At 53.9% G+C, this 50,544-nt stretch carries 40 protein-coding genes and 1 pseudogene (1 of these 41 cut by a window edge); 14 read left to right on the forward strand and 27 right to left on the reverse strand.

Going from position 1 to position 50,544, the window contains the following annotated elements; all coding sequences use genetic code 11:
• Both zapC and pyrD read right to left on the reverse strand, forming a co-directional pair.
• Nucleotides 1-97, reverse strand: the 5' end (the start) of a protein-coding gene (zapC, locus tag QLG09_RS14565) for a cell division protein ZapC (RefSeq protein WP_014169420.1). 446 nt of this gene lie to the left of the window's left edge; 97 of the gene's 543 nt are visible here — the first part of the coding sequence; its start codon is at nt 95-97; its stop codon lies off the left edge, out of view.
• Nucleotides 98-262: 165 nt separating this feature from the next.
• A complete protein-coding gene (pyrD, locus tag QLG09_RS14570) occupies nt 263-1,273 on the reverse strand; it encodes a quinone-dependent dihydroorotate dehydrogenase (RefSeq protein ID WP_068794468.1) in 1,011 nt (336 codons plus the stop codon).
• A gap of 249 nt (nt 1,274-1,522) precedes the next feature.
• On the opposite strand from pyrD, the gene ssuE reads away from it, so the two are divergent.
• From ssuE to ssuB, 5 genes are read left to right on the forward strand one after another with little or no spacing between them, the layout of a single operon-like run.
• A complete protein-coding gene (gene ssuE / locus QLG09_RS14575) occupies nt 1,523-2,098 on the forward strand; it encodes an NADPH-dependent FMN reductase (RefSeq protein WP_014169418.1) in 576 nt (191 codons plus the stop codon).
• Entirely contained in the window at nt 2,091-3,053 is a 963-nt protein-coding gene (locus QLG09_RS14580) for a sulfonate ABC transporter substrate-binding protein (protein ID WP_014169417.1), read from the forward strand. Before ssuE ends, QLG09_RS14580 begins: the two co-directional genes overlap by 8 nt.
• Nucleotides 3,050-4,195: an FMNH2-dependent alkanesulfonate monooxygenase gene (gene ssuD / locus QLG09_RS14585; RefSeq protein ID WP_014169416.1), complete on the forward strand. Its 1,146-nt coding sequence runs from the start codon at nt 3,050-3,052 to the stop codon at nt 4,193-4,195. Before QLG09_RS14580 ends, ssuD begins: the two co-directional genes overlap by 4 nt.
• Before the next feature lie 9 nt (nt 4,196-4,204).
• The gene (gene ssuC / locus QLG09_RS14590; protein WP_014169415.1) at nt 4,205-4,996 is read left to right on the forward strand and encodes an aliphatic sulfonate ABC transporter permease SsuC; all 792 of its coding nucleotides are present in this window, start codon (nt 4,205-4,207) and stop codon (nt 4,994-4,996) included.
• Complete coding sequence (gene ssuB / locus QLG09_RS14595; protein WP_025204544.1) at nt 4,993-5,763, forward strand: aliphatic sulfonates ABC transporter ATP-binding protein; 771 nt, start codon at nt 4,993-4,995, stop codon at nt 5,761-5,763. Before ssuC ends, ssuB begins: the two co-directional genes overlap by 4 nt.
• Nucleotides 5,764-5,806: 43 nt before the next feature.
• Here ssuB and pepN read toward each other — a convergent pair whose 3' ends face one another.
• On the reverse strand, nt 5,807-8,419 hold the full coding sequence (pepN, locus tag QLG09_RS14600; RefSeq protein ID WP_244047854.1) for an aminopeptidase N: 2,613 nt from the start codon (nt 8,417-8,419) through the stop codon (nt 5,807-5,809).
• 255 nt (nt 8,420-8,674) lie between these two features.
• On the opposite strand from pepN, the gene pncB reads away from it, so the two are divergent.
• The 4 genes from pncB to aspC all read left to right on the forward strand — a co-directional run bounded on the left by pncB (nt 8,675) and on the right by aspC (nt 14,517).
• Entirely contained in the window at nt 8,675-9,877 is a 1,203-nt protein-coding gene (gene pncB / locus QLG09_RS14605; RefSeq protein ID WP_020884806.1) for a nicotinate phosphoribosyltransferase, read from the forward strand.
• A 169-nt stretch (nt 9,878-10,046) separates the two neighbouring features.
• Nucleotides 10,047-11,447, forward strand: coding sequence for an asparagine--tRNA ligase (gene asnS, locus QLG09_RS14610; protein ID WP_032677806.1), 1,401 nt, complete (start codon nt 10,047-10,049; stop codon nt 11,445-11,447).
• Between the two features lie 605 nt (nt 11,448-12,052).
• Nucleotides 12,053-13,141 (forward strand): porin, encoded by a 1,089-nt coding sequence (locus QLG09_RS14615; RefSeq protein ID WP_020884808.1) that lies wholly within the window; start codon nt 12,053-12,055, stop codon nt 13,139-13,141.
• A 185-nt stretch (nt 13,142-13,326) separates the two neighbouring features.
• The gene (gene aspC / locus QLG09_RS14620) at nt 13,327-14,517 is read left to right on the forward strand and encodes an aspartate transaminase (RefSeq protein WP_020884809.1); all 1,191 of its coding nucleotides are present in this window, start codon (nt 13,327-13,329) and stop codon (nt 14,515-14,517) included.
• A 50-nt stretch (nt 14,518-14,567) separates the two neighbouring features.
• Here aspC and QLG09_RS14625 read toward each other — a convergent pair whose 3' ends face one another.
• The 7 genes from QLG09_RS14625 to cmoM all read right to left on the reverse strand — a co-directional run bounded on the left by QLG09_RS14625 (nt 14,568) and on the right by cmoM (nt 25,205).
• Entirely contained in the window at nt 14,568-15,215 is a 648-nt protein-coding gene (locus QLG09_RS14625) for an MBL fold metallo-hydrolase (RefSeq protein ID WP_020884810.1), read from the reverse strand.
• Nucleotides 15,216-15,235: 20 nt separating this feature from the next.
• Nucleotides 15,236-15,787, reverse strand: coding sequence for a YcbK family protein (locus QLG09_RS14630; RefSeq protein ID WP_014169403.1), 552 nt, complete (start codon nt 15,785-15,787; stop codon nt 15,236-15,238).
• Nucleotides 15,788-15,963: 176 nt separating this feature from the next.
• Complete coding sequence (ldtD, locus tag QLG09_RS14635) at nt 15,964-17,787, reverse strand: L,D-transpeptidase (RefSeq protein ID WP_014169402.1); 1,824 nt, start codon at nt 17,785-17,787, stop codon at nt 15,964-15,966.
• A gap of 176 nt (nt 17,788-17,963) precedes the next feature.
• On the reverse strand, nt 17,964-22,415 hold the full coding sequence (gene mukB, locus QLG09_RS14640; protein WP_282489013.1) for a chromosome partition protein MukB: 4,452 nt from the start codon (nt 22,413-22,415) through the stop codon (nt 17,964-17,966).
• A complete protein-coding gene (mukE, locus tag QLG09_RS14645) occupies nt 22,415-23,119 on the reverse strand; it encodes a chromosome partition protein MukE (protein WP_014169400.1) in 705 nt (234 codons plus the stop codon). The genes mukB and mukE overlap by 1 nt, the downstream gene beginning before the upstream one ends.
• The gene (gene mukF / locus QLG09_RS14650; RefSeq protein WP_014169399.1) at nt 23,100-24,422 is read right to left on the reverse strand and encodes a chromosome partition protein MukF; all 1,323 of its coding nucleotides are present in this window, start codon (nt 24,420-24,422) and stop codon (nt 23,100-23,102) included. Before mukF ends, mukE begins: the two co-directional genes overlap by 20 nt.
• 3 nt (nt 24,423-24,425) lie before the next feature.
• Entirely contained in the window at nt 24,426-25,205 is a 780-nt protein-coding gene (gene cmoM, locus QLG09_RS14655; protein ID WP_032677804.1) for a tRNA uridine 5-oxyacetic acid(34) methyltransferase CmoM, read from the reverse strand.
• A 124-nt stretch (nt 25,206-25,329) separates the two neighbouring features.
• Here cmoM and elyC point away from each other — a divergent pair, with 124 nt between their 5' ends.
• Complete coding sequence (gene elyC / locus QLG09_RS14660; protein WP_059306074.1) at nt 25,330-26,109, forward strand: envelope biogenesis factor ElyC; 780 nt, start codon at nt 25,330-25,332, stop codon at nt 26,107-26,109.
• Here elyC and QLG09_RS14665 read toward each other — a convergent pair.
• The 13 genes from QLG09_RS14665 to QLG09_RS14725 form a co-directional block, all read right to left on the reverse strand.
• Nucleotides 26,086-26,979 (reverse strand): YcbJ family phosphotransferase, encoded by an 894-nt coding sequence (locus QLG09_RS14665; RefSeq protein ID WP_014169395.1) that lies wholly within the window; start codon nt 26,977-26,979, stop codon nt 26,086-26,088. The two genes, elyC and QLG09_RS14665, sit on opposite strands and share 24 nt — an antisense overlap.
• A gap of 141 nt (nt 26,980-27,120) precedes the next feature.
• Entirely contained in the window at nt 27,121-27,867 is a 747-nt protein-coding gene (gene kdsB, locus QLG09_RS14670; RefSeq protein WP_014169394.1) for a 3-deoxy-manno-octulosonate cytidylyltransferase, read from the reverse strand.
• Nucleotides 27,864-28,046, reverse strand: a complete 183-nt coding sequence (gene ycaR / locus QLG09_RS14675) for a protein YcaR (protein ID WP_006174474.1) — start codon at nt 28,044-28,046, stop codon at nt 27,864-27,866. Before ycaR ends, kdsB begins: the two co-directional genes overlap by 4 nt.
• A 45-nt stretch (nt 28,047-28,091) precedes the next feature.
• Nucleotides 28,092-29,321, reverse strand: a complete 1,230-nt coding sequence (locus tag QLG09_RS14680; protein WP_044857922.1) for a winged helix-turn-helix domain-containing protein — start codon at nt 29,319-29,321, stop codon at nt 28,092-28,094.
• A gap of 44 nt (nt 29,322-29,365) precedes the next feature.
• Entirely contained in the window at nt 29,366-30,343 is a 978-nt protein-coding gene (gene lpxK / locus QLG09_RS14685) for a tetraacyldisaccharide 4'-kinase (RefSeq protein ID WP_079231212.1), read from the reverse strand.
• On the reverse strand, nt 30,340-32,088 hold the full coding sequence (gene msbA / locus QLG09_RS14690) for a lipid A ABC transporter ATP-binding protein/permease MsbA (RefSeq protein WP_020884816.1): 1,749 nt from the start codon (nt 32,086-32,088) through the stop codon (nt 30,340-30,342). Before msbA ends, lpxK begins: the two co-directional genes overlap by 4 nt.
• A 36-nt stretch (nt 32,089-32,124) precedes the next feature.
• On the reverse strand, nt 32,125-34,389 hold the full coding sequence (locus tag QLG09_RS14695; RefSeq protein WP_126488745.1) for a ComEC family protein: 2,265 nt from the start codon (nt 34,387-34,389) through the stop codon (nt 32,125-32,127).
• A 215-nt stretch (nt 34,390-34,604) separates the two neighbouring features.
• Nucleotides 34,605-34,892 carry an integration host factor subunit beta gene (gene ihfB / locus QLG09_RS14700; protein ID WP_008499965.1) on the reverse strand — a complete coding sequence of 96 codons (288 nt, stop codon included), beginning with the start codon at nt 34,890-34,892 and terminating at the stop codon, nt 34,605-34,607.
• Nucleotides 34,893-35,063: 171 nt separating this feature from the next.
• Nucleotides 35,064-36,737, reverse strand: a complete 1,674-nt coding sequence (gene rpsA, locus QLG09_RS14705; RefSeq protein WP_014169387.1) for a 30S ribosomal protein S1 — start codon at nt 36,735-36,737, stop codon at nt 35,064-35,066.
• Between the two features lie 110 nt (nt 36,738-36,847).
• Nucleotides 36,848-37,531, reverse strand: a complete 684-nt coding sequence (cmk, locus tag QLG09_RS14710) for a (d)CMP kinase (protein ID WP_014169386.1) — start codon at nt 37,529-37,531, stop codon at nt 36,848-36,850.
• A gap of 253 nt (nt 37,532-37,784) precedes the next feature.
• Nucleotides 37,785-39,068, reverse strand: a complete 1,284-nt coding sequence (gene aroA, locus QLG09_RS14715) for a 3-phosphoshikimate 1-carboxyvinyltransferase (RefSeq protein WP_282489019.1) — start codon at nt 39,066-39,068, stop codon at nt 37,785-37,787.
• Nucleotides 39,069-39,137: 69 nt separating this feature from the next.
• Complete coding sequence (serC, locus tag QLG09_RS14720; RefSeq protein ID WP_044866179.1) at nt 39,138-40,226, reverse strand: 3-phosphoserine/phosphohydroxythreonine transaminase; 1,089 nt, start codon at nt 40,224-40,226, stop codon at nt 39,138-39,140.
• 162 nt (nt 40,227-40,388) lie between these two features.
• Nucleotides 40,389-41,081 (reverse strand): DUF421 domain-containing protein, encoded by a 693-nt coding sequence (locus QLG09_RS14725; protein WP_020884820.1) that lies wholly within the window; start codon nt 41,079-41,081, stop codon nt 40,389-40,391.
• A 127-nt stretch (nt 41,082-41,208) separates the two neighbouring features.
• Between QLG09_RS14725 and ycaO the strand changes: the two genes are divergently transcribed.
• The 4 genes from ycaO to pflA all read left to right on the forward strand — a co-directional run bounded on the left by ycaO (nt 41,209) and on the right by pflA (nt 47,512).
• A complete protein-coding gene (gene ycaO, locus QLG09_RS14730; protein ID WP_032677795.1) occupies nt 41,209-42,969 on the forward strand; it encodes a 30S ribosomal protein S12 methylthiotransferase accessory factor YcaO in 1,761 nt (586 codons plus the stop codon).
• A gap of 406 nt (nt 42,970-43,375) precedes the next feature.
• Entirely contained in the window at nt 43,376-44,233 is an 858-nt protein-coding gene (focA, locus tag QLG09_RS14735) for a formate transporter FocA (protein ID WP_025204555.1), read from the forward strand.
• A gap of 51 nt (nt 44,234-44,284) precedes the next feature.
• The gene (pflB, locus tag QLG09_RS14740) at nt 44,285-46,567 is read left to right on the forward strand and encodes a formate C-acetyltransferase (protein ID WP_014169380.1); all 2,283 of its coding nucleotides are present in this window, start codon (nt 44,285-44,287) and stop codon (nt 46,565-46,567) included.
• A gap of 204 nt (nt 46,568-46,771) precedes the next feature.
• Entirely contained in the window at nt 46,772-47,512 is a 741-nt protein-coding gene (pflA, locus tag QLG09_RS14745; RefSeq protein ID WP_020884823.1) for a pyruvate formate lyase 1-activating protein, read from the forward strand.
• Between the two features lie 34 nt (nt 47,513-47,546).
• Here the strand turns inward: pflA and QLG09_RS14750 are convergent, their stop codons facing one another.
• The 4 genes and pseudogenes from QLG09_RS14750 to QLG09_RS14765 all read right to left on the reverse strand — a co-directional run.
• Complete coding sequence (locus tag QLG09_RS14750) at nt 47,547-48,068, reverse strand: anti-virulence regulator CigR family protein (RefSeq protein WP_020884824.1); 522 nt, start codon at nt 48,066-48,068, stop codon at nt 47,547-47,549.
• A gap of 123 nt (nt 48,069-48,191) precedes the next feature.
• Entirely contained in the window at nt 48,192-49,340 is a 1,149-nt protein-coding gene (locus QLG09_RS14755; protein WP_014169376.1) for an MFS transporter, read from the reverse strand.
• Nucleotides 49,341-49,614: 274 nt separating this feature from the next.
• Nucleotides 49,615-50,478: a dimethyl sulfoxide reductase anchor subunit family protein gene (locus tag QLG09_RS14760; RefSeq protein ID WP_014169375.1), complete on the reverse strand. Its 864-nt coding sequence runs from the start codon at nt 50,476-50,478 to the stop codon at nt 49,615-49,617.
• Between the two features lies 1 nt (nt 50,479).
• A pseudogene (locus QLG09_RS14765) lies at nt 50,480-50,544 on the reverse strand (dimethyl sulfoxide reductase subunit B); the annotation flags it as partial.

A 50,544-nucleotide genomic window follows, 5' to 3' on the forward strand; every position in this document is an offset into this window, starting at 1 on the left:
GGGAACGAAACAACATACCATTGGCTAAATCGAGCATCATGCGATCATGCTCGTCACAAAAATACCAGCGCCAGTTATCGTCAGGTTTAATTCGCATGTTTCTCTCCCGTCCCCAAACTTCCTGTACTAAAAATGTCCTGTTCGCCGCTTCGTTTATAACACCATTAATAAAAGACTATAATGACTAAATAAGCAACAATGACGGAATATAAAACAACCAGGGCTGGAAATAAAGCCCTGGTTGTCTGATAAAGAGAAAAGATTAGATATGAGTAACGATTTCTTTAATCAGCTGCGGTCCTTTAAAAATAAAACCGGAATAGATTTGCACCAGTGAGGCACCCGCCGCCATCTTCTCGCGAGCCGCGATCACGGAGTCGATGCCACCGACGCCAATAATCGGCAGTCGTCCTTTTAATTCTGCTGACAGGGCACGAATAATTTCTGTGCTTTTTAATTGTACCGGACGTCCACTTAACCCACCCGCTTCGTCACAGTTTTTCATTCCCTGAACGAGCGAGCGATCGAGTGTGGTATTGGTCGCAATCACCCCGTCAATATTATGGCGAACTAAACTGTCGGCAACCTGGATCAATTCTTCAGCAGAAAGATCCGGTGCGATCTTAACCGCAACCGGAACATATTTATGGTGGATCGCCTGGAGCTCATTTTGTTTATTTTTAATGGCACTCAGAAGATCGTCCAGTGCTTCGCCATATTGTAAAGAGCGCAGACCTGGGGTATTTGGTGAGGAAATATTCACCGCAATATACCCCGCGTAGGCATAGACTTTTTCCATACAAATCAGATAGTCATCTTTACCCTGCTCTACCGGCGTGTCTTTATTTTTGCCAATATTGATGCCTAATACACCATCAAAATGGGCTTTTTTTACGTTCTCAACAAGGTGATCAACGCCGAGGTTATTAAAGCCCATGCGGTTGATCAGCCCTTCGGCTTCGACCAGGCGGAACAGACGCGGCTTATCATTACCTGTCTGCGGACGCGGCGTGACGGTACCGATTTCGATGGAGCCAAAGCCCATCGCGCCCAGGGCATCAATGCACTCACCATTTTTATCCAGACCCGCCGCGAGACCCAGCGGATTTTTAAAGGTTAGGCCCATGCATTGCACAGGTTTTTCAGGCACGTTTTGACGCACCAGTGCGGCCAGCGGCGTTCCGGTAATACGACGTAACTGCTGGAATGTAAATTCATGAGCGCGCTCAGGGTCGAGCTGGAAAAGGGCTTTACGAACGAAGGGGTAGTACATGAACTCTCCTGGATTCCCGGTGTGCAAACCGGGAGGGGATTATGTGCGATCCGGCCCGGAAAGGGAATTGACCTGTGGCAAAAAAAACACCGTTAGACGCAATCGTTTACCTCGCAGCCACGTTCTTATGCGCTTTTTCGCATTTTAATTGCAGATAAATCATTTAGTGGAATAACCGGGCAGTGTCACACTCCTGAAAATTGTTATGAATGTTAGATAAAAGCAAACAATTAGTTATAAGGAGCATGCATGCGCGTCATAACCCTGGCCGGAAGTCCACGATTCCCCTCTCGCTCCAGCGCACTGCTGGAATATGCCCGTGAAAAGCTCAATGCTCTGGATGTGGAAGTATGCCACTGGAATCTGCATAACTTCGACCCCGAGGATCTGCTCTACGCCCGTTTTGACAGTCCGGCGCTGCAAACGCTGACTGAACAGCTTAAAGGGGCTGATGGCTTAATCGTGGCGACGCCTATCTATAAAGCTTCGTTTTCCGGGGCCCTGAAAACCCTGCTCGATCTGCTGCCTGAACGTGCGCTGGACGGCAAAGTAGTCCTGCCACTGGCAACGGGCGGCACGGTGGCCCATTTACTGGCGGTGGATTATGCCCTCAAGCCGGTACTCAATGCGCTAAAAGCGCAGGAGATCCTCCACGGCGTCTTTGCCGACGACTCGCAGGTTATCGATTATCAACACAAACCTCACTTCACGCCGAATCTGCAAACCCGTCTCGACAGCGCCCTTGAAACCTTCTGGCATGCCCTGCACCGCAGAGATATCCACGCCCCGGCGTTTAACCATTCACAGGGAGTCGCCCATGTTTAAAAGATTAACCCGTCTCGGACTGGCCGGGCTGTTAGCGCTCACCTCGCTGGCCCACGCGGCAGAGACGGCGCCTGAACATTTACGCATCGGCTATCAGAAAGGCAGCGTCAGTATGGTGCTGGCTAAAAGCCATCAGCTTCTGGAAAAACGCTTCCCGAAGACCACATTCTCCTGGATTGAGTTCCCTGCTGGCCCGCAAATGCTGGAAGCCCTGAATGTCGGAAGCATCGACCTCGGCAGCACCGGGGATATTCCGCCAATATTCGCGCAGGCGGCGGGGGCCGACCTGGTTTATGTCGGCGTTGAGCCGGCCAAGCCGAAGGCTGAGGTCATTCTGGTCCCTGAAAATAGCACCATTAAGACGGTCGCCGATCTCAAAGGCCACAAGGTTGCATTCCAGAAAGGCTCAAGCTCACATAACTTGCTGCTGCGGGCCCTGCAGGAGGCGGGGCTTAAATTCACCGACATTCAACCCGTCTATTTGACGCCGGCTGATGCTCGCGCCGCTTTCCAGCAGGGCAATGTCGACGCGTGGGCTATCTGGGATCCCTACTACTCCGCAGCTTTACTGCAGGGTGGCGTGCGGGTATTAAAAGATGGCACCACGCTGAAACAAACCGGCTCGTTCTACCTCGCCGCGCGCCCGTATGCGGAAAAGAATGGCGCTTTTATTCAGGATGTTCTTAACACCTTTACTCAGGCGGATGCGCTAACGCAAAGCCAACGTCAGGAAAGCATTACCCTGCTGGCGAAAACCATGGGCTTACCTGAGCCGGTGATCGCGAGCTATCTCGATCACCGTCCACAGACCACCATTACCCCGGTGGACGCACACGTCGCTGCGCTGCAGCAGCAAACCGCAGATCTCTTCTATCAAAATCGCCTTGTTCCAAAAGAGGTGAATATTCGCGAACGCATCTGGCAACCCGCAGGCAAAGAAGGAACCAAATCATGAGTCTGAATCTTTTCTGGTTTTTACCCACCCACGGTGATGGACACTATCTTGGCACAGAAGAGGGTTCACGCCCGGTTGACCACGGCTATCTGCAGCAGATTGCGCAGGCAGCCGACCGAATCGGTTTTACCGGCGTACTGATCCCCACCGGACGCTCGTGCGAGGATGCGTGGCTGGTAGCCGCATCGATGATCCCCGTGACCCAACGCCTGAAGTTCCTCGTGGCACTGCGCCCGAGCGTGGTCTCCCCGACTGTCGCGGCGCGCCAGGCGGCAACGCTCGACAGGCTCTCTAACGGCCGGGCCCTGTTTAACCTGGTCACCGGAAGCGATCCGCAGGAGCTGGCGGGTGACGGCGTGTTCCTCGATCACACCGAACGCTATGAAGCGTCCGCCGAGTTCACCCGCGTCTGGCGACGTCTGCTGGAGGGGGAAACCGTCACCTTCGAAGGTAAACATATTCACGTTCGCGACGCCAGGCTCTACTTCCCGCCGGTGCAGCAGCCGCGCCCTCCTCTTTACTTCGGCGGCTCATCAGATGTGGCGCAGGATCTGGCGGCTGAACAGGTTGATCTCTACCTCACCTGGGGTGAGCCGCCCGAGCTGGTCAAAGAGAAAATTGCCCAGGTGCGCGCCAAAGCGGCAGCGCATGGTCGCAAGGTGCGCTTTGGTATTCGCCTGCATGTGATTGTGCGTGAAACCAATGAAGAAGCCTGGCAAGCGGCCGACCGGCTGATCGCGCATCTCGATGATGAGACTATCGCTAAAGCTCAGGCGGCGTTTGCGAAAACCGACTCCGTCGGCCAGCACAGAATGGCGTCATTGCACAACGGTAAGCGCGAGAATCTGGAGATCAGCCCGAACCTGTGGGCGGGCGTCGGTCTGGTGCGCGGCGGTGCGGGTACCGCGCTGGTCGGCGACGGTCCAACGGTGGCTGCGCGGATCAATGAATACGCGGACCTGGGTATCGACAGTTTTATCCTCTCCGGTTATCCGCACCTGGAAGAGGCCTACAAAGTGGGCGAGCTGTTATTCCCGCATCTGGATGTCGCCATCCCGGACGTACCGCAGCCCCGCCAGCTCCAGCTTCAGGGCGAAGCCGTGGCTAACGAGTTTATCCCGCGAAGAGCCGCACAAAGCTAAGGAGTTGCCATGTCTGCCCCCACACAAAAATGGTTGCTACGTGCCGCCCCATGGTTTTTACCCGTTGGCATTGTGCTTGTCTGGCAACTCGCGTCTTCTGCCGGCTGGCTGTCGAGCCGTATTCTGCCCTCTCCGGAGGGCGTAATAGAGGCATTCTGGTCGCTGAGCGTCAGCGGCGAACTCTGGCAGCATCTGGCCATCAGCTCATGGCGCGCGGTAATTGGTTTTTCGATTGGTGGAAGCATCGGCCTGGTACTGGGTCTGATCAGCGGGCTTTCTCGCTGGGGCGAGCGGCTGCTCGATACCTCCATTCAGATGCTGCGTAACGTGCCGCATCTGGCGCTGATCCCGCTGGTCATTTTGTGGTTTGGTATTGATGAGAGCGCCAAAATTTTTCTCGTCGCGCTGGGCACGCTGTTCCCGATTTACATTAATACCTGGCATGGGATCCGCAACATCGATCGCGGACTGGTCGAAATGGCACGCAGTTACGGCCTGTCCGGTTTTGCCCTCTTTATGCATGTGATCCTGCCGGGCGCCCTGCCCTCCATAATGGTCGGCGTGCGCTTTGCGCTCGGCCTGATGTGGCTGACGCTGATTGTGGCAGAGACCATCTCTGCAAACTCAGGGATTGGCTATCTGGCGATGAACGCCCGCGAATTTCTGCAAACGGACGTGGTGGTGGTGGCCATTATCCTCTATGCCCTGCTCGGCAAACTTGCCGACGTCAGCGCCCAGTGGCTGGAACGCAGCTGGCTGCGCTGGAATCCAGCCTATATTTCACAGGAGGCTAAAGCATGAATACTGCCCGACTGACTCAGGGTACACCGCTGCTCCTTAACGGTGTCACGAAGCGCTATGGCGAAAACACGATTCTCAACGCGCTGGATCTGCATATTCCTGCCGGACAATTTGTCGCCATTGTGGGCCGCAGCGGCGGCGGCAAGAGTACGTTGTTACGCCTTTTAGCCGGGCTGGAATCCCCCAACGGCGGCGAAATTCTGGCAGGCGCGACACCGCTGGCCACTATTCAGGATGATACCCGCATGATGTTTCAGGACGCGCGCCTGCTGCCCTGGAAAACGGTGATTGATAATGTCGGACTGGGCCTCAACGGCAACTGGCGGGATGAAGCCCGCCAGGCGCTGGCCGCCGTAGGGCTGGAAAACCGTGCGGGTGAATGGCCTGCGGCGCTCTCCGGCGGGCAGAAGCAGCGCGTGGCGCTGGCGCGGGCGCTGATACATCGTCCGGGTTTGCTGCTGCTGGATGAGCCACTCGGCGCGCTCGACGCCCTGACGCGAATCGAAATGCAGGACCTGATTGCCGCACTCTGGCAAAAGCATGGCTTTACGGTACTTCTGGTGACGCACGACGTGAGCGAAGCCGTCGCGATGGCAGACCGCGTGCTGCTAATAGAAGAAGGGAAAATCGGTCTTGATGTCACGGTCGATATTGCGCGTCCGCGCCGCGTAGGGTCGGCAAGACTGGCAGAGCTGGAGGCGGAAGTGCTGAATCGGGTGATGAAGCGCGGGGTCAGCGAGCGAGCGTTAATGACGGCTCACGGCTGACATCCTCCCTCTCCCACCGGGAGAGGGAGGATGGGTCTTTCGATCAGGCCAGTGCCTTAGCGATCTTCTCGTACAGATCGCCAGACAGGTTTTCCAGCCCTTTCAGTTGCTCAAGCGCAGCACGCATTTTCGCCTGGCGCTGTGCATCATAGCGTTTCAGACGGATCAGCGGCTCAATCAGGCGTGACGCCACCTGTGGGTTACGGCTGTTCAGCTCGGTCAACATTTCCACCATAAACTGATAACCGCTGCCATCTTCCGCATGGAACGCCGCCGGGTTGCTGCTGGCAAACGCGCCAATCAGGGAACGCACGCGGTTTGGGTTGCTCATGGTGAAGGAGCGATGCTTCAGCAGACTGCGTACATTGCTGAGGGCATCGGCCGCCGGGCTGGTGGCCTGCAGGATGAACCACTTGTCCATCACCAGACCATCATGATGCCACTTGTCATCGTACTCCTGCATCAGCGCATCACGGCACGGCAGTTCGGCGGCAACACTTGCAGCCAGGGCGGCCAGCGCGTCGGTCATGTTGTCTGCTTCGTGATACTGCTTGCTCACCAGCGTGTTTGCCAGCTCGCGCTCACCAAAGGCCAGATAACGCAGGCAGGTGTTACGCAGGGAACGTTTACCGATGTCAGCATGTTCCACACGATAAGCGTCAAGCTTATTGGCGTTGTAGATTGCGAGGAATTCGTCTGCAAGCTCGTTCGCCAGCGTACGGGTCAGCGCTTCACGCACCGCCACAATGGCAATCGGATCGATGATGTCGAACAGTTCGGCGATTTCGCCTGCGGATGGCAGCGTCAGAATTTCAGCCGCCAGCGCCGGGTCAATCTTCTCATCCAGCAGGACAGCGCGGAATGCGTCCGCAACGTGAACCGGCAGCGACAGCGGCTGGCCCTGCTGATGACGATTAACGTTCAGCTTGATGTAGGTCGCCAGCAGGCTTTGCGCCGCATCCCAGCGTGAGAAGTCATTGCGCGCATGGCGCATCAGGAACGTCAGTTGCTGGTCGCTCCACTTATATTCCAGTTTCACGGGCGCAGAGAATTCACACAGCAGCGCGGGAACCGGCTGGAAATAGACGTTATCAAAGATAAAGGTCTGTTCCGCCTGGGTCACGTTCAGGACGTGGTGGACCGGATGGCCGCCCTTCTGCAGCGGGATCACGTTACCCTCGTTGTCATACAGTTCAATACTGAACGGAATGTGCAGCGGGTGTTTTTCTTCCTGCTCTGCCGTTGGCGGCGTGCGCTGGCTGATGGTCAGGGTGTACTGCTCGGTTTCCGGATTGTAGTCGTCTTTGACGGTGACAATCGGCGTCCCGGCCTGGCTGTACCAGCGGCGGAAATGGGAAAGATCGACATTAGACGCATCCTCCATCGCCTGCACAAAATCGTCGCAGGTGGCTGCGCTGCCGTCATGACGCTCGAAGTAGAGCTGCATCCCTTTCTGGAAGTTCTCTTCACCCAGCAGGGTATGGATCATGCGGATAATTTCCGCCCCTTTTTCGTACACCGTCAGGGTGTAGAAGTTATTCATCTCGATGACTTTATCGGGACGGATAGGGTGTGCCATTGGGCTGGCATCTTCCGCAAACTGCAGGCCACGCATGGTGCGCACGTTGTTAATGCGGTTCACCGCACGGGAACCCAGATCGGAACTGAACTCCTGGTCACGGAAGACGGTCAGGCCCTCTTTCAGGCTCAGCTGGAACCAGTCACGGCAGGTGACGCGGTTTCCGGTCCAGTTATGGAAATACTCGTGTCCGATGACGCGTTCAATATCCAGGTAATCTTTATCGGTCGCGGTATCGGTACGTGCCAGCACGTATTTGGAGTTAAAGACGTTAAGACCTTTATTCTCCATCGCGCCCATGTTGAAGAAGTCGACAGCAACGATCATATAGATGTCGAGGTCATACTCGAGGCCAAAACGCTCTTCATCCCACTTCATGGAGTTGATAAGCGAGGTCATCGCCCATGGCGCGCGGTCCAGGTTGCCGCGGTCGACGAACAACTCCAGCGCGACGTCGCGGCCTGAACGGGTTTTGAACGTATCACGCAGCACGTCGAAATCACCCGCCACCAGCGCAAACAGGTAACACGGTTTCGGAAACGGATCCTGCCACTGTACCCAGTGGCGACCGTTTTCCAGCTCGCCTTCACCTACGCGGTTGCCGTTGGAAAGCAGGAACGGATAGAGGGTTTTATCGGCGATGATTTTCGTTGTAAAACGTGCCAGCACGTCCGGGCGGTCAAGATACCAGGTAATGTGGCGGAAACCTTCGGCCTCACACTGGGTGCACAGGGCCACGCCAGACTGGTAAAGCCCTTCCAGCGCCGTGTTGGCAGCCGGGCTGATTTCATTCACGATGCGCAGCGTAAAGCGTTCCGGCAGGTTGTCGATAACCAGCTGGTTGCCTTCTATTTTATAGTCAGACCATGCTTGATCATTGATTTGCACGGAGACCAGCGTCAGGTCTTCACCATCCAGACGCAGCGGCACAGCCGTCGCGCTCTGGCGCGTGAGCTGGCTTACCGCCGTGACAACGGTTTTAGTGGCATCCAGGTCAAAAGTCAGATCGATATCGCTAATCAGGTAATCCGGCGCACGGTAGTCGTGGCGGTATTTGGCTTGTGGCTGTTGTGTCATAGAAAACCTTATGCATCGTTTGTCGAATAACGAATCCAGTCTATTCCTGTTGTGTAAAACGCGCTATGCAGAATGTTCATCTTTTCAGGTACAAACACCTTTTTCGCTACATTTGTATAACACGGGGCACAAAATGCCCTCGACCATAAAGAGCGCTTATGTTGTGATCGGGGTTCAATAAATCACTAAACAAGGTATACTCCGGAGTTGTTTATTGTACTAAACGCTCCTGTGAGAGGATGCTACTGCGCACCTATGACTCAATTCGCTTCTCCTGTTCTGCATACATTGCTGGATACCGACGCGTATAAACTGCATATGCAGCAAGCCGTTTTCCACCATTACTATGACGTCCATGTCGCGGCGGAATTCCGCTGCCGTGGTGACGACTTGCTCGGTATCTACGCAGACTCCATTCGTGAACAGGTCGATGCTATGCAGCATCTGACGCTGCAGGACGACGAATATCAGTGGCTCTCTGGCCTGCCCTTCTTTAAAGCTGACTACCTGAACTGGCTGCGCGACTTCCGCTATAAGCCGGAGCAGGTGACCGTGGTCAATGATAACGGCAAGCTGGATATTCGTCTTGAAGGACCGTGGCGTGAAGTGATCATGTGGGAAGTTCCGCTTCTCGCGGTGATCAGTGAACTGGCCCACCGCTACCGTTCGCCGGAAACCGGCGTTGAGCAGGCGGTCGCGTCGCTGGAAAATAAACTGGCCGCATTCTCAACGCTGACCGAAGGGCTGGATATGTCCCGCTTCCGCCTGATGGATTTTGGCACGCGCCGCCGTTTCTCTCGCGAAGTGCAGCAGGCTATTGTGAAGCGTCTGCAGCAGGAGCCGTGGTTCGTGGGCACCAGCAACTACGATCTGGCACGTCGTCTGGATCTGACCCCAATGGGTACCCAGGCGCATGAGTGGTTCCAGGCGCATCAGCAGATAAGCCCGGACCTGGCAAACAGCCAGCGTGCCGCACTGGCCGCGTGGCTGGAAGAGTATCCCAATCAACTGGGCATCGCGCTTACCGACTGTATTACGATGGACGCGTTCCTGCGTGATTTTGGCCCTGAATTTGCCGAACGTTATCAGGGATTACGCCATGATTCCGGGGATCCGGTTGAATGGGGTGAAAAGGCCATTGCCCATTACGAAAAACTGGGCATTGACCCAATGACCAAGGTGCTGGTCTTCTCTGATAACCTCGATCTGGCAAAAGCGGTCGATCTCTATCGTCATTTCACCTCCAGAATTAACCTGAGCTTTGGGATTGGCACCCGTCTGACCTGCGACATCCCTCAGGTAAAACCTCTGAACATCGTGATAAAACTGGTGGAATGTAACGGTAAGCCGGTAGCGAAGCTCTCCGATAGCCCCGGTAAAACCATCTGCCATGACAAAGCCTTTGTGCGCGCATTACGCAAAGCATTCGATCTGCCGCAGATCAAAAAAGCCAGTTAACTGCTTTCGGGAGCCTTTCAGGCTCCCCTCTCCTCAATTTATTTCTTAATTCTTCTCTTTTGACTGCGAAATCTGCTTGTCTGATGGCGGATGCCAGGTAACATAGATATCCCCCCCAGTAAGGGTGGACAAGTGTTTATTTTTTCCGACTATTAACAGAGAGAATATTATGAGCGTTGTGCCTGTAGCCGACGTACTCCAGGGCCGTGTCGCCGTTGACCAAGAAGTCACCGTGCGCGGATGGGTGCGTACTCGCCGAGATTCTAAAGCTGGCATCTCCTTCCTTGCCGTCTATGACGGTTCCTGCTTTGATCCTGTACAGGCCGTCATTAATAATTCTCTGCCCAATTACAATGATGACGTTCTGCGCCTGACAACGGGTTGTTCCGTTATCGTAACCGGTGTTGTTGTGGCATCACCTGGTCAGGGTCAGAGTTTCGAAATTCAGGCCTCAGCCATTGAAGTCACTGGCTGGGTTGAAGATCCCGACACCTACCCAATGGCGGCAAAACGTCACAGCATCGAATACCTGCGTGAAGTGGCGCACCTGCGTCCACGCACCAACCTGATTGGTGCGGTTGCCCGCGTGCGTCATACGCTGGCACAGGCGCTGCATCGTTTCTTCGACGAGCAGGGTTATTTCTGGGTGTCTACCCCACTGATCACCGCGTCCGATACGGAAGGCGCGGGTGAAATGTTCCGCGTCTCTACGCTGGACATGGAAAACCTGCCGCGTACGCCAGAAGGTAAAGTGGACTATGACAAAGACTTCTTCGGTAAAGAGGCCTTCCTGACGGTTTCTGGTCAGCTCAACGGTGAAACTTATGCCTGCGCGCTGTCCAAAATCTACACTTTTGGTCCAACCTTCCGTGCAGAAAACTCCAACACCAGCCGTCACCTGGCGGAATTCTGGATGCTGGAGCCTGAAGTGGCGTTCGCAGATCTGGATGATGTCGCGGGTCTGGCAGAAGCGATGCTGAAATATGTCTTCAAAGCGGTGCTGGAAGAGCGTCCTGATGACATGAAATTCTTCGCAGAGCGTGTCGACAGCGATGCAGTCGCACGTCTGGAGCGTTTCGTCTCAGCAGATTTCGCGCAGGTGGACTACACCGACGCGGTGGCCATCCTCGAGAAATGCGGTGAGAAGTTTGAGAACCCGGTTTACTGGGGCGTTGACCTGGCGTCTGAGCACGAGCGTTACCTGGCCGAGAAGCACTTCAAAGCACCGGTTGTGGTGAAAAACTACCCGAAAGACATTAAGGCCTTCTATATGCGCCTTAACGAAGACGGTAAAACCGTTGCGGCGATGGACGTCCTGGCACCGGGCATTGGTGAAATCATCGGTGGTTCTCAGCGTGAAGAGCGTCTTGACGTACTGGACGCACGCATGGAAGAGATGGGCCTTAATCCTGCGGATTACAGCTGGTATCGCGATTTACGCCGTTACGGTACCGTCCCGCACGCCGGTTTTGGTCTGGGCTTTGAGCGTCTGATCGCCTATGTCACCGGTGTTCAGAACGTCCGTGACGTTATTCCATTCCCACGCACACCGCGTAACGCCAGTTTCTAATCGACTGAATAACAAATGGCCAGCAATTGCTGGCCATTATTTTATTCTGCATTGTCAGTTTTCGTCAGCGCAAAGTCAGCATTTTTAAACCACAACCCCGTTACAACCACTACCTGTTACGTTTTGTTTCCACGAAACATCTACGCACAAAAAATAAACCACATTCTTATTGCGCTTATTGCAATCTGAAGCAATAGCACAAAATTCAACCAGTTTTACAGCCATCCAGAAGTCTTTTTCGGGTCATAAGAAAAAATGAGCCGTTTGGCTTCTGTTTATACGAATTGCCTTTATCTAAATTAATTATAAGCTTTTCATATAGATATCAAAGCATCTGCCGTTTAATTCGCCAGTGGACGCTGAAATTTGAGGTGGTTCACAAAGTTCCGAAAAATACACATTTAGTTACACATGATTTCTTTTTGTAACTTAATCTTGAGAATTGTAGCACTTTCAGGCTAGCGAAACGGTTCTATGAATGGAAAGATGCCTGTCAGATACATAAAGACACCTAACTCTCATCAATAGTTCCGGAAATATTTATTGACAGAATTTATTGACGGCAGTGGCGAGTGTCATAAAAAAACCAATGAGGGTAATAAATAATGATGAAGCGCAATATTCTGGCAGTGGTAATCCCTGCCCTGCTGGTAGCCGGTGCAGCTAACGCTGCAGAAATCTATAACAAAAGCGGCAACAAACTGGATCTGTACGGGAAAGTGGTTGGTGAGCACGACTTCGTTACCTCTGGTGACAACACTGACAGCAACGACGCTACCTATGCTCAGATCGGTTTCAAAGGCGAGACTCAAATTAACGACCAACTGACTGGTTTCGGTCAGTGGGAATACCGTGCTCTGGCAAGCCAGGCAGAAAGCAACCAGACTCAGCGTACCCGTCTGGCGTTCGCCGGTCTGAAAGCAGGTGATGCAGGTTCCATCGACTACGGCCGTAACTACGGTATCGTATACGACGTAGAATCTTACACCGATATGGCGCCATCTTTCTCAGGTATGACCTGGGCAAACTACTCTGACAACTTCATGACTGGCCGTAACTCTGGTCTCCTGACTTACCGCAACTCTGACTTCTTCGGTCTGGTTGACGGTCTGAGCCTGGGCCTGCAGTATCAGGGCAAAAACGAGCGTACTGACGTGAGAACCGCTAACGGTGACGGTTTCGGTACCTCTGTAGGTTATGAGTTCGGTGAAGGTTTCGGCCTGATCGGCGCATACAGCAACTCTGACCGTACTGACGGGCAATCCGCAGACGGCAAAGGCGAGAAAGCGGAAGCATGGGCTGTTGGTGCTAAATACGATGCGAACAACATCTACCTGGCAACCACCTATGCTGAAACGCGTAACATGACCCGTGAAGACGACGGTTCTTTCGCAAACAAAACGCAGAACTTCGAAGTTATCGCTCAGTACCAGTTCGACTTCGGTCTGCGCCCATCCGTGTCCTACGTGCAGTCTAAAGGTAAAAACCTTGCACAACGTGGCACCTTCGCTGGCGGCGATGCTGACCTGCAGAAATTCGTTGAACTGGGTGCAACTTACTACTTCAACAAAAACTTCAACATCTATGTTGATTACCAGCTGAACCTGATCGACGACACCGACTACTCTCGTAGCGTAGGTATCGTGAACGGTAAAGACGACCAGGTTGCAATGGCTGTGACCTACCAGTTCTAATCAGTACACCACGTTGTTATATGCTTAATGAACAGGGCTTCGGCCCTGTTTTTTTTATGTCTGATAGCAAAAAATGGCGACTTTTGAAAAGCCGCACGCTTTTTGTCGCAAACGGTTGGCATTTTGTAAATCTACCGTTAACCTGATAGCGGATTTCACTTCTGTAATCACAATGGAACTTCGTCATGTTTGAGAACATTACCGCCGCTCCTGCCGACCCTATTCTGGGCCTGGCCGATCTGTTTCGTGCCGACGACCGCCCTGGTAAAATCAACCTGGGTATTGGTGTATATAAAGATGAAACCGGCAAAACCCCGGTGCTGACCAGCGTTAAAAAAGCTGAGCAGTATCTGCTGGAAAATGAAACCACCAAAAATTACCTCGGTATTGATGGTATCCCTGAATTTGGTCGTTGCACTCAGGAACTGCTGTTCGGCAAAGGCAGTGCAATTGTGAGCGACAAGCGTGCGCGTACAGCACAGACTCCTGGCGGTACCGGCGCGCTGCGCGTCGCGGCGGATTTCCTTGCGAAAAACACCTCTGTTAAGCGTGTCTGGGTGAGCAACCCAAGCTGGCCAAACCACAAGAGCGTATTCAACTCTGCAGGCCTGGAAGTCCGCGAATATGCTTACTACGACGCGGCTAACCACTCTCTGGACTTCGACGGTCTGCTGGCCAGCCTGAACGAGGCTCAGGCGGGTGATGTGGTGCTGTTCCACGGCTGCTGCCACAACCCAACCGGTATTGATCCAACGCTGGAACAGTGGGAACAGCTGGCGAAGCTCTCCGTAGAAAAAGGCTGGCTGCCGCTGTTTGACTTTGCATACCAGGGCTTCGCCCGTGGTCTGGAAGAAGATGCGGAAGGTCTGCGCGCTTTTGCTGCCGTGCATCAGGAACTGATCGTGGCAAGCTCTTACTCCAAGAACTTCGGTCTGTACAATGAGCGTGTCGGTGCCTGTACGCTGGTTGCGGCGAATACTGAAACCGTTGATCGTGCATTCAGCCAGATGAAATCCGTGATCCGCGCTAACTACTCTAACCCGCCTGCACACGGTGCCTCTGTCGTTGCGACTATCCTGAGCAACGATGCACTGCGTGCTATCTGGGAACAAGAGCTGAACGATATGCGTCAGCGTATTCAGCGCATGCGTCTGCTGTTTGTGAACACCCTTGCGGAGAAAGGCGCTGACCGTGACTTCAGCTTTATTATTAAGCAGAACGGTATGTTCTCTTTCAGCGGCCTGACCAAAGAACAGGTTCTGCGTCTGCGTGAAGAGTTTGGCGTCTACGCCGTGGCGTCTGGCCGCGTCAACGTTGCAGGCATGACCCCAGACAATATGGCGCCGCTGTGCGAAGCCATCGTCGCCGTGCTGTAAATTGCACCCATAAAAAAAGCCTGCATAATGCAGGCTTTTTTTTATTCTGGTTACCAGACAGGCATTTCGTCCTGAAGGAACGGGTTATGGAGTCGTTCATAACCCAGCGTCGACATCGGACCGTGTCCAGGGATAAACGTCACATCATCGCCCAGCGGCAACAACTTCTGTTTAATCGACTGAATCAGCTGTCCGTGGTCGCCACGTGGAAAATCGCTGCGTCCTACGCCACCTTTGAAAATCACATCGCCGGAAATCAGCAGACGGGACTGGTCATCAAAGAAGACAATATGGCCTGGCGTATGCCCAGGACAATGCAACACCTGTAAAGTCACATTCCCTACGTTAACGCGCTCTCCTTCATTTAGCCAGCGATCGGGCGTCAGGGGCAGACACTCATCAAGGCCAAACATGCGGCTCTGGGCTGGTAAACCCTGCAGCCAGAACTCATCTTCTTTTTCCGGACCGATCACAGGCACACCGAAGTGCTGTGCCAGCTCCGCCGCCGCACCAACATGATCAAGATGACCATGCGTCAGTAAAATCTGCATCAGCGTGACACCGCTATCAGCGACTTCCTGCTTGATTTTCTCAGCGTCACCGCCGGGATCGACAAGCGCGGCCAGTTTGGTTTGCTCACACCAGATTAATGAACAATTCTGGGAGAATGCAGTAACCGGAATAATACGATAGTTCATACTGCTCCTGTGTTTCGTTATTACCAGTGCCGGACCGGACCGGTATCAATATGCACAAAGTTGCTACTTGGGTAATATCCTACACCACCTGCGCGCATAGATAACGCAGCTTTGCGAATATTGGCTAACGAAACGCCTTCAATATGGAAATCCATTGCCTGTCCCTTCGTGTGATAGCTTTTTTTCGCTACCCCACGGCTGTGGGCGCGCAGTTCATTATTGGTATCAACAGAGCGATAACCAGAAATAAGCTGCACTGGCTTGCTGGTACCCAGCAGGCCCTGAAGGCGGAATAACTGATCAAACAGTCCTGGGTCGATGGCTTTTATTTTATTCGCGCGGAAATCACGGAAAAAATGGTTAAGTCTTGCTAATTCATCCTGAATATAGCCTCTGCCATCGAAGAACTCCGCTTTTAACGACTCACCGGTGTGGAGATTGTTGAGCGTTAAAACTCGCGGACGAGGTGTCGAGAGGGTGGCAAATGCTGGCGTCGGCAAGATGGCCGCTGCGCCGAGCGCAACACCACCTAACGCCAGCAGTTTGCGGCGATTAGCGTCAAATTTGTCCATGATAATCAGGTCTACAGGTCAATGTTTATCGTAAATATGCTTAGCGCACGAAGGGCACCTTAACTGGCAAAGCTGACTACGTCAAGGCACCCAACCCCAGTAAATACGCGGCCTCCAGCCATATAGCCCCGCATTCACCATTACTTACGACAACCTATTTTCCCGAACTGCTTCATTTACCTGATTAATTGTTCAGCTTTTGGCAAAATTTGTGCGCCGGATCGCGCCGTGAGATCATAATTGTAAATATCTGTACGATACTGCGTCCGCCCGTCCTCACCCACAAACGCCGTCAGATAATAAAGATTGACCGGAATATTATGACGAATATTAACGTAACGCGTATCCCCCTGCTTCAGGGCGTCAGAGATGCGCGTATCGTTCCAGCCTGCATCCTGCAACAGCATATTAGCCAGCTCCGAGGCTTTATTGACACGTACACAGCCTGAACTCAGCGCGCGGGTGTCTTTCTGGAACAGATTGTGGTTCGGCGTATCGTGCAGATAGATAGCATCTGAACTCGGCATATTGAACTTGTAGCGTCCGAGCGAGTTATGTGCACCGGGTGCCTGCTGGAACCGGAATGGCAGATTAGACGCGGTAATGGTTGACCAGTCGACCATATAGGGGTCTATCGCCTCTTTGCTGTTCCAGCCGCGCATTACCGTATAGCCATGGCGTTCCAGGTAGCCCGGATCGTTCCAGACCTTGGGCAGAATGTCTTTACGTGCCAGCGTCGGCGGTACGTTCCACGGCGGGTTAACCACCACGTTGTTCAGTGCACTGCTCATCATCGGCGTTTTGCGATCGGGACGTCCCACAATCACGCGTGACGCCAGCACTTCACTGCCGTTCTGGTAATAGACCAGCGAATACGCCGGAATATTCACCATGATGCCGGTAGAGAGAGTCCCTGGCAGCAAGCGTAAACGCTGGATATTGAGCGCCAGCACCCCTGCCCGCTGCGCAGGTGAGACGTTCAGCCAGTCGCGCGTTGACTGGCCAATCACGCCATCAGCACCCAGCCCCTGAGCAGCCTGAAACTGCTTAACCGCTGCAACCAGCTCCCGATCGTAGGCCGCGGGCTTATCACTCAGAACGGCGGCTTTTTTCTCTTTCACCGGGGCTGACGGGCTGACAACGACGCTTTGCGCATCGTCACCCGGCAGGGCAATTTTAGGCCCGCTATCCAGAATACCGGAGCGTTTGAGGATCTCACGCAGGGCAGGCACATCGCTGCTCCACTGTCCAGGACGCAGCGTCGCGGTACCACGCATCTGCGGCCATGGACGTGAATCCCCGACCAGTTCCAGAAGCGACTGATGCATGGTCGCGTATTGCGGATGTGCCGGCGCGAGGCTCGCAATAAAGCGCGGCAGATCGCCACTATCCAGCGCCAGTTGCCACTGGTTAATTACCGACAGTGCCGGAGTCGCCAGCTTGTAAGGCTTATCGCTGTACAACCAACGGTTACCATTGACCGGAATACCGGCCACAAACTGGAGATACCCCATCATGGCATCGGAAAGCACCACGTCCCGCGCCTGCCCGGTGACAGCAGGATCGGTTAAGAGCTCAACCCATTTTGTGAACTGCGGCTGGAACCCTGCAATGGCGACTTCTGCCAGCTGTTGCTGGAAGGCGCGCACCGCATCACGGTTTTCCCACATGGGTTTCATGTCACGCGCCGCATAGAGCAGCGTGAGCTGACTGGTATAGACAGGCGTGTAGCCTGCTGGCAGCCCAGACAGCAACTGCTGGCGAAGCGATTCCGCGTCGATGCCTTCTGGCAACGGTTTAATACCGGCCATGATGGCCGTCGCAGGAGACTGCTCCAGCGGTTGAGACAGCGACGTTGGCTGTGTGCCAGTCGTTGCTGTGCTGTCAGTCGGCACAATTTCAGGCTCGTCGGCCTGAGCGGTTAACAGTGGAGCAAACGTCACTGCCAGGCATAAACTTAGCGCAGACAGCTGACGACCACATTTTTTCTTTAGCAACATCCCTTGCCCCCTGTTTTCACGACATGCCCATTACGTTGGGGCTTTCTTTTATTATAGGGTGACGGCAAACCTGTTGCCTTACCTTATGTAAAGAAGTTTAAAGATAACGCAGCCTTAAACACAAGTTAAGCGAAAAAAAAGCGGCGCTGGTGCGCCGCTCACGGTTAGAAAACGCCTCAGGACGCGTCTGCCGTTGTTTCAGGTAAGGATTCTGGCGGCTGTGGGGCAAAACCACGTAACCCGACCACGTGAACGTGTTCGGTATTCTGGAATACCTTACGCACCAGTTTATACGTGGTACCTTTCTCAGGACTGATGTTCTCCGGCGCTGCGATAATGAGCTGCATATCAAGACGCTCACAGAGTTCAAACAGCGTGGCAATTGAGCGGGCGTCAAGACGCGCCGCTTCATCCAGGAACAGCAGTCGACATGGGGAGATATCTTTGCCGCGCAGACGACGTGCTTCATCTTCCCAGCTCTGGACCACCATCACCAGAATCGACATCCCGGTACCGATAGCTTCACCGGTAGAGAGTGCACCGGACTCCGCACGGAGCCAGCCGTCTGAACCACGGTTAACCTCCACTTCCATTTCCAGGTAGTTACGGTAATCCAGGAGCTCTTCACCAATGGTTTGCGGCGTGCGTTGCCCCATGTCAATCTGCGGATTAAGGCGCTGATACAGTTTCGCCAGCGCTTCGGAGAAGGTCAGACGGTTGCTGTTGAACAGATCCTGATGCTGTTCGTGCTGTTCAGACAACACTTCCAGCAGCGTCGAGTGCGCTTCACGCACGTTCACGTTCAGACGCACGCTGTTCACCTGACCAAACGATACGCTCTGCAAGCCCTGGTTCAGCTGGCGAATTCGGTTCTGCTCGCGCTGGATGGTTTTACGGATGATATTCGCCACGCTGCGGGAACTGATAGCCAGCTTCTGCTCGCGGGAGGTCAACTCTTCCGTCAGGCGGCCCAGTTCGATTTCCATCTGCTCAATGGCTTCGACCGGATCGTCGGTACGAATGATGTCCTGACGAATACGCTCACGCAGGTGCTGATAAACGGCCACGAAGAACTGGATCTTACGCTCAGGGCGTTTCGGATCTTCGGACATACGCAGCACATCGCGCAGGTGTTCGTTATCCGCCACCGCCAGACGCAAGGCACCCAGCGCCTTATCCGACATAGAGCGCAGTTCATCCGCAGAGAGATAGGCCAGCTCGCGACGATGCAGACGGCGTTCAACGTTATTGTCTTTCACCATCCGCATGACGGCGCACCAGCCCGCCTTCGCGGTCACGACCTGCTCACGCATTTCGTGATAATCACGCTCCAGCTTGCGCAGGCGACGAGTCAGGTTATCCATTTCCGCTTCACAGAAGGTCAGCGCTTTTTCCAGCTGATTACGACGTACGCGGTTATTACTGAGCTGCGCATGCAGTTCATCACGACGGATACGCGCCCGCTCTTCTGCTCCGCTGTCAGCACGGACGCCAATGTCCTGTAACTCTTTCTGAAGATCGTTTAACAGCTCTTTCTTGGTGTCGAAGGAGCTTTTCAGCGAGGCCAGGACCTGATTGTACTGGTTCAGCTGTGCCGAGTGGCTACGCATCGCATCACGGGCGCGAGTACGTTCCGCTTCAGCCTGTTCAAGGCGCTGACGCAGCTTCTCATTGAGATCGCTGTTACCGCTCAGCATCTCCGCGGAATCGGAGTAGCCGAAGTGGGCCCGGCGCTGCACCACTTCCGTCAGGGCAAACGCCTGCTGGCGCGCTTCGCGCTGCACCTGCTGCGACCAGGCGTAATCTTCTTTTAACTGCTCGAACTGCTCCGGATCGCTCTGCAACACGGAGACCATTGGTTCGAGCTTCGCCAGCTGATTACCGTACTGCTGAACAAAACGTGCCGCTTCCTGAGCTTCATCCAGACGTTCCTGAATCTCATCCACGCGGTCAGCCAGCGTGTCATCTGCCAGCAGATTCAGGCGAGGCAGGATGCGGTTAAGGGCCGCAACGCCCTCTTTCGCCTGTTCGAACTGAACGCGACTTTGCTGGTTGTCATTTTCATGGTTTGAGATCGCACGCTCAAGCTCGCCGCGACGGGTGTTGAGCTTGCGAATTTCGGCTTCCGGGTCAGCTTCAAACGCCACGCCCAGATGGCTGCCGATAAAGCGGCTGAACGCCTGATGAAGACGCTGAGTTTTCTGCACGTCAAACGACAGGGTCGCAAAACGTTCAGACAGCGTCTCACGCTCGGCGTGCAGACTTTCAATCCGGTTTTCACGCGCTGCGCGACCAAACAGCGGAAGCTCAGGGAAGCGAGAATAACGCCACTGACGATCGGCGATTTTGACGACAACCGCTTTTTCCAGCTCATCGACGCTGAATACGCTGTCATCGAACGACTGCGGGTCCCCTTCGATTAAATAGAGGTCTTCCGGGCAATCTTCCAGTCCTGCCAGCTGGTCAGCAATCAGCGACAGATCCGGGACCACAATCGCGTTACGTGATGGGCCATACAGGGCTGAGAAGTACGGCGCATCGTCCAGACCGACATCGTCATAGATTTCGGACAACAGCACGCCGCCAAAACGTTCAGCCAGAGCGTTCAGACGCGAATCTTCCGAACCACCAGGCTGGCTTAAGCGCTCAATCTCTTCATCGATCTCGCGTTTACGGGCGCCGACTTCATCGCGCTCAACAATCGCCTCGCGCTCGCGCTCAAGCAATTGTTGCAGATATTCGGTCACGTCCTGGCTGGACTCAAACTGTTCGCCGCACTGTTCACTGAGCTGGTTCAGGCTGCTTTGGGCAGCCAGCCAGACTGGGGCACGCTGCAGCAGCACCTTAGAACGGGACTGAAGCTGTTCCATCTCCTGGCGCAGCGTCATGCGCTGTTCACTGGCGTTGGATACGGAATCGGAAAGCGCAGCAATACGCGCTTCGAGCTCCTGATGCAGAGCTTCAAGATCATCGAAATCGTAATTTTTGCCCTGGCGCTTACAGAACTCCGCCAGCATACGCTCGGCTTCCTGCTGTTCGCGAAGACGCTGTTCCAGTTCGTTCAGGCGCATACGCAGCGGCTGAACCTGCTCGGCCAGATGGCGCTGGTTCACACCGTCGCGCAGCAGTTCACGGGCAACTTCCCACGCTTCGTTACGCGCAAGCGGTCCGTTAATTGCCACAACCAGCTGGTACGCTTGCTCAAACTGACTGTGCGCCGTTTGCGCGACGCTCATCTTCTGTTCAAGCGAGAGCAGTTTCTCGGTCGCTTCCTGCTCTTTGGCCTGGAAGGTATCCAGCCACTGGTCAGCGCTTTCCGGGGTGAGGTCAGGCAGATGACACAGCTCTTTTGCACGCTGTAACGCCTGAAGTGCCTGGGTATACTGAATTGCACGCGTCTGCTGCACATCCAGCGCCTGCTGGTAATCGGCCAGCTGATTTTTCAGCTCATCCACTTCCAGCTCGGCGGCCTCAGCACGTGCCTCGTTCTCTTCCTGCATGTCGGCAGCTTCCGCCACCACTTCATTTTGCTCTTCGAGACGAATTTGCAGCTCATCGAGATCCGCTTCGTAGCGCTCGATCTTCTCCTGCTGACGCAGGGCGGTCTGCACCAGGTTCAGGTGATCGCTGGCAGCCTGGTAATCGGCTTCCAGATCGCCTTCGGCACCGTTGTGCTCGCCCAGTTCACGCGCCATTTCGACGTGCTTATACTGCTCAGCCACCAGCTGTTTACGGGAGGTGAACAGTTCGCGGCGGTACTCTAACGCCTGATCGAGATGGACACGACGTTCATTGGCGTGACGCATATAGTCCGCCGCCACGTAGTTGGTGGCCTCGCTAATCAGATGCTTAAACAGGTCACGGTCAGACTGCGTCACGCGAATGGCTTCGAGCGTCATGCGGTTTTCACGCAGCGCAGCTTCCATATCCTGGAAGGCCTTACGCACGCCGCTGTTTTCCGGTAACAGGTAGTCGCGCAGGGAGCGGGTAATGGCGCTGGAGATACCACCGTACAGCGATGCTTCGATCAAACGGTAGTATTTGCTACGGTCAGACGCGCTGCGCAGACGACGCGCCACAACGCCCAGATCGAACATCAGGGAGTGGTAATCCGTAATGGAGTTGAACTGCTTGAACTGCACGCCTTCGATGGTTTCGAGCTTATCTTTCAGCTCCTGCAACGTCAGCACGCGCGCCTGGCGCTCATTCAGGGTTTCCGTCAGCAGCGCTGTGGGCTGCATGGAGGTTGGCAGACCCTGGATGGCAAACGGTTTAATGTCCACTTTACGGTCACGGCCTGCGACCTGCTGCAGACGTACCCCCACCACCACACGCTGATGTCGGGAGTTAATCACGTCCAGAACCGAATAACAGACGCCTGCTTTGAGCTTACCGTGCAGGCCTTTATCGCGAGAGCCGCTGGTCGCCCCCGCTTCGGTGGTGTTACGGAAATGGAGCAGCGTCAGATCGGGGATCAGTGCCGTAACAAACGCCGCCATGGTGGTGGATTTACCCGCACCGTTACCACCGGAGAGCGTCGTAACCAGCTCATCCAGATCGAACGTCCGGGCAAAGAAGCCGTTCCAGTTAATCAGCGTTAGTGAGCGAAATTTACCGCGTTCAATCATTACTCTTCCTCCCCGCTATCCGGCAGATTCTCTTCATGCTCATCATCGAGCTGCAAATGGTTTTCCACCGGCATCGCTTCACCGTCGCGGATCATGCGAAGCTGCGCTTCACGCGCATCGTCGCCCGCACGCACATCGGCGCCGAAGCGGAAGACAGATTCCGTGATGCGGAATTTGCTGCTGTCATGGCCCATAAACCAGACCATGCCCAGACGACGCAGTCGGTTAAGGGAAGAGCGAACTTTTTCCTGCAATTTCTGGCGGTCAAGATCCGAGCCGGTGGAGCGGTTATTCACCAGCTTAAGCAGCTTGCTCTCATCCGCCAGCGCCAGCAGCTCGTCGTAAAGCTCCTGCTGGGTGAAGATGCCTTCATTTGCCAGACGCTCCGGGCTGAGATAGAGGTAACAAAGAATTTTGCCGACCATCATATCCAGCTCAGAGAGCACGGAACGCGGAATCAGGGTTGTGGAACGTGGACGCAGGTAGAAAAACCCTTCCGGTGCGCGGATGAGCTCCACGTTATAGCGGGCGTAAAACTCTTCCAGGTACTCCTGGAAGTCCATCAAAAAGGCGTGATTGTCCAGCTCGTCTAAGCCAATGTGACGACCGGCACGCAGTTGGCTGTCCAGCGCCGGAAACAACGGATTCGCCAGCGCCTGTGCCAGCTTAACTGGCATCACTTGTTCAATATTTGTCAATGACATGCGCCTGTACCTTGGCTCCGTAATCGTTAATCGGCTGCCACTTCGGCGGCAGCCCGGTGAAATCTGCTTGCGCGACGCCCAGACGCACGGCCTGGTCTACCACGATGCGGGCGATGTCGAAGTGGCGCGCGCGAGGATATTGCGCCAGATAGTCGCGCACCACGAGCCCAAGATCCAGCGGCACTTGTCTGGTTTTGTAGACAGCGAGCTGTTCTTCGATCATCGCCGCAAGTTGCTCACGAATTTCGTTGAACTCTTCATATTCCAGATCCGGTGGCAGTTCACCGGTCACTTCTTCATCGCGCAGGGCCATCTCTTCGTCGCGCATATCCAGCAGACGATCGGCACTGGCGTAAGTCAGCGCCCATGGCGCATCGAAATAGGTCTGTACCGACTGGCGCAGACGCTGAGCAAAGACGCGGTTTTTATCCATATCGATCGCGGTACGGATAAATTTATGCACGTGACGGTCATAACCGATCCACAGGTCAATCGACTGCTGACCCCAGCTAATAATACGATCGAGTTTGCTCTGCAGATCGAACACCAGACGGTCAATAAAATGCAGATCGTCATGGGCCATGGTCGCATCCTGGATGCGCAGCAGGTTCGCCTGAAGCTTATCCCCTGCCGCTTCCAGCGTATCCTGCAGTTCACGCAGCGTACCCGAGGTTTCCGACAGCAACATTTCACAGCTGGAGATGGCCGCACGCCAGTCTTTATTCAGCAACTGTGCGATATCGTCTTTTACCTGTTGCTGCTGTTCATCCATCAGACGCTGGGTCAGATCGATGCTGTCGAAAATCTCTGCCACCGAATATTTCAGCGGCGCATAGACGTTACGGTGCCAGTGGAATTCGTCACCGTTTTCATCCGCTGCATCGGCGGCGCGCTTAAGTTCACCCGCCACAATCGAGAGCTGCATGGAAAGACGCAGCGTGGAAAATTCACGCTGGCGGATGTAGTAATCGGTGATGCCAATACCCAGTGGCGTCAGACGATAGATGGCGTTTCCTTCCGCCTGCTCGCTGGTAAAGCGGTTCAGCAGACGTTGACGCACCATATCGTTGATTGCGTTGTTGGCACGCACGCTAATGGTTTCGCTGGTTTGCTCAAACGCATCACTGACATGGCGGAACGCATCCACCAGTTCACCCTCGCTCATTTCGCCATCCAGCCGTTCGCCGTTCAGCGTGGCAACCGCCAGCAGGAAAGAGAGTCTGTCTACCGGCAGCGAGATGGAGAAATCGTTTTTCCTGGCCCAGGCAACCAGTTCGGGGACTGTCTGGGAAAATTCACTCATAGGTTATCCTTGCATCTGCGGCTTGTGCGCGGTGACGTGAATATAGCGGCCAAGACTGACAAAAGGTTCCTGACGGCAATACCGCGTTTCCAATTCTGTTAAGGTGTCAAAACAGTCACGCTGTTTGTGTTTTTCACGCAGATAATCATGAAACACCCTGACGCCCGTTTTCCCGGTTATCTGCCAGCCAATCTCTTCCAGCCAGCCATACACCTGCTGCGGATCGCGCGGATAATCCGGGGAAAGCGTGCGTTTTTTCTTTTTTGGCATCCCGACCTGAACATAGTCGAAGTTACCCGCAACCATGTTGTGCATCAGGAAGCCGTTAGCATTGTAGAACATCAATGACAGCGTACCGCCCGGGCGCAACATCGACCACAGGGTGCGTAACACGCTTTGCGGATCGGCAACCCACTCCAGCACTGCATGAAACAATATCAGATCAACCTGGGTTTCCAAATGCTGTGCGATGTCCTGAGCGGCGCATTGTATAAAATGCATGTTGTCGCTCACACCTTTCTCTTCTGCGGCACGCGTCGCACGCGCGATCATCTCAGCAGAAAGATCGCAAAGCGTTACGTGATGACCGCGCTGGGCCATTTTAATAGCCGTCTGCCCTTCACCGCCGCCAGCGTCCAGCACGCGCAACGTTTGCCCCTCAAACGAGGCCAGGATGTTGTCCAGATCCTGCCAGAGGATCGTCTGACGCAACTGCCCTTTCGTGGTGCCATAAATGTTGCGCGAAAACTTTTCCGCGATGTCATCAAAATTGCGATCCCGCATTGGGAGAGTTCCACTCGCTAACTGCAAAACCGCTATTTTGTCACACCCGCGCGGAGAATGAACCTCTCTGGTGTAATATCACGAGTAATCACCTGCTATATGGTTAAAAAAGGAACCAAAAAGGATGCTTTTTACCCTGAAGAAATACATTGGGGGGATGATGCTTCCCCTTCCACTGCTGCTTATCATCATTGCGCTGGGGCTGGCGCTGGTGTGGTTTAGTCGCTTTCAGAAAAGTGGCAAAACGCTTATTACCGTCGGCTGGCTGGTTCTGCTGCTGCTGAGTCTGCAGCCGGTTGCGGATAGCCTGTTACGCCCTGTCGAAAACAGGTACCCGACATGGCAGGGTCATCAGAAGGTGAAGTATATCGTGGTGCTGGGTGGGGGGTACACCTGGGATCCGAACTGGGCCCCCAGTTCAAACCTGATTAACAACAGCCTGCCTCGACTGAACGAAGGTATTCGCCTGTGGCTGGCGAATCCGGGATCGAAAATGATCTTTACCGGTGCGGCGGCAAAAACAAACCCGGTCAGCACGGCCGAAGCCGGAGCCAGAGTGGCTGAATCGCTGGGTGTACCGCGTTCCGCTATCATCACGCTGGACAGCCCAAAAGACACTGAAGAAGAAGCTGCCGCCGTGAAGCAGGCGATTGGCGATGCCCCGTTCCTGCTGGTTACGTCCGCCTCGCACCTGCCGCGGGCGATGATTTTCTTCGAAAGAGTTGGCCTGCATCCCCTCCCCGCGCCGGCTAACCAGATGGCCATCGACGCGCCGCTTAACCCGTGGGAACGGGCGATCCCGTCCCCGGTATGGCTGATGCACAGCGATCGTGTCGGTTACGAAACACTTGGACGCCTCTGGCAATGGCTAAAAGGCGCGTCAGGCGAGCCAGGGCAGGAGTGATTTCGTGGCGAGATCGAAGTTGGCGCGATTAAAACGGCCAGTATTGACCAGTTGCGCCACTTCATCCCAGAGCAGATAGAGCCAGCGGCGCCAGAGAAACGCTTCTGCAACCGGCGCCCGCTGGAGATAATGCCAGAGTAACCCCTCTGCGGCCCCGCTGTCGCTGAGCCTGAACAACTCGTACTCGCGCGGTGCCCAGAGCATGATCCCCGGTCCTACCATTGCCAGAAGCTGGTCGCTGCGAGGGTCTTTCAGCATGCTGCGCAGGGTAAAATTGCCGTGAACCAGCACGCAGTTGTCGTTAAAGCCGTCAAACAGCGCGGGCAAACACTCCCGGGTGCGGAACAAAATACGTTTGTCCTGCATGGTCAAACCGGTGTTATTAAACTGATTAAGGGTGCCCCACAACACTTCGACCCGCTGGCGGTACCACAGTGGCCACAGGTTTTCCTGGGTGCTGTCTACCGGCCCGACGAGCCCACCGCTGTCTTGTCTGTGCCAGCCCAGCAGCGCCTCGACAATCTGATCTTTCAGCTGTTCCCAGCGTTCCGGTGAACGAGCAGGCGCTTCCACAGGCACGCCACGTAACCGCTCAATCAGCAGGACATCGGGGCCGGGGTGTTCTTCATGCGTCATCACGCCATACACCGTCGGCATGCGGACGGTCCCTTGTCGCGCAAGCATCGACATTTTCCAGGCCAGCTGCCTTGCAACGCCCGGCGAGGTAAAACTTCGGGCCATCAGCGGCATTGGGTTTCCCTGGCTGTCATATAACGACCAGAGTGCGGTATCTGCTTTTTCGTTCACACACTCAACCCTGCTTAACTTCTCACCCAGCAGATGGCTCAGTTCAGCACGCAGCTGTTCCATATGAGATTACCCCCATTAAGACTACTGCTTTTATAATGAGCGCGCGGACAGAAGATGTCACCCGACAGAGATCAATTATGGAAAAGAAAGGGAAAATAACCGGGAGAGAACATCCCCCCGTAAGGAGGGATGCGGGCGCTATTAACGCAATTCGGCGCGGACGCGCTCAAGATCTTCCGGGGTGTCAACACCCGTACCTGGCACTTCCTGCGCAACGGCAACGTGAATTTTTTCCCCGTACCAGAGCACGCGGAGCTGCTCCAGCATTTCGATATGCTCCAGCGGGCTGGGTGCCCAGGTGACATAACGACGAATAAAGCCAGCGCGGTAGCCGTAGATCCCCAGATGACGCAGGAATGAATCACCAATGGTCTCTTTTGAAACCGCAAAACGATCACGATCCCAGGGAATAGTGGCGCGAGAGAAGTAGAGCGCATAGCCCTCGGCATCCATCACCACTTTCACCGCGTTCGGATTAAACGCCTCTTCAGCGTGGAGCACAGGAACCGCGAGTGTAGCCATACCGACCTGGCGCTGCGCCAGGTTTTCCGCCACCTGGCGAATAATGACCGCCGGGATCATCGGCTCGTCGCCCTGTACGTTAACGATGACGGTATCATCACTAAAACCGCATTTCTCAACCACTTCTGCCAGCCGCTCTGTGCCGGACTGGTGATCGGCGCGGGTCATGCACACTTCTCCACCAGCCGCCTCAACCGCACGGGCAACGTCCGGATGATCGGTTGCCACGATAACGCGCTCAGCACCGGACTCACGCGCACGTTCAAGGACATGCACAATCATCGGTTTGCCGTTGATATCCACCAGCGGTTTACCCGGCAGACGGGTTGATGCATAACGCGCAGGAATAATGACAACAAAACTCATGGTTTGCTCTCTTCTGCCACCAGGGAGCGGGCTTCGTTTTCCAGCAATACCGGAATACCGTCGCGCAGCGGAAATGCCAGACTGTCCAGCTTGCAAATCAGCTCTTGTTTGTCCTGGCTGTAGTAAAGTTTGCCGTTGCACACCGGGCAGGCAATAATTTCAAGTAAACGGTGATCCATAGTTCCTCCGTATGGGTAATCGCTAAAGCTTAACACATTCCTTTTTCAGGGAGTGTCTGTTTCCCAGCCACGTCGACAGGTGCTAAACAACCCGTCAGGCACCCGACCCAGCGCCACGTCGTGGGCCCCCTGCCAGCATGCGAATTCGCTAATGGCGGAGGTTAATCCTTTTTCCAGCGCCGCGGTGGTCTTGATCCCCTCTTCAAGATAGAGCGCGATAATCTCCAGCGTGCCGGTTTTGCGGTGCATTTTGGCGTCCATTCGACCGACCAGTTGCCCTTTGTGCAGCAGAGGCAACACAAAGTAGCCGTACTGACGCTTTGGCGCGGGGGTGTAACACTCAAGCCGATAGCTGAAATTAAACAGCTGTTCGGCCCGTTTTCTGTCCCACACGACCGGATCGAAAGGCGATAACACCGCGCTGTGGGTTGCCTGAAGCTTACTGTCCAGAGCCTGGGGTAAAAGCGGGAGGAGATCCGAATGCAGCCACATGTCCCCGAGGGTTTCTACCGTGACGGGGATAACACGATGTTCACGCTGCCACATTTCCAGCAGCGGTTTCAGGGCCGGCTGGCGAAGGCGATAGTAATCCGCCAGCCACTGCGGCCGGAAAATGCCCAGACTGCGGGCGCTGTTCTCCAGCATGATGGCTTCCGCTGCCTCCTGGGTAAGTAAGTCACGCTCATCGTCCCAGTGGGGCATCACGCGGTGCGTCAGGTCATACACGCGCTGAAAATTACGCCGTTCAATCACCATGACTTTGCCGGACGTAAACAGTCCTTCAAGGTGGCGTTTGTGCGGCTTCCACTCCCACCAGCCGCTGGTCCCTTTTCTCGGATGTTCAAAATCGGCGGAACGTACAGGGCCGTTTTGCTGAATATGCTCGATAAGCTGTGCTATTTCAGTCGCGTGCTCCTGCATCCATTCCTGGCGGTATTTCCAGCCCATCTTTTCGGGGGCCAGCATGCGATGGCGAACCAGGGCAAAATCGCTGCGCGGCAGGAAACAGGCCTCGTGCGCCCAGTACTCCATTAAGTCCCCCTTACTGAGCGCGTCATCCAGCCACTGAGGCGGATAATTCCCCAGTCGACTAAACAGCACAAGGTAAGGGCTACGGGCCACGATATTAATGGTGTCAATTTGAAGGAGCGACATGCGCTGAACGGTAGAGAGAATATCGGCGGGCTGCGCGCGGCGGCGGGGCTTTTTGAGCAGCCCCTGCGCGGCAAGGTGCAAATGACGTGCGGCTGAAAGCGAGAGTTGCGGTAAAGACATGCGTTTTCCTGTCAGTCAAAGCGCCACCAGAACCGCGTAAGCCATTACTGCACTAACGCAATCAGTTCCTTGAGCAATTGTTCCGGTTGCTCACCGCTGAGTTCAGCGTCAACCGGCAGATACCACCAGTTATCCTTCGCAAAGGCACGGCATTTCACCGCATCTTTTTCAGTCATGATTAGCGTCTGCCCCGGAGCTGTCAGGGCCGCGACCCGATCTGGCACCAGCGCCTGATGATCGGCCAGCGGAACGCGTTTTTCAAGCCGGGCGCCACACTGTTCCAGCGTCGCGAAGAAACGCGGAGGATGACCGATACCCGCCATGGCCACCAGCGCGGGTAACAAGGAGACAGCACGGCGCTCTCCGGTCAACAGATTCACCGCCATTCCCGGCCTGAGATGCATAGGGATCTCACCCGGTTTGGCCTCTCCACCGTTAACAATCACCGCATCAACGGACCTGAGACGCGAAGCACGTTCGCGCATTGGTCCGGCGGGTAGCCACCAGCCGTTACCGAACCGGCGAACCCCGTCAATGACCACAATCTCTTTATCACGCGCCAGCGCGTAATGCTGCAGACCATCGTCAGTAATAATAATGTCTACCGTGTGTTCGGCAAGAAGTGCCTGAACGGCATCACTGCGTACCGGGGAAACCGCAACAGGTGCACCTGTACGCTGGTATATCAATACTGGCTCATCACCCGCTTCAGCGGTCGTAGTTTCCGCCGTCAGCAACAGGGGATACTGCGCCGCTTTTCCGCCATACCCACGCGATACCACGCCTGGGCGTATACCGCGTTTTTGCAGTTGCTCCACCAGCCAGATCACCACCGGTGTTTTACCGTTGCCGCCAGCCGTCAGGTTACCCACCACGACAACCGGCACCGGCGCGCGCCATGCTTGCTTCAACCCCAGACGGTAAAGCAGACGAATGAGGCCGCTCACCAGGCCATAAAGCCAGGAAAGCGGCAGAAGCAGCAGCCACAGCGGTGATTCACCGGACCAGATGCGTGCAATCATTCGCCGAATTGCATCTTATGCAGTTGGGCGTAAACGCCGCGGTGCGCCAGCAAATCAGAGTGGCTTCCGCGTTCGACAATCACGCCATCTTCAACAACGACGATTTCGTCAGCCTGCTCGATAGTCGACAGACGGTGCGCAATCACCAGCGATGTACGGTTCTTTTGTAGCTCATCCAGCGCCGACTGAATGGCACGTTCAGATTCCGTATCCAGCGCAGAGGTTGCTTCATCCAGAATCAGAATCGGGCTATCACGTAACAGCGCACGAGCAATGGCGATACGCTGGCGCTGGCCACCGGAGAGCAGTACACCGTTCTCACCGATAATGGTATCCAGACCGTTATCCATCTTGTTGATAAAGTCCATCGCATAGGCCATACGAGCGGCCTTTTCAATCTCCGCACGGCTGTACTCTTCTGTACGCGCATAGGCAATGTTATTTGCCACCGTATCGTTGAAGAGATGCACATTCTGGGAGACCAGCGCCACCTGGTTACGCAGCGACTGCAGGGTATACTCCCGCAGGTCATGGCCATCCAGCAGGATTTCACCCTCGTCGATATCATAGAAACGGGTGATCAGGCTGGCGATGGTGGATTTACCTGAGCCAGAGCGGCCTACCAGCGCAACGGTTTTACCCGCGGGAATGGACAGGTTGATATTACGCAAAGCCGGCGTTTCGCGGCCAGGATAGGTGAAAGTCACATTGCGGAATTCAACATCGCCGTGGGCGCGTTCAATCTCGCGTTTACCTTCATCTTTCTCCTGTTCGGTATCCAGAATGCTGAACAGGGTCTGGCAGGCAGCCATCCCGCGCTGGAACTGAGCGTTGACGTTCGTCAGTGATTTCAGCGGACGCATCAGGGCAATCATCGATGAGAAGACCACGGTGATGGTACCTGCCGTCAGCGTCTCCATCACGCTCGGGAAGCTGGCCGCATACAGAACAAAGGCCAGCGCCAGAGAAGCGATCAACTGGATGATAGGGTCAGAAATTGAAGAGGCCGAAACCATTTTCATCCCCTGCAGACGCATTTTGTTGCTGACTTTATCAAAGCGTTTGGTTTCGACTTCCTGCCCGCCGAAAATCAACACCTCTTTATGCCCTTTCAGCATCTGCTCAGCGCTGGTCGTAACCTGACCCATCGTGTTCTGCATATTCTTACTGATGTTGCGAAAACGCTTTGAAACGACGCGAATAGCAATAGAGACAACCGGTGCCAGCACGATAAGGATCAGTGACAGCTGCCAGCTGTAATAGAACATCATGATGAACAGACCGATAATCGATGCACCCTCACGCACCACGGTAATCAGCGCGTTGGACGACGATGATGCCACCTGCTCGGAGTCGTAGGTAATACGTGAGAGCAAGGTACCGGTAGACTGCTTATCAAAGAACGCTACTGGCATGCCCATCATGTGGCCAAACAGCCGACGGCGCATGGTCATAACGACTTTCCCGGAAACCCAGGAGATACAGTAGCTCGAAATGTAGCTGGTGATACCGCGTAAGATCATCAGTCCAATAACCACCAGTGGCATCCATATCAGCACTGAGCGATCTGTTTTACCAAAACCGTCATCCAGTAACGGTTTGAGAAGCGATAACATAAACGTATCGCTGGCTGCGTTGAGGACTAACGCTACACCCGCCACGATCAAGCCTGCTTTAAAAGGTGCAATCATCGGCCAGAGTCGGCGGAAGGTTTGCCACGTGGAGAGATCTTTGTCGTTATGCATTCAAAAAACCAGCATCTGTTGAAATAGCCGCATATTCTACCCGTTATCTCCGGGCGCGCCAAACCACTGATGATACCAACGCGGTAAATATTCATCACGTACGCGCTGTATTTGCCATCGATGTTGCGAGAATGTCACCGATATTTGTCCAGAATGGGGGGTATCGTGCCAGATATAGCCCTCTTTTCGATAACGTCTGATAACTTTTGCCGACGGAAAATGCCATGCGTTATAGCGGGCCGCAGAATCGAGCGCGATCCTCCCCTCTACCCGCTGCACCAGTGGCAATGATGAAGACGTATTGCTGCCATGATGGGGTACCTGTATCACAGTGGACGCCAGATGACGCCAGTAATGGCTAAGCATAGTCTGTTCCGCTTGCGCTTCAATATCCCCCGTAAGCAATGCACTCTGCTCACCATCGTCGATTTTTACCACGCAGGAGCGATTGTTCCCCCTTTCGGAATAGCCCGCAGGTGGCCAGTGGACGGTGAAGGTTAACCCCTCCCATATCCATCTCTGCCCGCGAAAACAAGGCCGATGTTCCGCCCGATCTAACGGGCTTCTTATCCATAACGTGGGCCATGTTTTTTGCAGCGTCGCCAGGCCGCCCGCATGGTCGAGATGCTCATGACTGAGGATGACGCCTTCTGGTTGCAAATGGTGCCAGCGTAGCCACGGAATGATTAACTGCCGGGCACTATCACCACCCGGCCAGGCGAGCCCGGTATCATAAAGAAGGGCTTTACCGTGGCGTTCAATGACCACCGCCAGTCCCTGCCCCACATCCAGCATATGCAGTGTCCAGCCCTCACTTCTCACCGTTCGCCAGAGTGGAAATGCCAGTAAGACACTCCCTGCCAGACACACTGCAGGAACGGATTTCCAGGCATGAAAGCGCCAGCCGATAATGGCAAGCCAGGGCAATAACGTCAGGTATTGCCACCGTTCATCTACATTCTGCCAGCCATCCGGCAGGCGCATCAGCATCCAGAACAACCCCCCCAGGGATTTATCGGCTGCAAGCCAGAGGGCACTTTCCAGCGCCGTCAGCGGCAACAGATGAAGCAACATTCCGGCCAGGATCAGCGGTACGCAGACAAAAGTGACCAGGGGGACGGCAAAGAGATTAGCCACCAGGGAAGAGAGGCTAAACCCATGAAAAATCAGCACCTGTAATGGCATAAGCAGAAGCAACATGCCGGTTTGCAGATAGAGCAGATTCAGAAAAGGCTGTAACCAGCGAACCCGGTGCCCGCGAGGAAGAGGCAGCCACTGAAACCAGAAAATCAGCGCGGCGACGGCAAAAGCTGAAAGGGCCAGACTTTGAGAAAGCACGGCTAAGGGATCGCTTATCAGGATTGCCGCGATACAGCAACACCACACCTGCCAGGGAGACCACTGACGGGCGCCAATGCGCAATGCCGCCAGCACGGCAAGTGCGATAACCGTTCGCAATGCGGGCGGTTGCAGCCCGGTAAGCCAGGCGTAGAAAGCGGCAAAGAACAACCCGGCCAGGAGAGGAATCTGCCAGTGGATCCAGTGGCCCGGCATCAAGAACTGAAGCCCACGCGCAAGTAACCAGACGATGGATGCGGCCAGCGCAATATGCAGACCCGAAATTGCCATCAGGTGCAGCGTGCCGGTGTCGCGCATCAGATCTTTAATTTCCCGGGGCACCTCCAGACGTTCTCCCATCCCCAGCCCAAGCATAACCGCGCCCCAGTGAAAAGCAGAAAGCCGGTGTTGCAGTGACATCAGGTACTGAGCACGCAAGCTGCAGTTTTCATCGACGATTTTCGCCTGCGTGAAACGTCCGCTGAGCGTCTGGTGTCGGGCAAAGGCGCTTCGCTGGGGATCATATCCCCCGTCGTTTAGCTCGCCATGCACAGGCCGGAGCCTGAGCGTCATAGCCCAGCGCTGACCGGCACACACCTTTTGCGGCAGGTAATTGCCATACAGCGTCACGCCCGTGGATGCCCACCAGCGTTGACCATCGACACGCAGAATGTTGCCCTGATGCATTGTTGCACCATCGGTGGCCGTGATTTCTATCTCTGCCTGCACTGCTCCCGTCGTTAAATGTTGCATCGGCCAGACGCTTTCCTGCGCAGCAAGAAGACCCCAGACACAAAATAACACCATGATCCCCATATACTTCAGGACGTTGTGTCGCTGGGCGGCCAGCGCTATCCCACCGGCTATCATTACCCACACGGTATGACGTTCAGGCAGGACGGGTAACCAGAGTAACGGCACGATCGCCAGAATGGCGCAAAGACTTATCGCGGGAATGCCCATTACTACCTCCCTGTTTGAGGGTGACAGTATGGAAGCAGGCAGGGTGAGTCGTCAGCCAGAAGAAACGCGGTTTACAGCGGGCGCTGAAGCATTTTTATCCGTTTGCAGAAAACAAAAGGAAAATTGCGCGGCATCTTCAGAATAAAAGCGACAGGCACAAAAAAAGCACCCGCAGGTGCTTTCTTTCGAACCCAGTTTAGCGCTGATGGCTAAACTCAGTTGCCGTAAATGTTGGCGCGATCGCGCAGTTCTTTACCCGGCTTAAAGTGTGGAACGTACTTACCTTCCAGTTCGACTTTATCGCCAGTTTTCGGGTTACGCCCGGTACGTGGAGCACGATAGTGCAGAGAAAAACTACCGAAACCGCGGATTTCAATGCGCTCGCCCTGGGCAAGAGTGGAGGCCATATGCTCCAGCATCTCTTTTACGGCATCCTCCACTGCTTTCGCAGGGATATGCGGTTGCTGACTGGCAAGTCTTTCAATCAATTCTGACTTGGTCATGATTCCTCCGGTTCCTTTCAAACCAATTAGCTGAACAGCTCATTAAACAAGGGCGGCCGTAGCCGCCCTTTGTTATTGATTACAGGACGAATCCTCTAATCTGTCAAGTTTGCTCCTCATCCTTCTCGCTGTAAATGCGTTACAGCTCAAAATGATGCGGACAACCTGATATTACTCGCCTTTAGCTGCTTTGAAAGCTTCAGCCATTGCGTTGTTAGAGAAGTTTGCATCTTCCTGTTTGTTAACAGTTGCGATTGCATCTTTCTCATCAGCTTCGTCTTTAGCACGAACAGACAGGCTGATTGCACGGTTCTTACGGTCAACACCGGTGAACTTAGCTTCAACGTCGTCACCAACGTTCAGAACCAGAGTGGCATCTTCAACGCGGTCACGTGAAGCTTCAGAAGCGCGCAGGTAACCTTCAACGCCGTCAGCCAGTTCTACGGTTGCGCCTTTAGCGTCAACTGCAGTGACTTTACCGTTTACGATTGCGCCTTTCTTGTTCAGTGCAACCCAGTTGTTGAACGGATCTTCTGCGAGCTGTTTAACGCCCAGGGAGATACGTTCACGCTCTGCGTCAACCTGCAGAACAACTGCAGCGATTTCGTCGCCTTTTTTGTATTCACGAACTGCTTCTTCGCCTGCAACGTTCCAGGAGATGTCAGACAGGTGAACCAGGCCATCGATGCCGCCGTCCAGGCCGATGAAGATACCGAAGTCAGTGATAGACTTGATTTTACCTTCAACACGGTCACCCTTGTTGTGGGTTTCCGCGAACTGCTGCCATGGGTTGTTTTTGCACTGTTTCAGGCCCAGGGAGATACGACGACGTTCTTCGTCGATATCCAGAACCATAACTTCCACTACATCACCAACGTTAACAACTTTGGATGGGTGGATGTTTTTGTTGGTCCAGTCCATTTCGGAAACGTGCACCAGGCCTTCAACGCCTTCTTCGATTTCAACGAAGCAGCCGTAGTCAGTCAGGTTGGTAACGCGACCAGTCAGTTTAGTACCTTCTGGGTAACGCTTAGCGATAGCTACCCATGGATCTTCGCCCAGCTGTTTCAGGCCGAGGGATACACGAGTACGCTCGCGGTCGAACTTCAGCACTTTAACAGTGATTTCGTCGCCCACGTTCACGATTTCGCTTGGGTGCTTAACGCGTTTCCACGCCATGTCGGTGATGTGCAGCAGGCCATCAACGCCGCCCAGGTCAACGAATGCGCCGTAGTCAGTGAGGTTCTTAACGATACCTTTGACTTCCATGCCTTCCTGCAGGTTTTCCAGCAGCTGATCGCGTTCTGCGCTGTTTTCGGATTCGATAACGGCACGACGGGATACAACAACGTTGTTACGCTTCTGGTCCAGCTTGATTACTTTGAACTCAAGCTCTTTGCCTTCGAGGTGCAGGGTGTCACGGACTGGACGAACGTCTACCAGAGAACCTGGCAGGAACGCACGAATACCATTCAGCTCAACAGTGAAGCCACCTTTAACTTTGCCGTTGATAACACCGACCACAGTTTCAGCTTCTTCGTAAGCTTTTTCCAGCGTGATCCAAGCTTCGTGACGTTTAGCTTTTTCACGGGAAAGCAGGGTTTCGCCGAAGCCGTCTTCTACTGCATCCAGAGCAACGTCAACTTCGTCACCAACCTGGATTTCCAGCTCGCCCTGGGCGTTTTTGAACTGCTCTGCCGGAATGGCGGACTCAGATTTCAGACCGGCGTCAACCAGTACTACGTCTTTGTCGATAGCAACAACAACACCACGAACGATGGAACCCGGACGGGTTTCGATTGTTTTTAAGGATTCTTCAAATAGTTGAGCAAAAGATTCAGTCATGTTTAATCTTCAGGTTAATATAACGTCCACCTGGCTCCGTGCCGGATGGGGTTGTTTCACATACCCGCCGTCAATCCATTGCAGCGGGGGTACTGCTAAATCGTTCGCAATTACGCGAGTGCCAGTTTTTGGCGCGCATATTGTAGCGCTTTTTCAATCACTTGCTCAATAGTTAAACTGGTTGAATCCAGAACTAATGCATCTTCTGCAGGAACAAGTGGGGCGACGGCGCGGTTACGATCGCGGTCATCGCGCTCTTTTATCTCGGACAAAAGGCGATCAAAGTTAACACTAAACCCCTTTTCCTGCAACTGAAGCATGCGGCGTTGAGCCCGTTCTTCCGAGGAGGCGTCGAGGAAAATTTTCACTGGCGCATCAGGGAAGACAACGGTTCCCATGTCACGCCCGTCAGCGATCAGGCCAGGCAGTTCGCGGAAGGCGCGTTGACGGCGCAGCAGTGCTTCACGCACGCGCGGGAAAGCGGCAACCTGTGAAGCGGCATTCGCCACGTCCTGAGTCCGAATTTCACCGCTGACATCTTCACCTTCGAGAATCACTTCCAGATTTCCGTTGGTTGAGATAAAGCGAACATCAAGATGGGTAGCCAGCGGAACCAGCGCGTCTTCGGAGGCCACATCAACATGGTGATGCAGCGCCGCAAGCGCTAACACGCGGTAAATAGCACCAGAGTCCAGCAGATGCCATTGCAATGCTTCCGCCATTGCCTTGCACAAGGTGCCCTTTCCTGCACCGCTTGGGCCATCAATGGTTATGACCGGGGCAATTGCCGTCATCTTTATCTCCTTAAACAGGCATACCGTTAACGTAAACGCCGCGCATTATACGCGCCAATGCCCACAATCGTTAACGTTGTGTGCAAAAACGCGAATTACAGGTATTTAGATGAAGAATTATTGCGCAATGATACTTCTACATCGTTCGCGTTGCTTGCCGGCGGCAGGCGCACATCTTCAGAAGTGTAGATCATCACGTCAATGAGTGGGAACGGTGTAAGCGCGCCAGCACAGAGGCTGGCGCGAAGGCAAATCAGGCAGGGGTACTGATACGCGCCAATTGCTCGAAGTAGTCCGGGAAGGTTTTCGCCGTACATTTCGGGTCGAGAATGGTCACAGGCGTATCGGAGAGCGCCACCAGCGAGAAGCACATTGCCATGCGGTGATCGTTATAGGTGCCGATTTCCGCAAATTGCAGTTTTGCCGGAGGCGTGACGCGGATGTAGTCTTCGCCCTCCTCCACTTCGGCGCCCACTTTACGCAGTTCGGTCGCCATCGCGAACAGACGGTCGGTCTCTTTTACGCGCCAGTTGTAAATGTTACGCAACGTCGTGGTGCCTTTTGCGAAGAGCGCCGCCGTGGCAATGGTCATCGCCGCATCCGGGATATGGTTCATGTCCATATCGATAGCGTTCAGCTCGCCATGGGTGCAGGAGATGAAATCATCGCCCCAGGTAATCGTGGCGCCCATTTTTTCCAGCACGTCAGCAAAACGGATATCGCCCTGAACGCTGTTACGGCCAATGCCGGTCACTTTCACCGTACCGCCCTTAATCGCCCCTGCCGCCAGGAAATAGGAGGCAGAAGAAGCATCACCTTCCACAAGGTAATGACCCGGAGACTGGTACTGCTGCGCACCGCGAACCACGAATTGCTGATAAGCGCGGTTTTCCACCTCAACCCCAAAGGTTTTCATCAGGTGCAGCGTAATATCAATGTACGGTTTAGAGACCAGGTCGCCTTTGATGGTGATGACCGTATCCTGTGGTGCCAGCGGCGCAGTCATCAGCAGAGCCGTCAGGAACTGGCTGGAGACGCTGCCATCCACCTCGACGTTACCGCCATTGAAACCACCGCGCAGACGCAGAGACGGGTAATTTTCCTGCTCCAGATACTCAATCTGCGCGCCGCCCTGGCGAAGGGCATCCACCAGATGGCCAATGGGACGCTCTTTCATGCGTGGCTCACCGGTCAGCACAATATTGTTGCTGCCCAGGCACAGGGCCGCCGCCAGCGGGCGCATCGCCGTCCCCGCATTACCCAGAAACAGTTCACGCTCTTCAGCCGAGCGTAACGCGCCGCCGTTGCCGGTCACTTCACAGCGGGTGCGGTCGTCAGACAGCGTGTAATGAACTCCCAACGCTTTCAGCGCATTGAGCATATGGCGCACGTCATCGCTGTCCAGCAGGTTTGTGAGGACGGTGGTGCCGTTTGCCAGAGCTGCCAGCAGCAGAGCGCGGTTCGAGACACTTTTTGAACCAGGCAGATTAATGGTGCCATCTACCCGCGCGATAGGTTGTAACGTCAGGGATTCCATGAAACTTAACTCTCAACTCAACATAATAAAAACCCCGCAGCAGGGCTACGGGGGTGAAAAACAGCGTAATTAACCGTGGCGACGTTCGAAGTCGATCATGAAATCGGTCAGGGTTTTAACCCCTTCCAGCGGCATCGCGTTATAGATAGAGGCACGCATACCGCCTACAACACGGTGGCCTTTCAGCGCATGCAGGCCTGCAGCGAAGGACTCTTCAAGGAAGACTTTATCCAGGTTGCTGTCCGCCAGCTGGAACGGCACATTCATACGAGAACGATTAGCTTTCGAGACATCGTTACGGTAGAAATCGCTCTTATCGATCACGCCATACAGCAGGTCGGCTTTCTGCTGATTGATTTTGTCCATCTGCGCCACGCCGCCGTTTTGCTTGAGCCATTTAAAGACCAGGCCAGAGAGGTACCAGGCAAACGTAGGGGGGGTGTTGAACATGGAGTCGTTATCGTTGAGGACCGTATAATCCAGAATAGACGGGCAAGACTGATGGGCTTTACCCAGCAAATCTTCGCGCACGATGACGATCGTCAAACCCGCCGGGCCGATATTTTTCTGCGCACCCGCATAGATAACACCGTAGCGGCTGACGTCAATTGGCGCGGACAAAATGGTAGAGGAGAAATCGGCTGCAACCACCACGTCTTTACCGAAGTTCGGGGTCTCGTCGATGGCAATCCCGTCGATGGTTTCATTTGGGCAATAGTGCAGGTACGCAGCGTTATCAGAGAGCTGCCATTCGCTCATCGGCTTCACGGCACGCAGGCCATCAACGGTAATTTTGGCGTCGATAACATTTGGCGAGCAGTACTTTTTGGCTTCTTTGACCGCACTTGCCGCCCAGTAACCCGCATCAACGTAGTCTGCCGTGGTTTTGTCGCCGAGGATATTCAGCGGGACGCCAGCAAACTGACCGCGGCCACCACCGTGGCAGAACAAAACTTTGTAGTTTGAGGGAATGTTCAGCAGATCGCGAAAATCCTTTTCTGCCTCTTCCGCCACCTGAATAAACTCTTTACCACGGTGGCTGATTTCCATCACCGACGTACCCAGACCGTTCCAGTCACAAAGTTCCTGTTGAGCCTGTTTAAGCACGTCTGCCGGCAACATCGCCGGACCTGAACTGAAATTAAAGACTTGAGCCATTTCCCCTCACCACGCTAAAAGCAATAAGTTATAACTGTGGATATCGGTTTTATCATTCAGTGACACGCGCCGCAATGTCTAAAACTTATGACCGGTGAAATGTGTCCCGCGTCACACAATACAATCTGCCACCTCACTGCGGCAAAACCGACAATATGGCTGTCAGGTAAGGCGTTTGGCCCGGCTAACCTTCGTCCATTCCGGATTTGTACAGCGGGGACATAATTGATGATCGCCCGGCTGCATCGCCACAACATGGCTACATCTTATACAGGCATATTCGCCTGACTCAGGCACGGTCGTGAAACGCTCAATAAGCATATCCGGCAGAATACAGAGCCCCGGCTTCACCTCGTCGTCAGCATAGTAATAGACGCTGATTTGTCCGTTCGTTTCCATGATTGCCAGCCGCACCTGCCCGAGTTGTTCAACGCTATTCAGACGCAGTTCCATAAAAAACTCGAACTCGGTCATGTTGGCACTCTGTACATTTTCCCATGCCAGCCGCCCGTTCTCGACAATAACCACCGGCTTCCCTTCGAGAAGATCTTCCAGCTTTTCACTTTTCGACATCAGCCACATGACAAGCCGGTAAAGTAGCGCCAGTGAGACAAAAACGATAAAAACCGGCACCATCGGCACATCGTCGTAAAAGGCGACATCCCCCGCCGCTGAACCCAGCGTCAGAATAATCAGCACCTCAAAGAGGGACATCTGCCGGACGCCACGCCGCCCGGTGATTTTGAGAAACAGGAAGACCAATACAAAGGTATACAGGCTGCGCAGGGCCACTTCGCCCAAAAATTCGGGAGGAACTTTATCAAACGCCATCCGCTGGAGATCAAATGCTTTCATTTTTCTATGCCTTAACAGTAAGTTACTGTCTGTAAGCATAGTCGAGTCTTTTATTTTCGCCGAAGATAGCACCTGTCACGCAAAACCCGTATCATTGCGCGCTTTACGTACGATAAAAGTGAACGCCATGACTCAAACGTTTATCCCCGGCAAAGACGCCGCTCTGGAAGATTCCATCGCTCGCTTCCAGCAGAAACTGACCGACCTGGGCTTTAATATCGAAGAAGCCTCCTGGCTCAACCCGGTGCCTCATGTCTGGTCCGTGCATATTCGCGATAAAGAGTGTGCCCTGTGCTTTACCAATGGTAAAGGCGCGACAAAAAAAGCGGCACTGGCCTCTGCGCTGGGTGAGTATTTTGAACGTCTGTCGACCAACTATTTCTTCGCCGATTTCTGGCTGGGTGAAACCATCGCCAACGGCCCGTTTGTGCACTATCCGAACGAAAAATGGTTCCCGCTGCCTGAAGACGACGCGCTGCCGGAAGGCATTCTCGACGCGCGTCTGCGTGCGTTTTACGATCCGGAAAACGAACTGACCGCCAGCATGCTGATCGATCTGCAGTCCGGCAATGAGGATCGTGGTATCTGCGCCCTGCCGTTCACGCGTCAGTCTGATGAACAGACCGTCTATATCCCGATGAACATCGTTGGCAACCTGTACGTGTCCAACGGTATGTCTGCCGGTAATACCCGTAATGAAGCGCGCGTACAGGGGCTGTCTGAAGTCTTCGAACGCCACATTAAAAACCGCATCATTGCCGAATCCATCAGCCTGCCTGAAATTCCGGCTGACGTGCTGGCGCGCTACCCGGGCGTGGTGGAATCCATCGCCAGGCTGGAAGCGGAAGGTTTCCCAATCTTTGCCTATGACGGCTCACTGGGCGGTAAATACCCGGTTATCTGTGTGGTGCTGTTTAACCCTGAAAACGGAACCTGCTTCGCCTCTTTCGGCGCGCACCCTGACTTTGGCGTGGCGCTGGAGCGTACCGTCACCGAATTACTGCAGGGCCGTGGCCTGAAAGATCTGGACGTGTTTACGCCACCGACCTTTGACGATGAAGAAGTGGCCGAGCATACCAACCTTGAAACCCACTTCATCGACTCCAGCGGTTTGATCTCCTGGGATCTGTTTAAGCAGGACGCGGACTATCCGTTCGTCGACTGGAGCTTTGCAGGTACCACCGAAGAAGAGTTCGCCACGCTGATGGCTATCTTTAAGGCGGAAGATAAAGAAGTCTACATCGCTGACTACGAACACCTTGGCGTGTACGCCTGCCGCATTCTGGTGCCGGGCATGTCCGACATCTATCCGGCAGAAGATCTGTGGCTGGCGAACAACAGCATGGGCGCGCACCTGCGTGAAACCCTGCTGGCCTTGCCGGGCAGCGAATGGGAAAAAGAAGATTACCTGAACCTGATCGCGCAACTGGACGAGGAAGGCCATGATGACTTCACCCGCGTACGCGAGCTGCTGGGTCTGGCGACCGGTAAAGATAACGGCTGGTATACCCTGCGTATCGGTGAGCTGAAAGCAATGCTGGCACTGGCTGGTGGCGATCTGGATCAGGCTCTGGCCTGGACCGAGTGGACTATGGAGTTTAACCAGTCTGTCTTCTCTGCCGAGCGCACTAACTACTATCGCTGCCTGCAAACCCTGCTGCTTCTCGCGCAGGAAGAAGATCGTCAGCCGCTGCAATACCTGAATGCGTTTGTTCGCATGTACGGTGCTGACGCCGTTGAAGCCGCCAGCGCAGCACTGAGCGGTGAAGCGCCGTTCTACGGTCTTCAGGCTGTGGATAGCGACCTGAAAGCCTTCCCGGCACATCAGTCTCTGCTGAAAGCGTATGAAAAATTGCAGAAGGCGAAATCCGCTTACTGGTCAAAATAAGCGCATATAACATTATCAGCTGTAGGCGTATTCAATCGTCTGGGCTATATTACGGGGCAATTTCATTGCCCCGTTTTTTATTTTTTTCGGCAATGACTGTTGATTGTAATAATAAAGTTAAATATGGGTAAATATAATAATATTTACCTAGGCTTTACTGTTACTTTTTATGGTAATTACTCCATATTAATTAACTGTTGCAGAGGTGGCCGAAAGAAATAATTCAACTCTTTTCATAACTTTTAAAATTTATTTTTATACGGATAATCAAATACTTACTCCGCTTTTGCTGTAAATCCATACACATTGCGGGCCTATAAGCCAGGCGAGATATGATCTATATCAATTTCTCTTCTATAATGCTTTGTTAGTATCTCGTCGCCGACTTAATAAAGAGAGAGTTAGTGTGAAAGCTGACAACCCTTTTGATCTTTTACTCCCAGCTGCTATGGCCAAAGTTGCCGAAGAAGCGGGTGTCTATAAAGCAACGAAACACCCGATGAAGACGTTCTATCTGGCGATCACGGCTGGTGTGTTCATCTCTATCGCGTTTGTCTTCTACATCACTGCCACCACCGGTACTGCCGCGATGCCTTTCGGCATGGCGAAACTGATTGGCGGTATTTGCTTCTCACTGGGACTGATTCTTTGCGTCATCTGCGGCGCCGACCTCTTCACTTCTACAGTGTTGATTGTCGTGGCAAAAGCCAGCGGAAGAATTACCTGGGGTCAACTGGCGCGCAACTGGCTTAATGTCTATGTTGGCAACCTGATTGGCTGTCTGCTCTTTGTTCTGTTGATGTGGCTCTCTGGCGAGTATATGACCGCCAACGGTGGCTGGGGACTCAACGTCCTGCAGACTGCAGACCACAAAATGCACCACACATTTATCGAAGCCGTTGCTCTCGGCATCCTCGCTAACCTGATGGTCTGCCTGGCTGTCTGGATGAGCTACTCGGGTCGTAGCCTGATGGATAAAGCCATGATTATGGTTCTGCCGGTTGCGATGTTTGTTGCCAGCGGCTTCGAGCACAGTATTGCGAACATGTTTATGATCCCAATGGGAATTGTAATCCGCAACTTTGCAAGCCCGGAGTTCTGGACTGCTGTTGGTTCAACCCCGGAAAGTTTCTCTCACCTGACTATTATGAATTTCATTACTGATAACCTGATCCCTGTCACTATCGGGAACATTATCGGTGGGGGTCTGTTAGTTGGGTTGACATACTGGGTCATTTACCTGCGTGGCGACGACCATCATTGATGGTTATCTCAGGCAGTAAATAAAAAATCCACTTAAGAAGGTAGGTGTTACATGTCCGAGCTTAATGAAAAGTTAGCCACAGCCTGGGAAGGTTTTGCGAAAGGTGACTGGCAGAATGAAGTAAACGTACGTGACTTCATTCAGAAAAACTATACCCCGTATGAAGGTGACGAATCCTTCCTGGCTGGTGCAACTGACGCGACCACCAAGCTGTGGGACAGCGTAATGGAAGGCGTAAAACTGGAAAACCGCACTCACGCGCCAGTTGATTTTGACACCTCCGTTGCTTCTACCATCACTTCTCACGATGCTGGCTACATTAACAAAGCCCTTGAGAAAATCGTTGGTCTGCAGACTGAAGCACCACTGAAACGTGCGATCATCCCGTTCGGTGGTATCAAAATGGTTGAAGGTTCCTGCAAAGCGTATAACCGCGAGCTGGACCCAATGCTGAAAAAAATCTTCACCGAATACCGCAAAACCCACAACCAGGGTGTATTCGATGTTTACACCAAAGACATTCTGAACTGCCGTAAATCTGGCGTTCTGACTGGTCTGCCAGATGCCTATGGCCGTGGCCGTATCATCGGTGACTACCGTCGCGTTGCGCTGTACGGTATCGACTTCCTGATGAAAGACAAATACGCGCAGTTTGTTTCCCTGCAGTCTGATCTGGAAAACGGTGTAAACCTGGAAGCGACTATCCGTCTGCGTGAAGAAATCGCTGAACAGCATCGCGCGCTGGGTCAGATCAAAGAAATGGCGGCTAAATATGGCTGCGATATCTCTGGTCCTGCAACCAACGCTCAGGAAGCTATCCAGTGGACCTACTTCGGCTACCTGGCCGCTGTTAAGTCTCAGAACGGTGCAGCAATGTCCTTCGGTCGTGTATCCACCTTCCTGGATGCTTACATCGAACGTGATATGAAAGCGGGCAAAATCACCGAGCAAGACGCTCAGGAAATGATTGACCACCTGGTCATGAAACTGCGTATGGTTCGCTTCCTGCGTACCCCTGAATACGATGAGCTGTTCTCTGGTGACCCAATCTGGGCAACGGAATCTATCGGTGGTATGGGTGTTGATGGCCGTACTCTGGTTACCAAAAACAGCTTCCGCTTCCTGAACACCCTGTACACCATGGGTCCTTCTCCGGAACCGAACATCACCGTTCTGTGGTCTGAAAAACTGCCTCTGAACTTCAAGAAATTCGCCGCTAAAGTGTCCATCGACACCTCTTCTCTGCAGTACGAGAACGATGACCTGATGCGTCCGGACTTCAACAACGATGACTATGCTATCGCATGCTGCGTAAGCCCAATGGTTGTTGGTAAACAAATGCAGTTCTTCGGTGCGCGTGCAAACCTGGCGAAAACCATGCTGTACGCAATCAACGGCGGCGTTGATGAAAAACTGAAAATGCAGGTTGGTCCTAAGTCTGAACCAATCAAAGGCGACGTTCTGAACTTCGATGAAGTCATGGAGCGTATGGATCACTTCATGGACTGGCTGGCTAAACAGTACGTCACTGCCCTGAACGTTATCCACTACATGCACGACAAGTACAGCTACGAAGCCTCTCTGATGGCGCTGCACGACCGTGACGTTATCCGCACCATGGCGTGTGGTATCGCAGGTCTGTCCGTTGCGGCTGACTCCCTGTCTGCAATCAAATATGCGAAAGTTAAACCAATTCGTGACGAAGACGGTCTGGCTGTTGACTTCGAAATCGAAGGCGAATATCCGCAGTTTGGTAACAACGACTCTCGCGTTGATGACATGGCGGTTGACCTGGTTGAACGTTTCATGAAGAAAATTCAGAAACTGACCACTTACCGTAACGCTATCCCGACTCAGTCTGTTCTGACCATCACGTCTAACGTTGTGTATGGTAAGAAAACCGGTAACACCCCAGACGGTCGTCGCGCAGGTGCGCCATTCGGCCCAGGTGCTAACCCAATGCACGGTCGTGACCAGAAAGGTGCTGTTGCCTCTCTGACCTCCGTTGCTAAACTGCCGTTTGCTTACGCGAAAGATGGTATCTCTTACACCTTCTCTATCGTGCCGAATGCGCTGGGTAAAGACGACGAAGTACGTAAAACTAACCTCGCGGGTCTGATGGATGGTTACTTCCACCACGAAGCGTCCATTGAAGGTGGTCAGCACCTGAACGTGAACGTAATGAACCGTGAAATGCTGCTTGATGCGATGGAACACCCTGAGAAATATCCTCAGCTGACCATCCGTGTATCCGGCTACGCAGTACGTTTTAACTCCCTGACGAAAGAACAGCAGCAGGACGTTATCACCCGTACTTTCACTCAGTCCATGTAAGTGGAATTGACTGAAATCACGCGTTAAAAGGCGTACAATAAAGGCTCCACATACGTGGGGCCTTTTTAACACTCTCTCCATCACAGTCTCTTTTGTCCGCTATCTATACTCTATGGATAACAGCCAAAACAGACTTAAACACAGCCGGTTTTGAGCTGTGCATACACAGGCCCCGGACGGGCCGATGCTGGAGATATCACCGCAATGTCAATTATTGGTCGCATTCACTCCTTTGAATCCTGTGGCACTGTCGATGGCCCGGGTATCCGCTTTATCACTTTTTTCCAGGGCTGCCTGATGCGCTGCCTGTACTGCCATAACCGTGACACCTGGGATACGCACGGCGGCAAAGAAGTGACCGTCGAAGAACTGATGAAAGAGGTGGTGACCTATCGTCACTTTATGAACGCATCCGGCGGCGGCGTAACCGCTTCCGGCGGTGAAGCCATTCTGCAAGCCGAATTCGTGCGCGACTGGTTCCGCGCCTGTCGCAAAGAAGGCATTCATACCTGTCTCGATACAAACGGTTTTGTCCGCCGCTACGATCCGGTCATTGATGAACTGCTCGACGTCACCGACCTGGTGATGCTCGATCTCAAACAGATGAACGATGAGATCCACCAGAATCTGGTGGGTGTTTCCAACCACCGTACGCTGGAGTTCGCCAAATACATCTCCGGGAAAGGCATCAAAACCTGGATCCGCTATGTTGTTGTACCTGGCTGGTCAGATGATGACGATTCCGCGCATCGGCTGGGAGAATTTACCCGCGATATGGGCAACGTTGAGAAAATTGAGCTTCTGCCCTACCACGAACTGGGTAAACACAAGTGGGTCGCCATGGGCGAAGAATATAAACTCGATGGCGTTAAGCCGCCGAAGAAAGAGACGATGGAACGCGTGAAAGGTATTCTTGAACAGTACGGCCACAAGGTAATGTATTAAGAAAAGGCCCGGTGAGAACCGGGCCTTTTTTATATTATCTGAAGACGCCATTAATAATGGTGGTCACAACCGCAGTACTCAGCGCAATTAAGACCAGATCGTCACCGACGACACGCCATTCATAGCCAGGATAGGAAGGAAGCTGGCCCAGCATAGAAGCCGGCACGGTTTTCTTCGCAATGCCCGGAGGGAGCGGTTTACCGCGTGCAAGGTTTTTCGCAATACCCGGAGGCAGTGACTCATAACCTGTTAAGCCGTAATTGAGTGCCAGGTGACGGGCATGATCGAAGCTCACACGGGCGTCGACATCGTCACTGACGCTTTTATTCGATTTACCTGGATTTTCCTGTCCGTTATTTTGTTTATTACCGTGGGTACCGGAATTTCCGTTGCCATGACTACCGGAATTGCCGTGACTGCCGCCATTACCTTGTCCGCCACTGTTCCCGTGACCACTGCCATTCCCGTTACCCGGGTTAGCCATGACCGGAGCTGCAGCAAACGTTAAAGACAACACTACTGCCAGAGCGGTAGTGGTAAAACGACGAGTAGACATGATTGTTGCCTTTTAGTGATATAACTCACCTGAATTATCGCCTGGTGCAATAAACAAACAATACGTAAAAGTCTTATATGTGATGGGGACAAAAAAGCCAGTCATCGACTGGCTTTTTATTAATCAGGCATGCGCCACAGGCGTCGGGTGTTCTCCCACTTTGCGCAGCAGCATTAAGAGATAAATAAACGATACGCTGGCGATCATAATAAACAGCAAATTGTCGGAGTAATTCTGCATCAGCATCGCGGTAAAGGTCGGTCCCAGCAGGCTGCCGATGGTATAGCTCAGTAACAACGCCTGGTTCATTGCCACTAACTGGTGGTGTTCAACTTTCTCACAGGCCCAGGCCATCGCGACCGGATAGAGCGTAAAACCTGCGGCACCCAGAATAAACAGCGCAGGCGCCATCGCCGCATTGCTGAGCATGGCGAGACAGCCCATGATCACCACAAAAACCTGAACACGCAGCACCAGCAGGCGACCAAAGCGATCGGCCAGGCGTCCAATCGGCCACTGACCGACAATCCCCGCACTCACCATCACCGCCATCCAGAAACCGATCCCGGAATCGCTGACGCCCTGATGGTTCAGATAAAGCGGCATCAGGCCATACAGTGAACCAAGCACAATTCCGGAGATAATACAGCCGTTAACGCCAAGGCGCGCCTGACGCAGTCTCAGCATTGGCCAGACGTGGGTTGCTTCCTGGTGTTCGCTGTTCTGGTTCACAATGCGCGTAAAGAGCAGCGGCAGGATTGCCGCCAGCACCATTCCCGTCACCCACGGCAGAACGCTCATCAGGTCGGTTGGCAGTTTGCTCACCATCAGTTGACCAAGCACGGTACCGATGTAATAAACCATCATATAGGCTGCCAGCAGGCGTCCGCGGTTACGTGACGTGCCGCTGCACATCAGCGCGCTTTCAACCACCACCCAAATCATCGCGCAACCCACTCCGGCGATAAAGCGCCATACCATCCAGCTCCAGAAGCCGACCATCAGGCCCAGCCCGGCACATCCGACAGCGAAGAGCAGCGAGGCCAGATAATAGCTGCGGTTAAAACCAAAGCGTTTAATCAGGCTTCCTGTAACCAGCGTACCCAGCAGGTTGCCGGTAAAAAAGGACGAGCTGACCATACCCACCTGCCAGGTCGGTAAGTTTTCATGGGCGAGCCACAGCGGGACGAGCGTATTTAACACTGCGATCGCCAGGGTCAGCAGAAGCAGGCCACAGAGCAATAAAAGCACTGGCCGGGTATAGATGGTCATGGATTAAAAACCGTGAGGAAGTTCAGATTTCGTGCGCATCATGCCACTGGCAAAAACAAAGTCAATCCACTGATTTCACCGCCACGCACGATATGTTCCCTGTCGATTTAAAAAACTTATCCTGCTAATGCAACGCCTGCTATAGATATGAATTATGTATCTGTTTTTATTTATTAATGCCCGAAGTGAAAACAAAACGTCAGTCGAAAAATTTCATGATTAAAATAAAAAAAGCCGGGCGCTCCGTCCCGGCTTTATCTCACCCACTGCAACGTTAACTGGCGACGGCCATACCCACGGTCATATGCAAACCGTAGAACACACCGCGGCCGATCAGTTCACCTGCGAGGACCAGCACAAAAGCCAGTGACAGGAGCGGCAGCGCGGGTTGATACCCCTTAAGCTGAGGCACAATCCAGCACACTAGTGCCGCCACCAGCAGTACCACGCGCCAGGCCATCAGCGAGCCGTATGCCGGCACCAGGGCAGACGCCTGCTGAACAGAGCTGTGAATGGTTGCCAGCTCCGCGCCCTGCATCAGGGTGACGACTGCGCTCACCACCAGCGCCAGCAGTGAAACGACAGGCAGCAAACGCATCGCCCAACCGTCAACACCCGCGACGCGCAGCAGCATGAAACCAAGAAGCGGCCCACCAATAAACAGCGTCAGGAAGAAGCTCATCGGCGTCCAGATGCTGTACCAGGTCGGCACGGTGTCGATGGTGTTATAGACCCGCACCATCATCCATACAAACACAACGCCCAGCACCATCGTGACAATCAGCCACACGCTGCGCAGCCCTGCCGGCAATTTCTTCAGTGCTGCCAGCAGCCAACCCAGCCCACCCACAGCAAAGAAGATCGCCCCGCTGGCGATTTCATTACTGAGTGATGACGCGCCCACCCGGTTCAGGGAGTTGAACGCGCGCATTGGCGAGCCGAGGTGCAGCGTAGAGGCAATAAAGCCAATTCCCATCAGCACCCACAGGCCAAACATACTCAACACTAAACGTTGTTGTTGCTCAGCAGTGAGATTCCCTTTCAGCAGCGCCAGCGCGAGGACAATAAAACCGCCCGCCACACACTGCCCAAAGACCGTGAAGATCATCAGCGGCCATTCATGCCATCCACTTCCCATCTCACACCTCCTTCGGGTTTGCCAGGTAGCCGGTGGTATCCCCTGTCGGGCGGCTGTTGGCGTTAG

The sequence above is a fragment of the Enterobacter sp. V89_11 genome (assembly GCF_029967775.1).
Classification (GTDB): Bacteria; Pseudomonadota; Gammaproteobacteria; order Enterobacterales; family Enterobacteriaceae; genus Enterobacter; species Enterobacter ludwigii.

Bases quoted from the DNA above. Each gene is read 5' to 3' on its own strand.
- cmoM (WP_032677804.1), bottom strand. From the start codon at position 25,205: ATGCGGGATCGCAATTTTGATGACATCGCGGAAAAGTTTTCGCGCAAC.
- QLG09_RS14580 (WP_014169417.1), top strand. From the start codon at position 2,091: ATGTTTAAAAGATTAACCCGTCTCGGACTGGCCGGGCTGTTAGCGCTC.
- QLG09_RS14725 (WP_020884820.1), bottom strand. From the start codon at position 41,081: ATGAAAGCATTTGATCTCCAGCGGATGGCGTTTGATAAAGTTCCTCCC.
- ssuB (WP_025204544.1), top strand. From the start codon at position 4,993: ATGAATACTGCCCGACTGACTCAGGGTACACCGCTGCTCCTTAACGGT.
- QLG09_RS14755 (WP_014169376.1), bottom strand. From the start codon at position 49,340: ATGACCATCTATACCCGGCCAGTGCTTTTATTGCTCTGTGGCCTGCTT.
- ssuD (WP_014169416.1), top strand. From the start codon at position 3,050: ATGAGTCTGAATCTTTTCTGGTTTTTACCCACCCACGGTGATGGACAC.
- msbA (WP_020884816.1), bottom strand. From the start codon at position 32,088: ATGCATAACGACAAAGATCTCTCCACGTGGCAAACCTTCCGCCGACTC.
- cmk (WP_014169386.1), bottom strand. From the start codon at position 37,531: ATGACGGCAATTGCCCCGGTCATAACCATTGATGGCCCAAGCGGTGCA.
- kdsB (WP_014169394.1), bottom strand. From the start codon at position 27,867: ATGAGTTTTGTTGTCATTATTCCTGCGCGTTATGCATCAACCCGTCTG.
- QLG09_RS14695 (WP_126488745.1), bottom strand. From the start codon at position 34,389: ATGGGCATTCCCGCGATAAGTCTTTGCGCCATTCTGGCGATCGTGCCG.
- pflB (WP_014169380.1), top strand. From the start codon at position 44,285: ATGTCCGAGCTTAATGAAAAGTTAGCCACAGCCTGGGAAGGTTTTGCG.
- serC (WP_044866179.1), bottom strand. From the start codon at position 40,226: ATGGCTCAAGTCTTTAATTTCAGTTCAGGTCCGGCGATGTTGCCGGCA.
- aroA (WP_282489019.1), bottom strand. From the start codon at position 39,068: ATGGAATCCCTGACGTTACAACCTATCGCGCGGGTAGATGGCACCATT.
- lpxK (WP_079231212.1), bottom strand. From the start codon at position 30,343: ATGATTGCACGCATCTGGTCCGGTGAATCACCGCTGTGGCTGCTGCTT.
- ihfB (WP_008499965.1), bottom strand. From the start codon at position 34,892: ATGACCAAGTCAGAATTGATTGAAAGACTTGCCAGTCAGCAACCGCAT.
- ycaO (WP_032677795.1), top strand. From the start codon at position 41,209: ATGACTCAAACGTTTATCCCCGGCAAAGACGCCGCTCTGGAAGATTCC.
- pflA (WP_020884823.1), top strand. From the start codon at position 46,772: ATGTCAATTATTGGTCGCATTCACTCCTTTGAATCCTGTGGCACTGTC.
- aspC (WP_020884809.1), top strand. From the start codon at position 13,327: ATGTTTGAGAACATTACCGCCGCTCCTGCCGACCCTATTCTGGGCCTG.
- asnS (WP_032677806.1), top strand. From the start codon at position 10,047: ATGAGCGTTGTGCCTGTAGCCGACGTACTCCAGGGCCGTGTCGCCGTT.
- mukB (WP_282489013.1), bottom strand. From the start codon at position 22,415: ATGATTGAACGCGGTAAATTTCGCTCACTAACGCTGATTAACTGGAAC.
- rpsA (WP_014169387.1), bottom strand. From the start codon at position 36,737: ATGACTGAATCTTTTGCTCAACTATTTGAAGAATCCTTAAAAACAATC.
- ycaR (WP_006174474.1), bottom strand. From the start codon at position 28,046: ATGGATCACCGTTTACTTGAAATTATTGCCTGCCCGGTGTGCAACGGC.
- elyC (WP_059306074.1), top strand. From the start codon at position 25,330: ATGCTTTTTACCCTGAAGAAATACATTGGGGGGATGATGCTTCCCCTT.
- QLG09_RS14625 (WP_020884810.1), bottom strand. From the start codon at position 15,215: ATGAACTATCGTATTATTCCGGTTACTGCATTCTCCCAGAATTGTTCA.
- ssuE (WP_014169418.1), top strand. From the start codon at position 1,523: ATGCGCGTCATAACCCTGGCCGGAAGTCCACGATTCCCCTCTCGCTCC.
- pncB (WP_020884806.1), top strand. From the start codon at position 8,675: ATGACTCAATTCGCTTCTCCTGTTCTGCATACATTGCTGGATACCGAC.
- ldtD (WP_014169402.1), bottom strand. From the start codon at position 17,787: ATGTTGCTAAAGAAAAAATGTGGTCGTCAGCTGTCTGCGCTAAGTTTA.
- pepN (WP_244047854.1), bottom strand. From the start codon at position 8,419: ATGACACAACAGCCACAAGCCAAATACCGCCACGACTACCGTGCGCCG.
- mukF (WP_014169399.1), bottom strand. From the start codon at position 24,422: ATGAGTGAATTTTCCCAGACAGTCCCCGAACTGGTTGCCTGGGCCAGG.
- QLG09_RS14680 (WP_044857922.1), bottom strand. From the start codon at position 29,321: ATGTCTTTACCGCAACTCTCGCTTTCAGCCGCACGTCATTTGCACCTT.
- QLG09_RS14615 (WP_020884808.1), top strand. From the start codon at position 12,053: ATGATGAAGCGCAATATTCTGGCAGTGGTAATCCCTGCCCTGCTGGTA.
- pyrD (WP_068794468.1), bottom strand. From the start codon at position 1,273: ATGTACTACCCCTTCGTTCGTAAAGCCCTTTTCCAGCTCGACCCTGAG.
- QLG09_RS14750 (WP_020884824.1), bottom strand. From the start codon at position 48,068: ATGTCTACTCGTCGTTTTACCACTACCGCTCTGGCAGTAGTGTTGTCT.
- mukE (WP_014169400.1), bottom strand. From the start codon at position 23,119: ATGTCATTGACAAATATTGAACAAGTGATGCCAGTTAAGCTGGCACAG.
- ssuC (WP_014169415.1), top strand. From the start codon at position 4,205: ATGTCTGCCCCCACACAAAAATGGTTGCTACGTGCCGCCCCATGGTTT.
- QLG09_RS14760 (WP_014169375.1), bottom strand. From the start codon at position 50,478: ATGGGAAGTGGATGGCATGAATGGCCGCTGATGATCTTCACGGTCTTT.
- QLG09_RS14630 (WP_014169403.1), bottom strand. From the start codon at position 15,787: ATGGACAAATTTGACGCTAATCGCCGCAAACTGCTGGCGTTAGGTGGT.
- QLG09_RS14665 (WP_014169395.1), bottom strand. From the start codon at position 26,979: ATGGAACAGCTGCGTGCTGAACTGAGCCATCTGCTGGGTGAGAAGTTA.